A 53,576-nucleotide genomic window follows, 5' to 3' on the forward strand; every position below is an offset into this window, starting at 1 on the left:
GAGCGGGCTTGCCCCGCGATAGCGCCAGCCCAGGCGACACATGACCAACGGCCTAGTGGAACGCCCGGCGCTCCATCTGCGGCATCTGCACCTGAATCAACGCTGACTCGAGCAGCACCCGCAGCGCCTCGATCTCATGCGTCAAAGCTACGATCAGAATCGACGCGGGCGACTTGGACTGCTGGACCGAAATGGCCTGATGCGCCACAGCCTGAGCGCACAGGGCGTACTCCGTGGCCTGAATCAGGGTGTCTTCGAGGGAGTGGTGGTTGTGGGGTGGATCGGGGACGATCTTTAGCATCGAATGATTCCTTTGAGGTTTGCCACCACCTGCCTGCTGTCAAACAGAAGGGTGGCAGCTGTACGCGGGTTGACAGACCGGCGGAATCACTAAGTTCCGGCGCACGCAAGCGTGCCCACACGTACAGCCGCCATTGAAGACTAACCGTATGCGTGATTACCGTCGCGGCCTGTCAAAGCCGGTCGCTGAACACCAGCGACTCGCCGAGACTAGGGGCCTGACAGGGCGACCGCAACGGAAAAAAGGCGGCAAGAGTATGTTTGGGAAATGGACTACAAGGAAGGGGTTAAGTCTGATTATCGTTGATCACATTCGGTACTCATTTGTTCTGCGAACATTGAGTCTTGCTCGGATATAGCGAGGTCAGTGGCGAGTGCGCTTGTGCTGCGTTTTGGATGCTTAACACGCTCAGGCCTGCCTGCGCGACTTGCTTACTACTGCTGACCTGTGGCTGTCAGTCCTGGTCGACGCGGGAGCCGTTGCCGCTCAGGGTTGTAACCGTGGGGTGCGAGCGCCCGTCGCCCCGGAGGAGTGGTGGATGGAGCCCTATGTGTCCAGCTTTACCCGGCGCATGCTCGACGAATTGTCGCTATCACCGACGAAGGCGATCGAGCAGTGATCGCGCTGAAGGCCTGCCAGGCCTACGAGCGTGAAGTCACCCAGTAGTAAAGAGGCGACCGGGCGGCTGCGCCGCCTCCAGTCCGCGCCGCCGAGCCCGTAGCTACCATGGTGCAACAATGGGGCAAGCCGGATGCCTAACCATGCCATCCAACACCCGGATGAATGCATAAGCATCAACATGCGTAACTGTTGAATACCTTGTAACCCAAGGGTTGCAGTCGATTTGCGCCGGCTACTCCAACACGGTCGGTGTTTATTTGGGTGATGTTATTCGATCGCAATTTTACTTGATAAGGCTGTAAGGTCCGGTGTGATATTTGAAGTGTAGAGAAAGTCCCGGCTCATCAAATAAAAGTCTCGGAGCACAAGTTCCGAATTTGGTATTTTTTTGCTGAAATGCCAAAGTCTAGCCAGTGAGTAATATTGTAATAAGTGGTTGTGGTGTTCATGTGCTCGTCAAAAATATCCTTTAGTGTTTTTCGCGCGAGCGTTTTGCAGCATTTTAGTGCGCAGTGCTTTCTGATGCCGCTATCTTCATCTTGCAGTAGAGCTTTCAAGCGCTCTAGTCCAAGGTTGATAAAGTCTTTGTCAGGCATTGAAGAAATCAGATGTTGACGTATCTGTGTCGGGCAGCTTATTTCAAGCATTTCTGGAGCCCGGTTCCGCGCAAGCTTTATAATGGTTTTAACGGTTGTTTCCAAAGTTTTTCGCGTCATTACTTGGCCTAGAAGGCTTGCAGATGAACTTCGGATGCGTTGCGCCAAAGATATGACTAGAGGTATATCCTGCCATTCGCCAGCATGCCAGAAGTACTGAATGTCTTCATTGGTTGGTTTGATGGTGGTGTCTTCTAGTAATTTTCTGATTACAAATAGATCAACTTTGCTTTTGCTTTCTGTGAGAAGAGATAGCGTGGCACGTTTAATGCGTCCTACCATAAAGTCCTCAAGTGAGGCGAAGCTCTCCTTGGTGGTGCTGGGTTCGCGGTTGTTGTGTCGAGCCCAAGTCTGTATGCTGGATGCGTAGTGGGCTCTGAAATCGTCCTGTATGCGTGCCTCGATTTCCTTGCGAAGTTTGTTTTTGTTTCGGCGATAGTACTCTTCGTAAGAACTTAGACCTAAAGGTGACTCACGCTCTATTCGATTCATTAGTTCTTTATCGCTCATGCTTTGCATGGCTATTGGGCGATATCTGTCCCAAGCTTCAGTTTCTTCTTGAGTTGGCTTGGTGACGTCTGACATGAGCGTTGCTTTAGCCTCATCTTCGCCAACTTGTACATCATGGCTTTTGAGCGCTTCAAGTGCCAGTAATCGAATTTCTACGTCGGGGTCTAATCTCAGCTGGTCAGCCTTTTGAAGGCTAATCATTTTTCTAGCTACGGCAAGTCTAAGTGCCTTGCATTTAATGTGTTTGTTACGATTTTCGATAGCTTGTTCTAGGCGAAGGTTTGATATTGCGCCTGGATTGTAAAATATTCTGTCGACGAGTTCGGGGCTAAGTATGGCGGGTTGCAGGGCTTGGGCAGATGCTATCGCGGCATCTGCCCCGTCGCGAAGCTTGATAGATATAAAAGCTTCATTCGCTGCGGTAATGCTCTGTGATTCGTTCTCGTCGATTACAGCCTTGATTAGATCCAAGTCTTCCGATTTGCCGTGTTTCGCCAAATATTTCAAGGCTGGGTTTCGGGTGGCAACTTTGGTCTTAGAGTTGAGCCAGTCTTCAAGATAGCCCGCTCTTTTGAAGTCTTCGTTGTTTTCGATTTCTGTGCCTGTTAGCGTCATCAAATCGATGACTGAACCTTTTGTTGCGGCTTCGTTATCAGGATACATCCATGTCAGGAAGCTGAGGTCAATGGCGGGATTGTTGGGAGACGTGAGCCAATGCCAGAGTGGCATGTTCTCGTTGCCGAGATTTTTGGCGCCCGCTAGGATTAAGTGTAGAACTTCAGAGAATTCAAAGTCGCATTCGGCTCGATGTTTTAGTAAAAGGTTGGCATCGTGGGCGCCAATGTAAGTGGTGTCATTGCTGCTATTTCCGATTGATGATGCTACCAGCCTAAATCGAGCTACCTCAAAAGGCTTGAGTTTCGGTTGTTCATCATTTGTTACGGTCCTTGTAAGAAGGTTTTTTATAAAATTTGCACTCAAGGTCGGGAAGGGTCCATTCCCGGTCTTTGTGGGTTTTTCTATATTTTCGGGGTTTTGTGCTTCAAGAGTGTCCGGTGTGGAAAATTCGATGTATTCCAACGCGTACTTAGTGATGCATCTGCGTACAAGTCTTTCTAAATCCTCTTTTTCCTTAAAGGTCTCGAATAAGATTTCTTTTTCGTCTATGATTTTTTTTCTGAATTTTAGTACCTTTTGGAGATGTTCGCCTGGATCGATTAATAGCTGTTGCTCAACTTCTTTGAAAAACAGACTCATAAGAGGTTTTTTACATTTTTTATGACCTTCTGAAGCAACGTAAAATTCCTCTTCGAATCCGGAAGTAAACTTTCCTTCAGTGTCGGGTGGTGTGCCCCATCTCTTCCAGATTAGGCCGATGAACACGTCGCAGCGCTCAAGCTCCTTATTGATTAGTGCTTGAGGTCGGCCTGTTTTCGAGCCTGTATCTTCCCAGCCGACGAGTTCTATGAGGATGCTGAGCTTGGCGCCGAGCATCAGGTTCAGATCATCAATGACATTTTTTACAATTTTTCTCTCTTCGTCCAAGTCGCCAGGGGATGCGAGGAAAAAACTGATGACTTTGCGATTTCCGGCCACGTTTCATGTCCTTTATGTCGGGTGTAAGGAGATGTGAGTCTCCTATAGAGCAGCAATTTGACTATGCGGAAGTAGCTTGTGTATTCGCGACTTTTCAGCTTGTAAGGCGCCGACTACCGTCGCTTGGGTGTCAAAAAGTGAAGATAGCAATTAGCTATGATAGGGGCAAATATGGACGCGGTGACGTTTTTCGGATGCCACTCAGAGATCGACCGTCCTTGTCATTCGGCTTTCAAAGGGCTAGTCAAATTGGAAGGATTGGGTGTTACAAAATGGGTACTGATTCGTGATGACGGTGCTACAGGCTACCTATATCAAGGCTTGTGCGCTGTATATGCCCAATTCATCATCGGTTCCACGCTGAGGCGGCGGAATGCCTCAGCGCTCAAGGCTCAGTGCCGTTTGCACTGGCAGTGCCCCAAGGCGAGGAAGGGTGGCTGGAAACTGTGCTCAACTCACATTCCAATGCCGTACACGTAACGCCGCGACTTCCTCATCGCTTGCGAATTTGCCTTCATCAGCTTCCTCCACCGCATGTCTAATCTTCGCGGTCAGGGATTTTTCGTGCTCAATGTAGTCCCCCAGAACGTGCATCGCCAGACAGCTCGCCTTCACGCCGTTGGCTTTGGCAAGTTCAGCGAGAGCGCCGGAAAGAGCATCCGAAAGGCCCAGCGTTATTCCGGCCATGGCAACCTCGGCGTCGAATGGTGGTTGAGCAAATTACACCCTCACCCCCCACCAGCAATCGACGAATCATCGCGCGGTTTAACCACCGCCCCCACCACCGGCAATATCAACTCCGCCCCCTCATTCCGCACATTCCCCACCTGCCGCCCCACCGCAATCCATTCAAACGCCTCCACCGGCAAACACTGCTCCCTGGCCACCCGCTCAGCCTCAACAGCCGACAAATCCGGATCAATCCACATCCGCGCATGCTCCGCCCCCAGCACCAAGGGCCGCCGATCATGAATATCCACCATCCCCGCATCACTGGCCGCCGTGATGATCACAAACCCATCCCCCTCGTTCGCCTCCAGCCCCGGCCGTACCTCGGCCAGCGCCGCCATGAACATCGGCGAGCCGCTTTTCAGGCGAATGAAGTAAGGCTGCTTGCGCTTCGGGTCCTGCGGATCGGCCACCCACTCATACCACCCATCCGCCATCACCAGCGCCCGGCCCTGGGGCCACAAGGCTTTGAAAAACTTGCCGGTGGTCACGGTTTCGACCCGGGCATTAATTGGCGCGGGGCGTTTGTCCTTGGCCCAGAACGGCGCCCAACCCCAATGGCAGGGGTCGATGCGCAAGCCGTCTTCGGCGTTGTGCAGCACCAGCACGCGGCTGCCGGGGGCGACGTTGTAGCGGGCGATGGGATGGTTGTCGTAACCGCTGACCACGTCCTGCTCGGCCTGCAGTTCACGCAGGTAGTCGGCCAGGCCTTGGTATTGGGCGAAGCGTCCGCACATGGGGACCTCCATTCTTGGGTGTTGTATGCAGCAGCGGTTATGGGGCGCATGGCACCGGCTTTGCCGGTGATCGCGGGGCAAGCCCGCTCCTACGCTGGTTGCCGGAGGTTCCATTTGTCGAAATTTCCTACTCCGAAATTGACCGGCGCCTGGAATCACCATTAACTGTATATACATACAGTTTATTTCAAGGTTGCGTCATGACCGCCATCCTCGGCCCGATCGCGTGTGGGAGTGCCTCGCTCCCACGCTACCTGTTTCGCGTACCGGCGGGCTTCCCTTCGCCGGCGGCGGACCATATGGAGCAACCGCTGTCACTGGACGACTTGTTCAACCTGCGTGCGCCGCACATGTACCTGGTCAGGATAGACGGCGACAGCATGCAGGGCGCCGGGATCTTCGACGGCGACCTGGTGATCGTCGACCGTGCCCTGGAGGCGCGCCACGGGCATATCGTCATCGCGGCGGTCAACGGCGAGCCGCTGTGCAAGCGCCTGCACCGGGTCGGTGGCGAGGTGGCGCTGCGCTCGGAGAACCCGCGCTACCCGCCGCGCTACATCCTCGAAGGCGACGAGCTGGCGATCTGGGGCGTGGTGACCTTCAGTGTGCGCAGCCATGACCCCAATGCCTGAGCCGGTGTTCGCGCTGATCGACTGCAACAGCTTCTACGCCAGCTGCGAGCGGGTGTTCCGCCCCGACCTTGCGCGCACGCCGATCGTGGTGCTGAGCAACAACGACGGCTGCGTGATCGCCCGCAGTGCCGAGGCCAAGGCCTACGCGCGGATGGGCGAGCCGTATTTCCAGATCCGCGACAAGCTGCGCCGGCATGGGGTGCTGGCGTTCTCGTCCAACTACGCGCTGTACGGCGACATGAGCGAGCGGGTGATGAGCCTCATCGAGTCGATGGTGCCGGCGGCGCAGGTGTATTCCATCGACGAATGCTTTGCCGACTTCACCGGCATCCCCGGCAACCTCACCCAGTTCGGCCGCGATATCCGCGCCCGGGTGCTGCGCTGCACCGGTATCCCGGTGGGGGTGGGCATCGCCCGCACCAAGACCCTGGCCAAGCTGGCCAACCACATGGCCAAGCGCTTGCAGGCGCAAACCGGCGGGGTGGTGGACATCTGCGAGCCGTTCAAGCGCGACTGGGTGCTGCGCAACACCGGGGTGGAGGAGGTGTGGGGCATCGGCAAGCGCATGACCGCGCACCTGGCCGAGCTGGGCATCCGCAAGGCGATGGACCTGGCCCAGGCAGACCCGCGGCTGCTGCGCGAAAAATTCAGCGTGGTGGTCGAGAAGACGGCCCGGGAGCTCACCGGCACGCCGTGCCTGGCGCTGGAAGAAACCGACCCACCGAAGCAGGAGATCTGCTGCAGCCGGATGTTCGGCAAGCGCCTCACCGAGCTTGCGCCGATCAAGCAGGCAGTGGCCACCTACACCGGGCGCGCCGCCGAGAAGCTGCGGGCCCAGGGCTCGTTGTGCAAGCGCATGCGGGTGAGTATCCGCACCGGGCTGTTCAACCCCGATGAGCGCCACCACGTGCAGGGCGTGCTGGTGGAACTGCCTTACCCCACCGACGACACCTTGCTGCTGACGCGCATGGCGACCGAGGCGGTGGCGCGGATCTACCAGGCCGGTTACCGCTACAGCAAGGCCGAGGTGTTGCTGCTGGATCTGCGCCAGCCGGGGGAGTTCAGCGACGATCTGTTCGCCCAGGGCCAGCCGTTGGCCAGTGGCCGGCTGATGTCCGTGCTGGACGAGGTTAACGGGCGCTATGGGCGGGGGACGCTCAGGACCGGCAGCGTGCCCGCAATGCCCGAATGGGGGATGCGCCGGGCGATGATGAGCCCGTCCTATACCACGCGGATCGAGCAGTTGTGGACGGTGGGTTCGCGGTGAGTTGCTGCACGGTGCGGGCCGCCGAAGGCTGATTCACCGACGCCAAGTGGTCATAGAGTCGAGCCAGGCCGGGCCGGGTAGGGCTTTCGCAAAAACTACCGTCGGCTCCTTAATAGGCTCGGTCTGAATCCCAAGAAACCGAAATGTGGCCTCGGAACAGCCTGGGTTCTGTACAGTCGCCGGCCATCTACGGAAAGGAATTCTGTGATGGCAAAGCGTTATGAACTCTCGGATGAAGCGTGGGCAGTGGTCGCCGACCTCTTTACGGCGGCCCACGTCAGGGGCAGGCCCCGCAGCAGTGATCGCTTGATGCTCGATGGTGTGCTCTGGGTGCTCTGCTCAGGAGCAGCCTGGCAAGATATGCCCGAGCGCTTCGGGTCTTGGGCGACGGTCTATCACCGCTTCCGACTCTGGCGAAACCGCAGAAAATTCGATCAGATGCTCAGACGATTGCACCTCAGACTCAATGACAAAGGCTTGATCAATCCCCACACCTGGATGATCGATTCGACCGCTGTTCGAGCAGTCGGATACAGCTAGTCATTCCGATGCGCTCAATGAAACGCAAGCCCAAACCCGGCTTGCCGAGACTGTTTGATCGCCCCAAATATCGACAGCGCAACATCATCGAACGCATGTTCGGCTGGCTAAAAGAGAACCGCCGAATCGTCACGCGCTTCGACAAGCTCGCAAAAAGTTATGCCGCAATGGTCTCGCTGGCTTGCGTCATGCGGTGTATGCGACGGCTTTTTTCAGACAGAGCCTAGGCATTGCATTTGGTGCAGTGACCGTAATTATATTTTCCGGAGTCGACGGAATCATGCTAGGTGGCTCATCAGGCTTGCTCTTAGCATTGGCTCACTTTCTTGCTAACAAGAACGTTCGTAATACCGCCGACAGAGCCGCATCCGCATTAGACGGTGGAGCTCTAACTTCCTTAAAGCTGCCCCGCGACTACCACGATAGATTTCATTGTAAGAGCCATTCGCCAGTAGGTGATCGCAATACTAGTCTTGATTTTAACTCTCTCGTTTTTCGCCCGCAGTCGTCATCGCCCAGCGTCTGCTCCTGACTCGCCCCCCACCCCATAGGTCATGAAACCCTCGCGAACACGCTGGCCACGCCACAAAGCGCGCATGAGCGTCTGAACGATGTAAGCTCCACCACCAATACAAATGCCCCATAAATCACCACAAGTTATAACGCTTATTGAAAAAACATATAAAAATAACAAATGCTTTAGTTTGACTATGGCTATAGTAAGCTCAGGTAATTCGGGAAAGCCAAAATGCCAACTCATAAAGCAATAGGCGCCTCACTTTTTTTCGTCGTACTCAACGCGCTGGGATCTGACGCATTAGAACTACCTCAATACATGTTCAGTGGTAGAGTTTTGGAGCGTTTGCTGATAGTAACATTCGGCGGCGCCGCCTTATACTGGGGGTACAAATTATTTAGCATCACCACCTCGGAAGCTGGGAAATTAATAGCTGAAAGAGGAGAGTGGAAGTTTCAATTATCACAAGTTGGCCCAGGAGTATTCTTTGCGCTATTCGGCGCTTCAATATTAGTATATGCACTTAGCGCGGCACCGCGCTTCATCCAAAATGCTCACACTGACAACGACGACGAGGGTTCAGCTAAAGTTTCTGTGTATGGAGTCACACCAGCAGTAGCAGCACCCCCATCCACAAAACTAGATTATCTAATCACGCTTACCACATTGAAAAGAGAGGTTGTCGAACTTGTTCCACCTGCTGACCTAGCAAAGTCCAAGAGCATTCAAAAACTATTCTCAAACTTAGAGCCAGTTAGAAGAGATCTACTCGATGGAGCACTGAATGCTGCTGGACGATATTCCGAGTGGAGCCACCTTAATGATCTCAGGATGATTGATCCATTGAGTTTTAGCGAAAAACTAAATAATGATAAAAAGCTAAAGCAGAGATTTGAGGAATCAGATGACCTCCTAACAAGAACCAGAGACCAATAATGCAAACCTTCATCAAGAGCATCTCAATTATAGTATTGAGCTTCTGCATTCTTACCAGCGGCTTAGCATATGACCTAACTTGGTATCAGCAAAGCACCAAAACCGTTCTCAAAAATGCAAGGAAACTCATCGAGCCCACCCTCCCTCCCAACGAGAGAGAAATCGCCAACAGCATAACCTACAAGGTAACTTCGAGCTCAGGTATTGGCGCATTCGCAGCATTCGACGACAACGAAAGAATCATAATAATAAGCGCTGGAACCATTCAGGTTATCGACTGGATACAAGATCTTTTAACAATGGAGGCGGAACTTGACAAGCCAGGCTGCTACTCCGAATTTCTGATCTACCTCAATGAGATAATGGAAACAAACGCGCTCAGAATATCCAGCCACCTGCCTCCTCAACCCGCCATGTCGCCCCTGGTATACTCCGCACACACTGACGGTGCCTGTTCCGGGGTCACAATCGAAGACTTTCAGGGGTTAGATAACTTTAATTACTACAAAGCAAAAGCCATAGAGGCCAGCATCATGTTTATGTATCTTCATGAGCTTGGCCACCATGTATTGGATCACGTAAAAAACAAACATATTCAGGAGTCCGAAAATCTCGCTATGAGTCGCAGCAAAGAAAATGCAGCCGATCAGTACGCTATAGTCACCGCACTTCATGCCAACTACAATTTAGTAGCAGCCGCCCCTTGGAACTATTTCATGGCGGCTTTTGGAGGGAACTCACTTGAAGCCGAAAAAAAATCAGACCATCCACTTGGGGCAAAAAGAGTTTTAAGTATATATGATAACGCGATAACTTATTACACTGACAATCCCGACGCATGGAAGGACCCGGCAACCTACGATGATTTAATGACTGGTTTAAAAAAGCAGCGCGACTTCATTGAAGAGCAGATCAGCAACATAGAGCCTTAATGCATTCCCCGCCTAACTTATAGATACATTTGTGTGATCACCCGTAACTGCGAGGCCTGCGCTTCGGAGAAACGCCCACGGGCACCTCGACGTGGTCATATCTGCCTGTCCAGCCACCCCTGAACTCGCGGGCAACCGTACTTCAGGGCTTTCAACTGATACGCAAACTTGACGTTTTTGTATTTGGCGCCTGCATCAACCAACACATCACGCATGGCGAAATACAGATTCGCCCTGAAGGCCGGCTCATCAAGTTGCATTACCACGGTGGGCCTTTGCCGAGCCGGCGAGCAGTACTCGAGGATGGTCGGCTGCGGATAGTAGCGCGCATAAGGCCCGGGCATTTCCGGCAAGGCCTTGACCTGCGCAATGTACTCGGGCGTATCGATATCGCTCAGGCAGTTCACGCGCATTTGCAGCGCCGCAGGCGTGAAGCCGCGTTTGAGGCTCGATTTGAACAACCCGCATATCTCGGCACGCTGCCCCTGGCCGTCCAGGACACCGAGCAACTGCGCCAGGCGATACTCCGCAGCAGGGTTGCCGGCAGCGATGGCGGCCTCCAGCAGCCTGTTGGCGCTGGGCAGATGCTGCTGTGTGTAATCGACGAACGCCTGCCTGGACGCTTCATTCATTCGGCCGTCTGGCTCGCGTCGATTCACCAGTTCCATCATTCTGCGGTCAATCTCGTCCAGGATCGGCAGCGCTTGTCGATACTCCGCTTCGCCGGGAAGCAGCGGTATGGGTTGGGCGTACGCCTGGAGGCTGAAGCAGGTAAGCAGCAGAGGGGCGAGCAGGCGTCTCATGACAAAAGTGGCATCCGTGGCGATTGGCGTTGAGAGGCGCGAGTCTAGCAAGAAAGCACCGTTCGCCAAGCGCAGGCCCGTCAGGATCTGGGCGCGTATCTGCACGGCGAGCAAAGGCCGTTGTTGCATTCGATCGGGGTGATGGGCCTGTCACAGCCAGTCCAGCGGCGCCCCCGACCTGACCCACGCCTTCATCCCGCCGCGGTACCAATACACCTGGCGGTAGCCCAGGGCAATGGCGCGCAGCGCGCTGTTGTAGCTCATCCAGCATTGTGGGTGGTGGCCATAGAACACCAGCGCCCGCGCCTTGTCACCGTGGGTCAAGGCTTGCAGGTCGTTGGCCAGGCGTTGCTGGGTCTTGTCGCTGAAGTTGCCGCCCTCGGCGCCGTAGTGCAGGTCGATGGCACCAGGAATGCCGGTACTGGCGCCTATGGCGGCAATCAGCACGGGCGGCTTGGGCTTAGCAAGTTCACGGGTGAGCGCTGCCGTCGTGATCAGCTGGCCACCGGGAATGCGCATGGGGGTGTCGCTGCCAAGGCCCGGTCCGGCATGCAGCACGCCGGTGGGTTCGACATCCGTGGCTGGCGATTCCTCCCTGGCCACTGTCTCGGCGGGCTCAGCGTAGCGGCTCTGGTAAAACGCGTTGAACCCCGGGCCACTGGGCTTGAGGTTCATGAACTGCCGGGCAACGGCGTCCACCCGGCCATCGTTGCCCACGTGGAACAGATCGCCACCAACAATGACCCGTCGCGAGCCCGGCATCACCAGGGTGTCGTCGCGCCTGGCCATCTGCTGCAAATCGACCGCCTCGCCATACCGCAGGTTTGTACCACTGGCGCGCAGCACCGCCTTGTTGCAGCTGGCCACGCAAGCCAGGCGGGCTTCATCGACGGGCCCAATCACCTTGAAGCCGTCCTCCGGCGGCGTGGTCCAGAAACCCAGCTTGTCGAGGGCATCCCGCCGTGGCCCTTGGCCGGCCTGCTGGCGCAGGGTTTCGATCAGCGCCAGGCTCAGGGTCGAACGGTCGAAATACAGGCTCTCGACCCGCTCGCGGTAGGCCCGTGCGACCGTCGAGACCCCGGGGTTGTCCTTGTCGGCCTGCTGCGCCGGCCGAAAGTAGGCCGCCTTGTCCAACGCCTGCTGGCGGCTGCCCAGCAACGGCACCTCCACGTCCTGGTAGGCCTTGTACATCAGGGCCCGGAAGCGGCTGTCGGTGAACAGGGTCTTGCGGTGGGTGCCTTCGAAGCCATCGTCCACGCCGGCGTGCACACCCAGCAGTTCGAAGCGGGCGTTGCCGGGGTTCCACACCAGCAGCGGCCCGCCAGAGTCGCCGAACCAGATGTTGCAGTAGTGGTTGAACAGGATGGTCCGCTGCTGGGCGTTGTAGCTGTGCCGGCTGATGTCCAGGGTGCACTGCTTGAGCGAGGGCGCGACGAAGCCCAACTTGGCCATGGACAGCTTGAACAGGTCGCCGGGGTAGCCGATGGCGGCGACTTTCAGTTGCGCCGAGCGGGAGGGGTCGAAACCGTCGGCGAAGGCCAGCGGCGTCACTGGCGTGGCGGGCGCCTTGCGCAGGCGCAGGATGGCCCAGTCCGCGCCGCCCTTGTGCTGGTAGCCGACCCAGGTGGCCGGGATCACCTCCTTGTGCGTGGCCGAGCGCTCGAAGATCACCTGCACCTTGCCTTTGCGGTCGGTCTTGTCGACGCAGTGGCCGGCGGTGACCACCAGGGTCGGCGTGCCCACCACGGCACCGCTGCAGCTGCCGTCCTGGGCTTTCACCTGCACCAGGGCGTCATAGGGCGGCTGGCTGAAATCGGTGATGAACTGACGGTCTTCCTCGACGCCGATCTTTCGCCACAGCGAGGGTACGGGCATCAGGCCCGCCGTCGGCAAGGGCAGGGGCGCAGGCTGGTCGAGGCTGGCCAGGTCCGCTTCACGCAGATAACCCACCAGGCCATACACCGCCTGGCGGTCGGGGCGCACCTGTGGTTGCCGGTCGAGAAAACGCGCCACCGAGGCGGTGTCGATACGGTTCAGGTAGCCCAGGGTGTCCGGGTAGGGGCCTTCGCTGGCTGCAATCACCGCCAGCCAGCCGGGCGTCTGGGCTGGGCGTGCATACACCAGGTGCCAGCGCCCGATGTCCTGGATCACCGGCGACGCGGTGTCGGGCTTGAGGCGAACCTGCACGGGGCGCAGGCTCAGGTAACGGGTGCCGGGCGCATGGCGCAGCCCCCAGGGGATATCGTGCCCGCTGTGCTCGGCGAGGTTGCCGAAGAACGTCTCGCCGCCATAACGGTCGTCCCTGGGCTTGCCCTCGGGGGTGACGATAGCGGCGGCAATCTCGGCCCAATGGCGCTTTTCGTCGAGCGTGCGGGCATCGTCCATCAGGCGCCAGGCGCGGCGGATATCGCCGCCGGCCACCGCCTTGCGGTACCAGGGCATGGCCAACGGGGCAAAGCTGTCGTGCAGGCAGGTGTCGAAGTAGATGTCGCCGATCTGCACCATGGCGTCGCTGTCGCCTGCGTCGGCGCGGCGCAGCAGGGCGGGCAGGTTGCGCCCCTGTTCCACCCACTGACGGGCCTTGGCGGCATCCGGCTCGACACCTGGCTGGTCGACGAACAGGCAGCCGTAGCGCTGGGCAGCGGCTGGGTCGCCGGCTTCGGCCTGGGCGCGCAGGGCGTTCAGTGTTTTGTTGTCGACGGCGTCCACCGCAGCAGGGGCGGGGCAGGCGAGGGCCAGGGCCAGCAGCGGCCAGCAGCGTCGGCATGGAAGGCTCACGTTGTACTCCAGCAGTCAGTCGCCTGGCTGGGCCGGTGGCGTCGGGCCAGTAGCTGGCAATTATAGGTGCTGGCCTGGGTGCTCTCTGATTGTCATCGCCAGCGTCAAGGGGGCGCCCCCGCGGCAGTTTGACGCCGGTTTTCTGGACAAATCTTGTAATACAGACAGTTTCATAGTAACTAGTGGCCCAAAGCCATGAAACGCCAGGAAAGGCAGCGTACCCGCGGGAATGGAGTCCCTGTCACCACTCCCCCCTTTATCGCCCCGGCGAGCCTGCCAGCAGGCCCGTTGTCGGTGTGCGCACGCGCCTTTTTCAAGCGGGTTTACAAAGATGCTGCCGGGCACGGCGGCCAGGCATCTGGCACTGACGCTGAAAAACGCCCGCTGCAGCGGGCAGCAAAGAGGAAGGGAAATGTTCGGCTCCAGCTTCATGCGGCCCACTGCGCTGGCCGCGGCGGTCGCGCTCGGATTGAGTGGTTGCGCCACCATCGACAAGACGCTCGGTGACAACTCCAGTGGTTTCGCCTGCGGTGCCGGCGCGCTGGCCGGTGCCGTGATCGGCGGGGCGATCGTGGCGGCGGCGGGGGGCAACGGAAAGCAGATCGCCGCAGGCTCGGTGGCCGGCGGGGCGGTGGGCTGCGCTGCAGGCTATGCCTACAAGCAGCGGGTCGATCGGCTCAAGGCGGTCGCCACCCAGGAAGGGCTGCAGGCGCAGGTGCGTGAAATCGAGGTGGTCGATGCCAGCACCGGCAAGAAAGCCTCGGTCGGCCTCGAGGCCCAGGTGCAGATGCAGGAGATGTTCCCCTCCGGCTCCGCCACCCTGACCGCCGATGGCACGCGCAAGCTCAGCGCCCTGGCCCGGGAGTTCGCCAGCAACCGTGGCAAGGCCGAGCCCGGCAAGCCGAGCAAGAAAGTGCTGGTGGTCGGGCACACCGACTCCAGCGGCAGCGCCGAGCTGAACCAGCGCCTGTCCGAACAGCGCGCCCGCGCCGTGGGCGATATTCTCGCCAGCGCCGGTATTGCCCGCCAGGACATCTATTACCAGGGCGCCGGCGCCTCGCGCCCACTGGCCGACAACGCCAGTGACGCCGGGCGCGCGCAGAACCGCCGCGTCGAATTCGTCGAGGTGGACAACGAGCAGGTGCTGGTCAAGCGGGTCAACGACGAGCGCAGCAACGCCAAGTACCTGGCCCATGGCACGGCGGCCCAGCCCAAGGTGAAGGCCCAGGCACCCAGCAAGAAGGTGACGGTGGCAAAAACCACCCGTGCGCCTGAGCCGGTGCACAACGACAAGGCGCCGATCTTGCCCGACGAGCCCGCAGCGGCGGTCATCGTGCAGCTCGATGGTAAAGGCGGCATCGACTTCGGCGGTGAGCCGGTCACCACCACCCAGTCGGCACTGGCCTCGAACATCACGCCCAAGAGCTCGACCTTCTCGGTCATCAGCCCGGCCTACGCCAGTGCGCCGATGACCTCGTGCGTGGGCGACCTGCCGCGGGTCGAGGGCGAGGTGAAGAACCTGGCCACCGGGGCAACCCTGAAGGACTACAGCACCAACGACTTCTTCCCCGGCCTGAACGGCCAGGTCTGGGGCAGCAAGGTCAATGGCCATGTGGCCACGGTCGGCCCGGTGGGCATCCTGCGTGACAACGCCCAGGTGGCGGTGGCGCCGAAGATGCAGTTCATCTCCAACTTCGCCAGCAGCTCGAAGAAACAGAGCCCGGTGTACAGCTCGGTGGCCAACACCTACGAAGGTGAAACCCAGATCCTCTATCGGGTCTTCGCGGTGGACCAGAAGAAAACCCCCGTCACCTGCATGGACATCGTCTTCGACAAGCGTGCCGGTTCCGCCGTTGCCGGCGAGATCTACTACCCCAAACAGAACAACGCCTACGTCGCCCAGTTCAAACCCAAGCTTGCGCGCTAACAGGACCAACCAATGCTAGATGCCATCCGCACATTCTTTTCGCTTTACTGGCACTTCGTGCTGCCGATCGTGACGACCCTGTTCCTGGCGATCCCGATCATCATCCACTGGTACGAAGTGCGCTACTGGCTGATGAAGCTGCGTATCGGCCTGCCATGGCTTGGCCGTGTCGCCCATTGGGTGAAGCACCCGGGCTCGCGTGAGGCGGCCGACCAGGAGTGCCCGAACGCCGTCGGTTTCTATGAGTCCGAGGCGCAGCTGTGCCGCCTCTACGAAACCTACTACCTCAACCACCAGCCCTCGGAAGCAAACTTCCGTCGCTGCCAGGACTACCTGGGCAAGATCGACGAAGACAACCGCCACGAGAAGGGCTTCAGCCTGTGGCTGCTGATCATCGTGCTGATGCTGATCGAGGCCAGCGCGTTCGGCTTCGCCCTGGCGCCGTTCGCCCTGACCCTGGCCACGCCGAACACCGCCATCGCCGGTGCCTTCGCCATCGGCCTGGTGATCTCGATCATCGGCGTGTTCCTGTCCGAGTTCGCCGGCCGCCAGCTTTACCTCAACAACGTGGTGGCGAAGATTCTCGGCTACGAGAGCGTGCGCGCCTCGGGTGCCGACGGCGACATGGTGCGTACCCACCTGGTGACCCTCGACAATACCCACATCGATGATGGCAAGCCGCATTACCAGCAGATGCTCAACCGGGTGAAGCTGCCCAAGAACGGCGACAAGCCGGCCAAGCGCTTCGGCCTGGTCGTCGCCTATGGCGTGTTCATCCTGGGCCTGGCGATCGCGGCCTTCTGGGTGCGGACCGAAACCCTCAACGCCCAGGAAGCCGAGCTGATCGCCCATCCGCCGGCGGTGTCGCAAGCGGCCGACGACTTCCCGGCTGGCGCTGACGACAGCTTCCCGGTACCGAGCGACATGCAGGGTATCGCCAACGAGGCGGCGGGCAAGTCGGCCCAGGACCAGATCGACGCGCTGCACCGTGCTTCGCTGGTGACCTTCGCCGTGCTCAGCGGGCTGTTCATCTTCATCCAGCTCACCAGTACCTTCCTGGCCTACCGCTTCGGCTTCGCCGGCACCCACTCGCGGGTCGCCTGGGACCTGGTGCGCAAGTTCTCCAGCGCCGCCGACTTCGTGCGTTACCACGAAACCAAGGCGCGCGAAGTTGCAACCGACGCCCAGGATTCGCTGGGCAAGCTGCAGTCTCTGCAACTGAGTGTGTTCCGGGTCAGCGGCGACGACCGCGAGAAGCTGCGCAAGGACAACGCCAAGCGCACCTTCAGCGTATTCATCGTCGAGCAGGAAGCGCGCCGGGCATTCCGCCGCAAGAAAGAGAACGCCGACAGCATGGCCAATGAAAGCCTCAAGGTGGTGGAAACCTACATCGTCAAGGCCATCGAAGACCTCAAGGCCGCCATCGCCGCCGATGACAACGCGCGCATCCAGGAGATCATCCGGGTTGCACGCCCACGCATCGCCCAGATGAACGACCCGCAGCTGCAGCAGTACCGCGATGCCTTCAATGGCCTGGTGACCATGTTCAGCGTGGATGTCAGCCAACCGACGGTGGCGGTGACCACCGCCGCACCGGTCACCGTGACCGTCGCGCCAGCCCCTGCGCCAGTCGCCGCGCCGGCCCCGGTGGTGGAAGTGGCGGTCGCGCCTGCGCCTGCGTCGGTTGAACCGGTTGCCCCGGCACCCGCAGCCGTTCAGCCGATGGCCGCCGCGCCAGCGCCCGCACCTGCCGTCGGCGGGTTCGACCCGCACCAGTACGGCGACCTGACTGAGTTCCACGAGGACGACCTGGCCTACGTGGCACAGCGCCTGGGGGCCGAGCTCGACACGCTCAAGCGTGCCCGCCGCCTGCAGATGCTGGACAAGCCCAACAGCCAGCCGGCCTGACCGGACTCACCGCCCGCCGGGGCGCTGGCCACAGCGCTAGCGCCTCGGCCCGGGCACACCCACTTCGGAGATACGATGAAACTCAAGCGCCTGCTGCTTGCCCTGATCCTTGCGCCGAGCGCCCTGATGGCGGCCGAGCGCAATGACCTGCCAAGCTGCTACACCCAGGCCCGGGTCGACGAGTTCCGCAGCGCCCCCTCGGGGCGCCTGCTCACCGTCGTGGTCGATCAGACCACGCCCTTGACCACTGACCTGCAACGCACGGCATGGGGGCACATCAAGCGCTTCCTGCAGCCGGGCGACAAGCTGCGCCTGTACTCGTTCAGCGCCTACCTGGACGGGCACTACACGCGCCTGCAATACGCCGCCGAACTGGAAAAGCCCCTCGACGAGGCGGTGCTGGGCAATGTGCCGATGATGTCGGCGCGCAAGCTGGACAACTGCCTCAAAGGCCAGTCGGCGCTGTTGTACCAGCGCTTCGGCAAGGCGTTCGCCGGGGTCATGGGCAAGTCCAGCTCGGACATTCCGCGCAGCGAAATCCTGTTCAGCCTCAAGGCGGTCGGCGAAGACCTGCAGAAGGCCGAAAACGTCAACGAGCACGTCATCCTGGTGATGTCGGACATGCTCGAATACAGCGACTTCGGCAGCTTCTACCAGGCCAACGGCATCCGCCAGATCGACCCTAACGTCGAGCTGGCCAAGGTGCAGAAGCAGAACCTGCTGGCCGACTTCGGCGGTGCGCGCATCTACGTGCACGGCGCGGCGTTCGTGCCGACCACGGCCAAGAACGGCTACCGCAGCGGCAAGATGATCCAGAACCTGGAAACCTTCTGGCGCGCCTACTTCGACAAGTCCAACGCCACCCTGCAAGGCTTTGGCAACCCGGAGCTGACCGCCACCCTGGAGTGACGGCACGGCTGTGCTGCGCGCCGCGGCCGCAATGGCTGCAGCACGCAGCAGCTGGTGGCGGCCGAGGTCGAAAGATTTTGGTCGCCGGGCTGTTCTTAACATATGGAAATCCGTATATTCGGATTTCCATATATGAAAGTGCTGCCATGATTACCCCACCCGAGCTCTTCAAAAGCCTGGCGGACGAGACCCGCGCTCGTGCCACCTTGCTGATCGCCCAACTGGGCGAGCTGTGCGTCTGCGAACTGGTGTGCGCCCTGGACGACAGCCAGCCCAAGATCAGCCGCCACCTCGCCCAGCTGCGCAGCAGCGGCCTGCTGCTGGATCGCCGCCAGGGCCAATGGGTCTACTACCGTCTGAATCCGCAATTGCCTGCCTGGGTGCACGAGGTACTGCAGCTGACGCTGCAGGCCAATGCCGCGTGGCTGCAGGCCAACGCCACACGCCTGCAGAACATGGACGAGCGCCCGGTGCGCACTGCCGCCTGCTGCTGAATACCTGCCAAGCGAGGTCCCCATGCTGGTCGCCGTAGCCGTCTTCATTTTCACCCTCACCCTGGTCATCTGGCAGCCCAGGGGCCTTGGCGTCGGCTGGAGCGCCACGCTGGGCGCGATCATCGCCCTGGCCGTGGGGGCGGTCTCGCTGCAGGACATCCCTGTGGTGTGGGCCATCGTCTGGAATGCCACCGCCACCTTCATCGCGATCATCATCATCAGCCTGCTGCTGGACGAGGCGGGCTTCTTCGAGTGGGCGGCCCTGCATGTGGCGCGTTGGGCGAGGGGCAGTGTCAATCGCCTGTTCGCCTTTTGCATCCTGCTTGGCGCAGCCGTTTCGGCGCTGTTCGCCAACGATGGGGCGGCGCTGATCCTCACCCCCATCGTCATGTCGATGCTGATCGCGCTGCGTTTTTCCCCCGCTACCACCCTGGCGTTCGTGATGGCCGCCGGCTTCATTGCCGATACGGCCAGCCTGCCGCTGGTGGTGTCGAACCTGGTGAACATCGTTTCGGCCGACTATTTCGGCCTGGGTTTCGCCGACTACGCCGCCGTGATGGTGCCGGTGAACCTGGCCAGCATTGGCGCCACCTTGCTGGTGCTGTGGCTGTTCTTCCGCCGTGACCTGCCACAGCGCTACCCGGCCGACACCTTGCCGGCGCCGAGCTCGGCGATACGTGACCCGGCCACTTTCGCCGTCGGTGGGGCGACGCTGCTGTTGCTGCTGGTCGGCCTGTTCGCGCTGGAGCCGCTGGGCATCCCGGTCAGCGTGGTGGCGGGCGTATGCGCGGCGCTGCTGTTCGCGGTCGCCGCCCGTGGCCACCGAATCTCCACCCGCCGGGTACTGCGTGAGGCGCCGTGGCAGGTGGTGATCTTCTCCCTGGGCATGTACCTGGTGGTGTACGGGCTGAAGAACGCCGGCCTTACCGACCTGCTGGCCCGGCTGCTCGACCAGCTCGCCGCCCACGGCCTGTGGAGCGCCACCCTGGGCACCGGCCTGCTTGCGGCGCTGCTGTCGTCGGTGATGAACAACCTGCCCAGCGTGCTGGTCGGGGCGCTGTCGATCCAGGCCAGCGGCGCCGAGGGCCTGGTGCGCGAGGCGATGATCTACGCCAACGTCATCGGCTGCGACCTCGGGCCGAAGATCACCCCCATCGGCAGCCTGGCCACGCTGCTGTGGCTGCATGTGCTGGCGCGCAAGGGCATGCGCATCAGCTGGGGTTACTACTTCAAGGTCGGCCTTGTGCTGACCTTGCCGGTACTGCTGATCACCCTGTCGGCCCTGGCGCTGCGCCTGAGCCTGTGACACCCACCACCCTGCGAAGGAGCTTTCATGCGAGTCTTGTTCATGTGCACGGCCAACAGTTGCCGCAGCATCCTCAGTGAAGCGGTGTTCAACCACCTGGCGCCGCAAGGTTTCCAGGCGGTGAGCGCCGGCAGTTTTCCCAAGGGGCAGGTGCTGCCACGCAGCCTGGTAACCCTGCAGCAGGCCGGCATCGCCATCGCCGGCCTGAGCAGCAAGGGTAACGATGCCTTTGCCGACAACCCGCCGGACATCGTCATTACCGTCTGCGACAAGGCGGCGGGTGAGGCTTGCCCGGTGTACTTCGGCCCGGCGCTGAAGGCCCATTGGGGGCTGGAGGATCCTTCCGAGGTGGTAGGTGACGAAGCGGCGGTCGAGGCTGCCTTCCAGGCCACTCTGGCCCGTATCGAGCAGCGTTGCAGGGCGTTCTTCGCATTGCCGTTCGCCACGCTTGCGCCTGAGGCGCTCAAGCGTGAACTGGAACGTATTGGCGGTCTTTGACCCTTCGCGGCTCGGAAGGGGCTCGGCAGAGGCGTATGATCGCCGGCCGCAAGCGCCGACAAGGAAACCGTCATGCTCCCCAACAAAGCCTGTGCAGTGGTGCTGTCCTCCACGCCGTATCCCCGGTTGCTGTTGTTCCGCCATCCGCTGGCGGGTGTGCAGCTGGTCAAGGGCAGCATCGAGAAGGGCGAGGCCCCGGGTATGGCAGCCGTGCGTGAGTTATGGGAGGAGTCCGGGATTCGCGGTGCGCTGATCAAGGATGACCTGGGGTGCTGGGATGCCGGTCATCAGGGGCAGGTCTGGTCGTTCCAGCTGTGTGAAGTGAAGGGACCGCTAGCTGAACAATGGGCCCATCAGACGCTCGATGACCATGGTCATGTGTTCGAATTTTTCTGGGCCGCGCTCGACCAACTGCCCCTGAACGAATGTCATCCGGTGTTCCAGCGGGCGCTGGTGTTCCTCGGCGCCGCGCTGCATGCGCGCGGCCATAAGGGCAAGTGGGTCGAGTGCGATCCCCTGTAGGAGCGGCCTTGTGTCAATCGTTGGTAGGCTCAACGCAGCTTGAGCAATCGGTCCAGCGAAAAGGCGCCGGCCCCGCGAGCGATCAGCAACAACAGCAGTCCGGCCCAGGTCAGGTGGGTGGGCCATGCATCGGGATAAACGAACACTTCGATGACCGTGGTCATGCCGAGCAAGGCCAGGGCCGACAACCGGGTCAGCAGGCCGAGTACCAGCAGCAGCGGGAACAGGTGCTCGGCATAGGCGGCCAGGTGCGCTGCCAGCCAGGGTGAGATCAGCGGCAGGGCGTATTCAGTGCGAAACAGCTCGTAGGTACTGGGGGTGATGGTCAGCAGGCCTTCGACCTTGGTGCGCCCGGACAGGAAAAACACCGAGGCGATCCCGAACCGGGCGACCAGGCACAACAGGTTGTCGCCCAGCAGGCGTTGCAGGCGATCGGCAGCCCGGTTCCAGTGGCGCCGCAGGCCATTGGCCGGCACGGTGGGGTGGGTGATGTCCATGGCAGCTCCGTTACGCGAATGTGAGTGGGCGAAAGACCTTGGCTTGCAACAGCCGGCCGAGCAGGTCGGTGAAGTCCAGGTCGGGGTGGGCCTGCAGCACGAGCTGCGACGCCTGGTCCAGCGTCAATCCGTCGGCACAGGCCTGGAGAAAGGCGCAGCCACCGTGTTCCAGGGGCTGGTGGCGCACACCGTCGGCGTCGCCGCTCAGCAGCACACCTTCGGCGACCCAGGGCTGGTCCTGCGGCCAGGCCAACTGTTCGCGGCTGTAGCGCCATAGGCTGTACGCCGGGTGTTGCGCGAACCAGTGCCAGCGCACGCTGGCGCGCGGGCGCAGATGGCTGTGCGCCAGGTCGCCGGCGGTCATGCCGGCCAGTTCGGCGAGCTCCAGGCAGGGATCGCAGGGCCCGCTGAAGGCCTCGTTCCACAAGCGGTCCAGGCGAGCGACAGCGGCCAGGTAGGGCAGGCCGTGCTGCGCCTGTATCGCTTCGAGAAAGTCTGCAAAGGTTGCGCCGTAGTAAATCAGCCGGGTATCGCTGGGCGGTGACTGCTGCGCGTAGGCTGCCGCCGCATCGCCCATCCAGGCTGGGCCGACCAACTGCTCGACACTGGGGAAATTGGCGCGCAGGGCATCGACGCAGCCAGCCAGCACCGTGTTGCGGTACACCGCGAACGCCGGTTGTTCGGTCAACGCCGTCAGTTGTGGCGCCGGCCGCCCCTGCAGCGCGTCGACGAATGCGTCCTGGAACTGGCGCAAAGAGGGATTCATGACAAGGCTCCTTTTCGCTCCAACATTGTCTGGGCTCGGTCGCGCTCGGCGAGCAACTCGTCGAAAAGAGGAAGGTTGCCGTCACGTTCGATCAGCGTCGGGCGTGGCCCGATGCGCTCGATCAGCCCTTGGTACAGCGCCCAGGCTGGCTCGGCGATGCTGGCGTCATGGGAGTCGATCAGCAGCGCCCCCTGGTCGTCATGGCTGTACCCCGCCAGGTGCACCTCGGTCACGGCCTGGGCAGGGAACCGGTGCAGGTAGTCGGTTGCGTCGAAACCAAGGTTGTGTGCGCTGACGTGCACATTGTTGACGTCCAGCAGCAAGCCGCAGCCGGTACGCCGGACCAGCTCGGCGAGGAAATCGATCTCGTCCCAGTCATGCCCCTGCAACTGCAGGTAGTGGCTGGGGTTCTCGATGGACAGGCGCCGCCCCAGGGCCTCCTGGCTGCGCTGGATGTTGTCGGCGATTCGCCCCAATGCCTCGTTGCTGCGGGGGAAGGGCAGCAGGTCGGGGTGGTACTGGCCGCGCCAGGTCGACCAGGCCAGGTGTTCGGACACCAACGCCGGGCGTACCTGATCGATCAAGGCGCGCAAATGCCGCAGGTGCGTGGCATCCGGTTCAGCGTCGGCTGCCAGTGACAGTGCAACGCCGTGCAGCGACAGCGGATGCTGCTCGGCGATGCGCGTCAGCCAGGCGAGCCGTGGGCCGCCGACCATGTAGTTTTCCGGGTGCACTTCGAACCACAGCCCGTCGGCGCGATGTGCCAAGGCCTGGGCGTAGTGCTCGGCCTTGAGCCCGAGCCCGGCGCCCAGCCGCGTGTTGCCGTTCATGGTCGGCCTCCTGCACTCAGGACTTGATCGGGGTCAGCGAGCCCATGCCGTTGGGCGTCTTGATCGAGGTGCAGGAGCCGGCCGGGACGTTTTTCCAGTGCATGCCGTCGTAGTCTTTTTTGGCACTGCCGGCGCAGGTGGTGCCGGCGCCAGCCTTGCAGTCGTTCTTGCCGGCCATGGCAACGCCGTAGCATTTTTCCATGGCGGCACCGGTGCCGGCGGGTTGGGCGGTTTCTGCGGCCATGGCGACGCCTGCCAGCGAGGCGAGGGCAAGGGCGGCAGTGGTGAGGGCGAGGGCTTTCATGGTAGGTCTCCAAAGGGTGGGGCCGTGGCGAATTACCGGCGGCTCATGGAGTAGTTCGCGGCCAGGGTCCATCGGGTTACACCCGCAACAAAATATTTCGCGCAGTACCTGCCGGCCACCTACCGTATGGAGGCAGGCCGACGTTCGCACGGCAGGGGGTCGGTGAAAAGAAACGCGGCGAGGGTGTAACCCAGGCGGCCAATGCAACGAACTAATCCTCAGGCGGTACTCCATTCGCGCGAGTTGCAGTTGCAGGCTTTGTTGCTGCGCGGGCTCGCCGGCGACGCCGTGGCGTATCGCGAATTCCTCGCGGCGCTGGCGCTGCATGTGCGTGGTTTTCTGCAGCGGCGCCTGGCTTGGCGCCCGGCCGAGGTCGAGGACCTGGTGCAGGAGGTGCTGCTGGCGGTGCACAACGCGCGCCACACCTACCAGGCGCAGCAGCCATTGACGGCCTGGGTGCAGGCGATTGCCCGCTACAAGCTGGCCGATCACCTGCGCAACTTCGCCCGCCACGAAGCGCGAAATGCCCCGCTGGACGATGACGCCGAGCTGTTCGCCGACTCGGACGCGGAACCGGCCGAGGCCAGTCGAGACCTGGCTCGCTTGCTCGAGCAATTGCCGGCACGTCAGCGGCTGCCAATCGTCCACGTCAAGCTGGAGGGGTTGTCAGTGGAGGAAACCGCGTGCCTTACCGGGCTCTCCGCTTCGGCGGTGAAGGTGGGCATACATCGAGGCTTGAAAGCCCTGGCCAGGTTGATTGGAAGCAGGAGTGACCATGATGAAAACCGATGACTTGATTACCCTGCTGGCCATTCACGAAGGCCCGGTGGATCGCCACGTTTCGGCGAAACGCCTGGGCTTGGCACTGGTCGGTGGCTTGATGGGGGCGTTACTGATGACGATAACCCTCTACGGTGTGCGCAGCGACCTTCTGGAGGTCGCCCGCACGCCACTGTTCTGGGCCAAGGTTGCGCTGCCCTCCAGCCTGGCGTTGCTCGGTTTGTGGTTGACGCACCGGCTGGCTCGCCCTGGTGTTGAGGGTGGCGCACTGTGGGGCCTGCTTGGCCTGCCGTTGGCACTGGTCTGGCTGGGGGCATTGATCAGCCTGGTCGGTGCGCCCATCGAAGCCCGCGCCGACCTTGTCTTCGGTCGCACCTGGCGGACCTGTGCCTTGAACATCGCCCTGTTGTCGCTTCCCTGCTTGCTTGGCGTGTACTGGGCGCTGCGCGGCCTGGCGCCAACCCGCCTGCGCCAGGCCGGTGCGGCTGGCGGATTGCTGGCCGGTTCAACGGCAACCCTGGCTTACTGCCTGCATTGCCCGGAGATGGGCGTGCCGTTCTGGGGGCTCTGGTATGTGTTGGGGATGTTGCTGCCGACACTCTTGGGGGCGGCTATCGGCCCGCGACTGTTGCGCTGGTGACCCGTGTTGTCCAGCGCAAGGTTGCAGGGCCAGCCTTGCGCTGGCCCTGCAAGCCTCTGATTACTGGGCAGGTTGCAGGAAGGGGTTGCCCTTGTGCTGCAGGTACTGCTGGCCGAACCAGTACGAGGCGTAATCGGTGATATGGCCGATATCGCGGTACACCGGCACCCCGTCGATGGCCATCAGGCAGGCGCCGTCCCGGCACTGCGCATCCTTCGGATCAATGATGATCAGCTCTGGATAAGCCTGCTGCGCGGCCTTGAACAGCGCGGTGAGCTTGGGATCTTCAACGCCATCCCAAGGTTGCTGGTTGCAATGCGCGCTTTCGGCCGCGACGCCGAACATCCCGCGCAGTTTGATGTTGCGGTACACGCAGTTGTTGACGCTGGGCGGCATCAGTCTGTTGGCCTTGACGATCACCGGAATGGCACCGGCCTCGCGGATGGCCTGTAGCCCTTCAAGCAGCGCGGCCTTGAGCCGTTGGTTGGAGAGCGCTTCGGTACGCTCGTCTGCCAGGGCGGTGACTACCCTGTCGGTATTCACGTAGTTCTCCCAGATCTGGCCGATCATCACGTACTTGTACTGGTTCTGCTTGATCAGCTGGTAATAGTCGGCGCTGGCCGCATGGCAGGTGACGTACAGCTCCTTGAACTTGTACCAGTCGTACAGGTAGACGCCAGGCAAGGTCAGGCAGGCGGAGAAGGATTGCGCCATGACCGATATGTTCGCGTCCTTGGCCAGGGTATCGATGAAGCCCCACTCCTGGTTGGAGAACGAGTCGCCGATCAGCAGCGCCTTGGTTGGCGACTGTACGTCGCCCATGGCGCAACGCTCGTCCGAGCCATCGCGGGCACCTTCCAGGCATTTTTCACGGTGAGGCACTTCGGCGGCCTTGAGGCGGGTCAGGACGCCGTCGGTACCGTAGTCGAAGCGGGCGGGCCAACCGTCGGCCTTTTTCCCGGCGGCATGCAGTGCCGACAGGCCGATGGCCGGCACGATCAGCATCAGCACGAGGGTCTTGGTGAAGCCCAGGCGCGAGTGGCGCAGTGGTTTTTCCACCAGCAGGTAGGACAGCGTGGCCAGGGCGAAGGTGAGGGCGAAGTAGCTGGCGATGACCGTTGGGGTCTTTTCCATGCCCAGGTAGTTGACGGTGGCGATGATCGGCCAGTGCCACAGGTACAGTGAGTACGAGATCAAGCCGATCAAGACCACCGGCCTGGACGACAGCAGCCTGGAGGTGATGCTGGAGGGGCCGACGAACAGCAGCGCGGCGGTGGCCAGGCAGACCAGCAGCGCGTGATGGTCCGGGTAGCTTGCCACCGGGATGACTTGCAGGGCGGTCAGGACGATGACCAGCATCGCAACCAGTGCGATGGCCGAGGCCAGGACCTTGCCAGGCTGGTTCCTGCCGTTGCCCAGCACGGCGACGCAGGAACCGATCATCAGTTCGAAGATGCGTGCCGTGAAGAAGTAGTAGCCATGTCCATAGAAGGCCTTGGAAATATACAGGGCGGCGCCGAACGACAGCAGCGTCAACAGTACACAGGCATAGCCCAGCTGGCGTTTGCTCAGCGAGCGGTTCAGCAGCCACAGCCCCAGCGGCAGCACGATGTACCACTGCCACTCGATGGCCAGCGACCAGGTGTGCATGAGCAGCAGGGTCGCGGCGTCCGCCGTTGCATAGCCGCCCGTTGCCTTGCCGAAGTACTGGTTTGACAGCAGCAGGCTTGTGTACTTCTCGCTCTTCAGGAAATTGACATAGTCATCCGGCAGGTACAGGACGGTGGCCACTGCCAGGGTACCGACCAACAGGGCCAGCACCGCAGGCTGAAGCCGCCAGATCCGTCGCGCGTAGAACCCGGAGAAAGTGAACGTGCCTTTTTCCATCGACCTGAGGATGATCGAAGAGGTCAGGTAGCCGGAGATGACGAAGAAGATATCGACGCCGATGAACCCCGACGGGAACAGTGTGAGCCCGCCATGGAAGACCAGCACCAGCAGAACGGCAATTGCACGCAGTCCGTCGATGTCCGCTCGATAATCAACTGTTCTTGCGGTGCCTTGGGCCGGCTGGGTAGTCGTTGCACCGCTGGGCGGAAGAACGTTTGAAACATCGTGTGGCGTGAGCGGATAGCTTTTGTCGTTTGACACAGTGGTAGTCCTTAATTCCCTTCCAATCGCCTTCTGGATCCAGGCAGCACGCAACGTGCCTGCGAGTGGGCCCGCAGGGCACAACAGCTTCCATGGTGAACAGCGCAGGCGTCGCCCTGGGCAGGGGCCCCGGCCGCCGGCGCGTATCGTACAGGCCTTTTGCTAGTGCATTCCATTTCAATAGCTTGGCGAATGGGCGCGGGAGGCTACAGGTGCCGTAATGAGGAGCCGGGCGGCCTCCAGTGACCTGCCGAAAACCTGCCTCGGCACATCGGGGAACATTGTGAAAGCGCTGGTTACACAGCCGCGCTTCAGCGGCTGCTCCGCAGAGCCATAGTCGATGCAACGTGATGTGCTCTGGCAGAACCTGCCGGAGCGCCACTGGTCGCCTGAGGCAATGGAAGACTGGCAATCGCTTCAGGTGCGTACGATGATTTTCGTATTGACAGGGATGTACCATGCAAAAAGGCTTTAAAACAGTGAGGCGCGCGGTGATCGCAGCCCTCGAAGCAGGTGAGTACCTGCATGCGTCACGCGGCGATATCGAGGTGAAGAACCTGTTGGCGACTGGAGCGGTTACTGCGGCGCAGGTCATCGACGTCATCCGCGCCTGCAACGGCACCCATTACCGCAGCAGCCCCCATCACACCGTGGCATCGGTCGAAGTTCACCTGATCAGGTGGCACGGTTGGTACATCAAGTTCTATTTTCTCGAGCCAGACACCTGGTTCATCAGCGTTCATCAGTGAGTACCCAGGCAATGAAGATTCTTTTCGAAGGCGATATCGGCAAGGCGCTCTGCGAGCATTGCCAGGCAGTGGTAACCACGCGTTATCTGCGCCGAGACGTGCCGTTCAGCGATGGGCAGGGTTTGGCGCGAGACATCCTGGTGGGCGTGTGCGATGGCTGCGATACGGTGGTGGCCATCCCGCCTCAGTCCACCCCGGCAATCCGCGAGGCGCGCAAGCAGCAGCTCAAGTCGATCGAGGCGCGGCTGCCGGCGGTGTATCTCGATGTGCTCGACGCGGCAATGCAAGCGGTCAGCAGCGAGGCGGGGGCACACTTGCGCAAGCTGTTCCTCGCCCATTATTTCCATTGGCTGGTGCAGGCCCGCCAGGGGGCGGGTCTGCAACCCGGCCACGAGGCCTTCGTCCAGGCACTCGACGCGCAGCGGCGTCAGAGGGGGTTGCCGGCGTCCGGCGCCACGCGGCGGTTGTCGATGAAGGTCAACGTGCACATGGCCGAGGACTTCCTGACGCTGCTGGGGCAAACCCGGATGAGTCAGACCGAGCTGCTGAAGGCGGTGATCGCAAGAATCCAGGTGGATGTGCTCGAGGCGCGTGACCCGCAGGTGATCGAGGCGTTGCAGCGACTGACGCGGCTGGCGGGTTAGGTCGGGTCGGGCGCACCGGGCGGGCCTGATATCTCACATGTGAGGCTTGCGTAGCTCATGGTCCAGGCGTAACTTGCCTCACATGTGAGACAAGGACACCCCCTTCGATGACAGGCAAGAAAAGCTCCACCGACTACATGCGTGACATGCGCGCCCGGCTCAAGGCCGCGGGCCTGGTCAAGCGTGAGCTGTGGATCCTGCCCGAGCACGCCGCCGCCCTGCGCGGTATCGAGAAGGCTTTACGTCAGCCCCACGCGGGCAAACAGGTCAGAACGGAGGATTTCATGACCGAGCACACCCACTGGACGATCGAAACGCTGCACGGCGCCCTGCAAGGCCTGGACGAGGTGCGCGGCGGGTCGATCGGCCTGTCCCTGCAACAGGGCGCCGAGCCCAGCCTCAAGCTGGTGATGAACGAACTGGACGGCCTGCCGCTGTACATCGCCGTGGCCGGTGAGCAGATCCTGGTCGACACGCTGCTGGTGCAAGCCAGCCAGGTGAAAGACCGCGCTGCATTCAACGATGCAGTGCTGCGTACCCGCGACGTGTTCCCGCTGTCGTCCATCGGCCTGCACACGCTGCCCTCGGGCGAGTCGGTGTACACCATATTCGGCGCCCTGAGCGCGGCCTCGTCGCTGGACAACATCGTCCAGGAGATCCACACCCTGGCCGACAACGTCATCACCGCCGCCGAAGATTTCGAAGACTACTTCACCCACTGATTCCGGAGATTGCATCATGAGTTTGTTGAGAAAGATCGTCACCGCCCTGCGTGGCGGTGCTTCGGAAGTCGGTGAGGCGATCGTCGACTCCCAGGCCCTGCGCATCCTCGACCAGGAGATCCGCGACGCGGACAACAACCTGATCGATGCGCGCAACCAGTTGGTCAAGATCATGGCCAAGCACAAGACCGCGCAGCAGCGCATCACCGAGTTCGACAAGACCATCGGCGACTGGGAGCAGAAGGCCATTGCCGCGCTGGACAAGGGCGAGGAGGGCCTGGCCCACGAATGCGCGGCGCGCATCGCCGACCTGACCAACCAGCGTGACAGCGAGCAGGCGCTGGCCGACCAGTTCGGTGCGTCGGTGACGACCCTGACCGCCACCGTGAACAAGACCGAGGCGCAGATCAAGGGCCTCAAGCAACAGGTTGATCTGGTCAAGGCTCGCGAAAGCGTGCAGCGTGCCCAGGTCAGCGCGGCGTCGGCCACCGGCGGCGCCAATGGCAGCCTGGAAACGGCGGTCGGGTCGCTGGATCGTATCAAGAAGCGCCAGGCCGAGCGTGCCGCCGAGCTGGAAGCGGCGGCGGAGCTGGCGGGCAAGGCTGACGGCAGCGATCTGGAAGCACGCCTGAAGTCGGCTGGGATCGGCGCCAGCAACAGTGGTGCCGACGATGTGCTGGCACGTTTGAAGGCCAAGGCGGCCAAGCCGGCGCAGTGATTCGCTGAGTGGGCCGGCCTCATCGTGGGGCTGGTGCAAAAACCCTGCTGCAGACCCGTTGGCGGGGCATACGAAAAGCAGTATCGTGTCGCCCCCGCCAAAGGACTGCCGCGACCCAAGGGATTTTCAATGTCGCCTTCTGCCGACAGGCCCAGCCTGTTTGCTACAGCTCCAGTACTGGCTCCTGATCCGTCACCCTCTCACCCAGGAGATGCCCCGTGGGTTGGTTGAAACGCTTCATGGGCTTCGAAGCCCCCAAACCTGCCGCCAGCAGTCAGGCCCAAGGCAACCTGCCATTCGGCCTGGGCAGTGGGCGCATGCTCAAGCTCGATCGCTCACTCAAACTACTGCTCGACGGGCATTGCGAACTGGAGGTTCCCGAGCAGGAAGTGGTCTGGGCGATTGGTGAGGTTGACCTCGGCCAGTCTGTGCGCCTGGCGCGCTTCTATATGGAAAACGAGGACTACTGGCTGCAGGTGGTGATGAACGGCGCGTCCGCTGACGATGTCCGTGACATCATCCTGTTCGGTTACTACAGCGTGGTGCCGGTCACCAGCGACGCGGAGCTCAAGCGCCTGGTCGGCCCCGAGTCGAACATCGGCCTGCCGTACTACGAGCACGAAGGCTACGAGTTCGTTCGCCAGTGGGGCAGCGAAGAGGGGCAGACCGAGCTCACGCCGATCAGCGAGTGGGTCACCAGCCCCGAGACCAGCTACCGCATCCAGCACCTGTCGATGCTGTATGCCCGCGAAACCGGCCTGACCGATCGCCGCGAATTCCTCCTGCTGTCGGTGGAGGAAGACGAGGACGGCAATGTCAGCCTGACCACTTCGGTGGGTGTCACCCTGCAATCAACGGACTTCAACGTCATCTGACAAGGATTCACCATGCTCGACGCACTTCGCATGTCGCTCAACGCCCAGGCAGTGATCGGCTTCATTCTCTACATCAGCGTGGCGCTGGTGCTGTTCTGGCTGTTCCAGTTCATCTACACGCACCTCACCCCGCACCGCGAATTCGCCCTGATCCGCGACAATAACAGCGCCGCCGCTGTCGCCCTGGGCGGCGCGCTGATCGGCTTCTCGCTGCCGGCCAGCAACATCATCGCCTACAGCGTCGGCCTGCTCGACTTCGTGGTCTGGGTGGTGATCGCTGCCGTGGTGCAACTGCTGGCCTTCGCCATTACCAGCCTGGTGCTCAAGGGGTTGGCCAGCCGCATCGCCAAGGGCGAGATGGCCGCCGCGATCTACGCCGCCGCCGTGGCGATCAGCGTGGGCTTTCTCAATTCGGCCTGCATGACCCCGTCGGTCTGAGTCGTTTGCGCGCAAGGAGCCATACATGAGACGCAGTTCCGTCAAGCTGGTGCTGGCCAGTTCCCTGCCGCTGGCGCTCACCGCGTGCAGCGCGCCCGAGGAGACCTACACGGTCAGCAAGCGCAGCAACTACACCACCGTCCAGGCCTGTGTCGATGACAAGGTGCCGGTGGACGTGTGTTCCGATGCTTATATGGAGGCGTTGGCCGATCACCGTCGGGTCGCGCCGACCTATGGCGACAAGGCGGCGTGCGAGGCCGATTTCGTGCCGGACTACTGCCAGGTCACCAGCGACAACCGCTACATGCCGCGTCTTGGCGGTTTCGAGCTGGCGGTGTCGGGCGAGGTGAGCCAGTCGCAGGTCGACGCGGCCCGCACCCAGGTCGAGAGCAGTGGCCAGGCTGTCAGCGGTGGCAGCAACTTCAATGGCCTGCTCGCCGGCCTGCTGCTCGGCCAGGTGCTCAGCGGCGGTAATCGCCAGTACTACTCGCAGCCGGTCTACCAGTATCGCGACAGCCGCGGCGACTACCGCACCACCACCCTCGGCCAGCAGATCGACCAAGGCAAACGCTTCGAGCGCTCCGACCAGGCCCAGCAGAGCGGCGGCAGCTACAGCAGCTACTACTCCGGCAGCTCCAGCGCTAGCAGCTACAAGTCCAGAAACTCGACCCGCTCCAGCGTGTCCTCGTCGATCTCTCGTGGCGGCTTCGGCAGCCAGGCCACTGCGCGCAGCGGCTGGGGCGGCAAGAGCAGCGGCGGCTTCAGTTTCGGCGGTTGAGCATGCGCAAGGTCCACTGCGACGAACGCCCGGACTGGCGCACCACCGCCGAGCGCGAAGGCTTCGCCTTTCACACCATCGACGGCGAGCGCTACTGGGATGAGCGCGGTTACTACCAGTTCAGTGAGGCCCAGGTCAGCCGTGACCTGGAGGCGCCCACCCAGGAGCTGCACGCGATGTGCCTGGACGCGGTGGCGCGCATTGTCGACAGCGAAGCGCTGATGACCCGCCTGGCGATTGCGCCGGCGTTTTTCGACCTGGTGCGTCGTTCGTGGAAGGAGGGGCATCCGCACCTGTACGGGCGTTTCGACTTCAGCTACGACGGCACGGGCCCGGCCAAGCTGATCGAGGCCAACTACGACACGCCGACCTCGCTGTACGAGGCGGCGGCGTTCCAGCTGATCTGGCTTGAGCAGCAGATTGAGCGCGGCGTGCTGCCGGCCCATGCCAGCCAGTTCAACACCCTGGCTGAAGACCTGGTGCGGGCTTTTGCGGCCTTCGAATGTGAAAGCCCGTTCTACTTCTCGGCCATCGGCGGCTCGATCGAGGACCGTGGCACCACGGATTTCCTGCGCAAGATGGCCGGGCACGTGGGTATCAGCACCCGACATATCGACCTGGAGGATATCGGTCTGAACGGCGAGGGGCGTTTCGTCGACCTCGAAGGCCGACCCATCCCGCGCCTGTTCAAGCTGCACGCCTGGGAGCATATCTTCCACGAAGACTTCGGCCAGGCCATCGCCGGTTGTGATACCCAGTTCGTCGAGCCAGCGTGGAAGTCGCTGATTTCCAACAAGGGCATCCTGCCGTTGTTGTGGGAATGGCACGAGGGCCATCCGAACCTGTTGCCAGCCTTCCTCGACGAAGACCCCCGGCGGCCGGTGCCCAAGGGCTGGGTGCGCAAGCCGTATTTCTCCCGCGAGGGGGCCAATGTGGACATTCGCACCACCGATGACCAGCGGGTGTTCGAGGACGGGCCCTACGACGATGCACCGTATATCCTGCAAGGTTTCGCGCCTTTGCCGAAGTTCGGCGACAGCTACACCTTGATCGGTTCGTGGGTGGTCGGTGATCTGGCCTCGGGGATCGGCATTCGCGAAGACGACACCCTGATCACCAAGGACAGCTCGCGGTTCCTGCCGCATGTGGTCGTGGACTGACCGGCTGCGCTGTCGCGTAGAGAACTACGTAGCAAGCCTCGTCAACGGGGGAGCGGGCTGATCACAACGTTACGATTGCCCCGCCGATGATGGGCCCTCCAGTGGTCGGTTTCAGGACGCGCCGGGTCGCCCGCGCACAACCCCAAGGCCCCAGACCTGCCATGCTCAGAGGATGCCTTCGGACCGCGCGCACCTAGACGCCCGGCCGCCGGCAAGGAGGGTGCCCGGCACACTGCCACCGTGACGTGGCCGCGCACCGCAGCTGAACACCGCCGGGTACTGCTCGCATTTCGGGGTGGCCCGGGTTGCCGAGGTTTGCTGTATGCCTGATGAGTTGAACCACCTGCCCCTGATCCAGCGCGTCCTGGCCCGTGAGAAGGACACTCCCGGCGCCTTGCTGCCGATCCTTCACGCCATCCAGGCCGGCGTCGGCCATATCCCCGACATCGCCATCAATGAAATCGCCCATGCCCTCAACCTCAGCCTGGCCGAGGTGCGCGGGGTCATCAGCTTCTACCACGACTTTCGCACCACACCGCCTGCGCGGCACACGCTGCGCCTGTGCCGCGCCGAGTCCTGCCAGAGCCGCGGTGCCGAGGCGCTGGCCGCACAGTTGCGTGAACAGCTTGGCCTGGACGACCACGGCACCAGCGCAGACGGCGCGTTGAGCCTGCGCCCGGTCTACTGCCTGGGCGCTTGTGCCTGTTCACCGGCGCTCGAGCTCGATGGCCAGTTGCACGCACGGCTCACCCCCGAGCGCTTACGGGCGCTGGTGGATGGCTGCCGGGAGGAGGTGAAGGCATGTTGAACCTGTGCATTCCGTGTGATTCGGTGGCCCGCGCCGTCGGTGCCGATCAGGTGGCCGAGGCGCTGGCCCGCGAGGCTGAGCGCCGCCAGCTGCCGCTGCGCATCCAGCGCACCAGTTCGCGTGGCCTGTACTGGCTGGAGCCGTTGCTCGAGCTGGAAAGCGACGCCGGCCGCCTGGGTTTCGGGCCGGTCGCGGTCGAAGACGTGCCGGGCTTGCTCGACGCGCTGGCCACAGGCGAGCCAGGCCATGCCCTGGCACTGGGCCTGGTCGAGCAGATTCCTTACCTGAAAACCCAGCAACGCCTGCTGTTTGCCCGCGCGGGCATCACCCGGCCGCTGTCGCTGGACGACTACCACGCCAACGGCGGCTTCGAAGGCCTGCGCCGGGCAACGCTGATGGAGGGCGACGAGGTGGTCGCCGCCGTGCTTGAGTCCGGCCTGCGTGGCCGAGGTGGCGCGGCGTTCCCGGCGGGCATCAAGTGGCGCACCGTGCGCGAGGCCCAGGCCGCGCAGAAATACGTGGTGTGCAATGCCGACGAGGGTGACTCCGGCACCTTCGCCGATCGCATGCTGATGGAGGGCGACCCCTTCCTGCTGATCGAGGGCATGATCATCGCCGGGCTCGCCGTGGGGGCGAGCAAAGGCTACATCTATGTGCGCTCGGAGTACCCGGATGCCATCCGTACCCTGAACGAGGCGATCCTGCTGGCCCGCGAAGCCGGTTACCTTGACGTCGCCGGCAAAAGCGTGGCCTTCGACCTGCAGGTGCGGGTCGGTGCGGGCGCCTATATCTGCGGCGAGGAAACCGCGCTGCTCGAGTCCCTTGAAGGCAAGCGCGGCATCGTCCGCGCCAAGCCACCGCTGCCAGCGCTGGAGGGGCTGTTCGGCCTGCCGACACTGGTGCACAACGTGCTCACCCTGGCCTCGATCCCGATCATCCTGGCCAAGGGCGCGGCGTACTACCGCGACTTCGGCATGGGCCGCTCGCTGGGCACCCTGCCGTTCCAGCTGGCCGGCAATGTTCGCCACGGCGGCCTGGTGGAGCGGGCGTTCGGCCTCACGCTGCGCGAGCTGGTGGAAGGTTACGGCGGCGGTACCGCCAGCGGCCGGCCGATCAAGGCCGCGCAGGTCGGTGGCCCGCTGGGGGCCTGGGTGCCGCCAGCGCAGTTCGATACGCCGCTGGACTACGAAGCCTTTGTCGCCATCGGCGCGATGCTCGGCCACGGCGGCGTGGTGCTGGCCGATGACACCCTGAACATGGCTGGCATGGCGCGCTTCGCCCTGCAGTTCTGCGCCGAAGAGTCGTGCGGCAAGTGCACGCCGTGCCGGATCGGTTCGACCCGCGGCGTCGAGGTGATCGACCGTCTGATCGCCAGCACCGACCCGGCCTTGCGCGAACGCCAGGCCGGCCTGCTGCGCGACCTTTGTGACACCATGCAGTACGGTTCGCTGTGCGCCATGGGCGGGATGACCCCGTATCCCGTGGCCAGCGCCCTCAAGCACTTCCCCGCCGATTTCGGCCTGGAGGCCGCGCAATGATCAACTACTTCGACCCCAGCAGCGATATCGACCTGGGTACCCCCGAGCGCGTCAGCGACGTGCAGGTCAGCCTGGTCATCGATGGCCGTTCGATCAGCGTGCCCGCCGGCACCTCGGTGATGCGCGCCGCCGCGTTGCTCGGCACCAGCATCCCCAAGCTGTGTGCCACCGACAGCCTCGAAGCCTTCGGCTCGTGCCGCATGTGCATGGTCGAGATCGACGGCATGCGCGGCTACCCGGCGTCGTGCACCACGCCGGTCAACGAGGGCATGGTGGTGCGCACGCAAACCCCGCGCCTGGCCGACCTGCGGCGCAATGTGATGGAGCTGTACATTTCCGACCACCCGCTGGACTGCCTGACCTGCTCGGCCAACGGCAATTGCGAGCTGCAGACCGTCGCCGGCCAGGTCGGCCTGCGCGAGGTGCGCTACGGCTATGACGGCGACAACCACCTGAGTGAACAGAAGGACGTGTCCAACCCGTACTTCGACTACGAGCCCAGCAAGTGCATCGTCTGCAGCCGCTGCGTACGCGCCTGCGAAGACATCCAGGGCACCTTCGCCCTGACCATCACCGGGCGCGGTTTCGACTCGCGGGTGGCAGCCGCCGGTGGCGCCGATTTTCTCAGTTCCGAATGCGTCTCCTGCGGTGCCTGCGTGCAGGCCTGCCCGACCGCGACTCTCAGCGAGAAGAGCCTTGTTCAGCTCGGCCAGCCCGAGCGTGCGGTGATTACCACCTGCGCCTATTGCGGTGTGGGCTGCTCGTTCCGTGCCGAACTGAAGGGCGACCAGTTGGTGCGCATGGTCCCGGACAAGCAGGGCGGCGCCAACCACGGCCACGCCTGCGTCAAGGGGCGCTTCGCCTGGGGCTACGCCACTCACCCCGACCGCATCACCAAGCCGATGATCCGCAAACGCCTGGAGGATCCGTGGCAGGAGGTCAGCTGGGACGAGGCGGTGACCTATGCCGCCAGCGAGTTTCGCCGCATCCAGCTCAAGTACGGGCGCGATTCCATCGGCGGCATCACCTCCAGCCGCTGCACCAACGAAGAGGCGTACCTGGTGCAGAAGCTGGTGCGCACCGCATTCGGCAACAACAATGTCGACACCTGCGCGCGGGTCTGCCACTCACCGACCGGCTATGGCCTCAAGCAGACCCTCGGCGAATCCGCCGGCACCCAGAGTTTCGACTCGGTGATGCAGGCCGACGTGGTGCTGGTAATCGGTGCCAACCCCACCGACGCCCACCCGGTGTTCGGCTCGCAGCTCAAGCGCCGCTTGCGTCAGGGCGCGCGGCTGATCGTCATCGACCCGCGGCGCATCGACCTGGTCGACTCGCCCCACGCCCGTGCCGAACTGCACCTGCAACTGCGCCCGGGCACCAACGTGGCCATGCTCAACGCCCTGGCCCATGTGATCGTCAGCGAAGGCCTGCTTGACCAGCGCTTCATCGATGCTCGCTGCGAGACCGAGGACTTTGCCCGCTGGCGCGATTTCGTCGCCCAGCCCGACAACGCCCCGGAGTTGCTTGGCCCGGTGTGCGGCGTGCCCGCCGAACAGATCCGCGCCGCCGCCCGGCTGTACGCCACCGGTGGCAATGCAGCGATCTACTACGGCCTGGGCGTGACCGAGCACAGCCAGGGCAGCACCGCGGTGATGGGCATCGCCAACCTGGCCATGGCCACCGGCAACATCGGCCGTGAAGGGGTAGGGGTGAACCCGCTGCGCGGGCAGAACAACGTGCAGGGTTCCTGCGACATGGGCTCGTTCCCCCACGAGCTGCCCGGCTACCGGCATATCTCCAACGCCAGTGTGCGCAGCGAGTTCGAACAGGCCTGGGGCGTGACGCTGCAACCCGACCCTGGGCTGCGCATCCCCAACATGTTCGAGGCCGCGCTCGATGGCAGCTTCAAGGCGCTGTACTGCCAGGGTGAGGACATCGCCCAGAGCGACCCCAACACCCAGCACGTCACCGCGGCCTTGCTGGCGATGGAATGCGTGGTGGTGCAGGACATCTTCCTCAACGAAACGGCCAAGTTTGCCCATGTGTTCCTGCCGGGCAGTTCGTTCCTGGAAAAGGACGGGACCTTCACCAACGCCGAACGGCGCATCTCGCGGGTACGCAAGGTGATGGAGCCGCTGGCCGGCAAGGCAGACTGGGAAGCCACCATGGCCCTGGCCAACGCCCTGGGTTACCCGATGCAGTACCGCCACCCGTCCGAGATCATGGACGAAATTGCCCGCCTGACGCCGACTTTCCACCGCGTCAGCTACAGCGAGATCGACCGCCACGGCAGCCTGCAGTGGCCGTGCAACGACGCCGCGCCCGATGGCACCCCGACCATGCACATCGACCAGTTCGTGCGCGGCAAGGGCCGCTTCATGCTCACCGGTTATGTGCCCACCGACGAGAAGGTCAACAACCGCTACCCGCTGCTCTTGACCACCGGGCGCATCCTCAGCCAGTACAACGTCGGCGCGCAGACCCGGCGTACCGATAACGTCGCCTGGCACGCCGAGGACCGCCTGGAGATCCACCCCAGCGACGCCGGGAGCCGCGGCATCAACGACGGCGACTGGGTCGGCGTAGGCAGCCGTGCGGGGCAGAGCGTGCTGCGTGCCAGGGTCAGCGGGCGGGTGGCAGCGGGGGTGGTGTACACCACCTTCCACTTCCCCGAGTCCGGCGCCAACGTGATTACCACCGACAACTCCGACTGGGCCACCAACTGCCCCGAGTACAAAGTCACCGCAGTGGAGGTGGTCAAGGTGTTCCAGCCATCGGAATGGCAGAAGCGCTACCAGAGCTTCAGTGACGAACAGCGGCGCCTGCTCGACGAGCGACGTCAGGCGCAAGGCAAGGAAAAGGCAGAGGTGCGCCGATGAGCAGCGACAACCTGGTGAAGATGGCCAACCAGATCGCCCACTACTTCGACAGCGAGCCGGACCGGGATAAGGCAGTGCAGGGGGTAAGGCAGCACCTGCAGAGCTTCTGGACACCGGCGATGCGCAAGCAGTTGGGGGAGTGGATCGAGGCCCATGCGGGGGAAGGGCTTGATCCGAAAGTGCGGGAGGCACTGGCCTAGCGACTGATGGTGTGGCCGCATCGCGGGGCAAGCCCGCTCCCACACAGTTACGCGTGGGAGCGGGCTTGCCCCGCGATGAGGCCGTGACAGGCAAAAAAATGAAATGTCCGTCATATACGTGAGGCTATTCGCAAGCCAATGCTACGCTCGCGAAAACACTGTCACGGAATCCCACCATGGACATGAACTGGCACCAGGCGCTGCAAGAGAGCCTGAGCTGGCTGGCAATCGCCACTGGCATCACCTTCGTCTGCTTCATCGGCGCCGCCACGCTGGCCGTGCGCGGCACCCGATGGGGCCGCCAGTTCTGGCAGCTCGCCGGGCCCTATTTCAGCATTCAACGCAGTTGGCGGCCGTTGCTGGCATTCGCCCTGCTGCTGGTGCTGACCCTGTTCTCGGTACGCCTGAACGTGCTGTTCTCGTTCTGGTACAACGGCTTCTACAGCGCGTTGCAGGCCCTGGATCAGACGGCGTTCTGGTACATGCTGGGGGTGTTCGCGGTGCTTGCCGCCATCCATGTGCTGCGTTCGCTGTTCGCCTTCTACGTTACCCAGGCGTTCAACATCCATTGGCGGGTCTGGCTGACCGAGCGCCTGAGCGCCGACTGGATGCACGGTGATGCTTATTACCGCGGGCAATTCCTCGCCGAACCGGTGGACAACCCCGACCAGCGTATCGAGCTGGATGTGAACGCCTTCGTCACAGGCTCCGTGTCGTTGGCGCTGGGCGCGGTCAGCGCAGTGGTGTCGCTGGTGGCCTTCACCGGGATTCTCTGGGGACTGTCGGCACCGCTGGCGGTGGCAGGGGTCGAAGTGCCGCGGGCGATGGTGTTCGCCGTGTACGTGTATGTGCTGATCGCCACCTGGATCGCCTTCCGCCTCGGGCAGCCGCTGATCCGCCTGAACTTCCTCAATGAAAAGCTCACCGCCAACTTCCGTTACGCGCTGATGCGCCTGCGTGAAAACGCCGAGAACATCGCCTTCTACCAGGGCGCGCAGGTTGAGCGCGGCACGCTGCTTGGCCGCTTCTTCGCCCTGATCGGCAATGCATGGGCGCTGGTGTTCCGAAACCTGAAATTCAGCGGTTTCAACCTGGGCATCAGCCAGGTCGCAGTGGTCTTCCCGTTCATCCTCCAGGCGCCGCGTTTCTTCAGCGGCGCGATCAAGCTGGGCGACGTGATGCAGACTGCCCAGGCCTTTGGCCAGGTGCAGGATTCGCTGTCGTTCTTCCGAGAGTCCTACGACACCTTCGCCAGCTACCGCGCCACCCTTGACCGTTTGACTGGCTTCCTTGATGCCAACCAGCAGGCCAGTGAGTTGCCCAAAGTCGACACCGACGGCTTGTCCAAAGCATTGGCCATCAGCGGGCTGCAGGTGCTGCGCCCGGACGGCCATGCCCTGATCGCCAACCTCGAGCTGCACCTGCAGGCCGGCCAGGCGCTGCTGATCAAAGGGCCTTCGGGCAGTGGCAAGACCACGTTGCTGCGCGCCCTGGCCGGGCTGTGGCCCTATGCCGAAGGCGAGGTCAGGCGGCCACTGGGGCACCAGGCGCTGTTTCTTTCCCAGCGACCGTACCTGCCCTTGGGCGATCTGCGCACGGCCATCGCTTATCCGGCAGGCGGCAGGCCCGAGGACGATGCGCGCATGCAGCAGGCGTTGCGCCAGGTCAACCTGTCCCACCTGGCCGAACGCCTCGACGTGCAGTGCGACTGGTCACGGATTCTATCGGTGGGCGAGCAGCAACGCCTGGCGTTCGCCCGGGTACTGTTCAACCAGCCCCAGGTGGTGTTCCTCGACGAGTCGACTTCGGCGATGGACGAGGGGCTGGAGCATGGGCTGTATGCGTTGCTGCGCAGCGAGATGCCAGAGACGTTGCTGGTCAGCGTCGGGCACCGCAGTACCCTGGCGGCGTTCCATACCCACCGGCTGGAAGTGGACGGGCAGGGCGGGTGGTCGCTGTTCGAGCAACAGCCGGTGGTCGAGGAGCCGGCTTAGATCCGCGGCCCGCAACGCCGGCAGGCTGCACGACCACTGTAGGAGCGGCCTTGCCGGGGCGCCGGACCGGCCGGAAAGGGCTGCGAAGCGGCCCCGGTTTTTCAGCCAAGCAACAAAAAACGCCGGGGCTGCTCTGCAGCCCTTTCGCGGCACAAGGCCGCTCCCACAGTGGACGTGCAAGCCTGTTTAGTGGGCTTGCTGGCGATTGGCCGCGAGGCCTTCAAAACTGACTCCGGCATCTCCACACCCCCGCCAAGGTGGCCAACGCAAAAGCCCCACCTACCAGAAACGTCGCCTGATACCCCAGCCAATCCCACAACCCTCCGGCCAGCACGCTGGCCACCAGCAGCGCCACCCCGGTCAGCAGGTTGAACAGCCCGAACGCTGTGCCGCGCAGGTCGGCTGGCGCGCTGTCGGCGATCAACGCGCCGAACACCCCTTGGCTGAAGCCCATGTGCAGCCCCCACAAACTCACGCCTAACGCCAATCCGGTCCAGCTCGGCAGCAGCGCCAGCGAGAGGTCGGCCAACACCAGCAAGCCCAGCCCGACCATTAGCACGCCGCGTCGCCCGAGCCGATCCGACAACACCCCGGCGGGGTAGGCCGACAGCGAGAACGCCAGCGCCATGGCCACCAGCACCGCTGGCGCCCACAACGCCGGCAGCCCCAGCGCCTGGCCACGCAGCAGCAGAAAAGCTTCACTGAAACGGGCCAGGGCAAAACATGTGGCAAGCAGGATCAGCCGCCAGTAGCCACGCCCCAGGCGTGCGAGTTCGGGCACTGCCAAGGGCCAGCGCACGGGCCTGGGCGCGGCTGGGCCTTCGGGCTCGTGGACGAAGGCCACCAAAATGCAGACGGCCAGCGCGGCCGGTATCACGGCGACCCAGAACACCGTCTGGAAATGGCTCGCAGTCAGCCACATCAACAGGATGGCCAGCAGCGGCCCGATGAACGCGCCGACCGTATCCAGTGCCTGGCGCAGGCCGAATGCCGCCCCGCGCAATTCGGCAGGGGTAACGTCGGCAATCAAGGCATCACGCGGGGCGCCACGTATGCCTTTGCCGATGCGGTCGACAAAGCGCGCTGCAGTCAACCACTCAAGGCCCGAGGCCAGGGGGAACACGGGCTTGGTCATGGCCGCCAGACCATAGCCGAGCACGGTGAGCAGCTTGCGCTTGCCCAATCGGTCGCTGAGAGCGCCGGAAAACACCTTGGTGATCGATGCCGTGGCTTCGGCGATGCCTTCGATCAGTCCAACCGCCAGCACCGACGTGCCGAGTACGCCAACCATGTACAACGGCAGCAGGGCATGGATCATCTCCGAAGAGATGTCCATGAACAGCGAGACGAAGCCCAAGGCCCAGACGCTGCGGGGGAGGGGTGGGTGGGGCATGGTGATCTCGCGCAGGGCTTCGAGATCACTGTAGACAATGCCGGCCCTTTCGCGGGGCAAGTCGCATCGGCTCACCGCCGCTCCCACGATGCCTTAAGACTTGAACCGCCCGACCAGACCGTTCAGTTCATCCGACAGCTGCGCCAGCCGCCCGGAGTCCGACTGCGCCGAGCTGGCCAGCCCTTCCACCAGCCGTGCTTCGTCGTAGATCTGCTGAATGTGCCGGTTGATCTCTTCGGCCACGCTGTGCTGCTCCTCGGCGGCGGCGGAAATTTGCAGGTTCTGATCGCGGATCTCGTTCACCGACACCTGGATGCCTTCGAAGCTGTCCCGCGCATGCTCGATCGACGACACGCTGGCGCGCGACAGGTCCAGGCAGCTTTCCATCTTCTGCGAGACTTCCTGGGTCTTGTCGCCGAGGGTATTGAGCAACTGGTCGATCTCGCCGGTGGAGTCGGCGGTGCGCTTGGCCAGTGCCCGCACTTCATCGGCGACCACGGCGAACCCGCGGCCCTGGTCACCGGCCCGTGCCGCTTCGATGGCGGCGTTCAGGGCCAGCAGGTTGGTCTGCTCGGCGATGGCACGGATGGTGCCGAGGATCTGGTTGATGCTGCGGCTGCCGGCCTCCAGTTCGACCATGGCCTGGGACGATTCGCTCAGGCGGCGGCCCAGGCGGTTGACGTTGTCGGTGGTCTGCTCGATCTGCTGCTTGCCCTCGGCCACGCGCCGATGGCCCTGTTCGGCGGCATCGGCGGCACTGCTGCAGGAGCGCGCCACTTCGTTGGCGGTGGCGACCATCTCGTTGAACGCAGTGGACACCAGCTCCACCGCCTCGCGCTGACGCCCAGCGGCTTCGTTCATGTCGTCGGCCATGGTGCTGTTGGCCTTCGAGGCCTGCTGCAGGTTGTTCGAGGCGGCGCCGATGCGCTGGATCAGCTGGCGGATGGCGGCCAGGAACTTGTTGAACCAACCGGCCAGTTCGGCGGTTTCGTCCTTGCCCTGGATCTGCAAGTCGCGGCGCAGGTCGCCTTCGCCTTCGGCGATCGACTGCAGGCCCAGGCTGACCTGGCCGATGGGCTTGACGATCACCCGCGAGAAGGCCGCCGCCACCAGGGCGAACACCAGCGCCAGCAGCACCACGATGACGGCGGTGACGTAGGTCATGCGCGTGGCCGCGGCCATCACTTCGTCGTATTCGATCAAGCCGATGAAGCGCCAGCCAAGGCCCGGGGAGGTCCATACGTTGGCCATGTAACGCACGCCATCGATCACCACCTCGGTGGAGCCTTGGGCGGTGGCGGCCAGCTGTGCGTAGGGCGCGCCGAGGTCCTTGAGCTGTTTGAAGCTGTGCGTGGCATCGCGCGGGTCGACCAGCACCGTGCCGTCCTCGATCAGCATCACGTAGCCGCTGTCGCCGAGCTTGATGCTCTTGACCAGCTCGGTGAGGTTTTTAAGTGAGACGCTGACCACGAACACGCCCTTGGCCTTGCCGGCGTCGTCGAGCAGTGCCCGGGCGGTGCCGACCAGGGCCACATCGTCCTTGTCGTAGTAGTAGGCGGCGGTGCGTACGGTCTTGTCCGGGCTGGCCATGGCGGCCTTGTACCAGGGGCGGGTGCGTGGGTCGTACTTGGCCAGTTGCGGGTCGTCCGGCCACTTGGCGTAGCTGCCGTCTTCCAGGCCGATGGACAGGATCGCCGCCGCCGGGTGGGTGGTGCCGTAGCGGGCGAAGGCGTCGATGACCTGCTGCGCGGCCGGCGGCATGGGCTGGCTGGCCGCATCGGCGGTTGTGTAGTTCTTCAGGGAGGTGACAGAGGTGTATACAGGATCTTTGGCCATTTGATCGACATTCTGCAGGGTGCCGTCGAAAAATTGCCGCATGTTGCCGTCGATCTGGCGGATTTCCCGGGTGCTGCCATCGAGGAACTGCTCCACCGCTTCACTGCGGATGTTCAGCACCGAAATGCCTCCGACCAGCGCCACCGGGATAAAAGCCACCAGTACGAAGGCCAGGACCAGCTTGTTCTTTATCTTCATGCGTGACGCCCATCCGTGAGAGTGAAGGTGCACATGGCCGTTTTATCTGGCTGATGGCCACTTGCTATCTTTGCTGTTCAGGTGGGTCGGAATATAAACCTTTGACGAAATATTCGTGTACAAAAAATCAAGTAATTGTTTTGATTTTTGAGTCAGGGCGGGGTCAGGCGAGGGTGTAGGGAATGATGTTGGCGGGTTGGCTGGCGAACAGCGGGCCGAGCATCCTGTGATCATCGGTCAGGATGAAATAGTCGGACGCCAACTGGATGAGTGAGTTGTCGGTGATACCGAAGCGCAGGAAAAGCTCGCCACAGCTGTCGGTATGGATGTCCGACTCGACCTGGCGGAATATCGCGAACAGCTGGCCGGCGGCGGCGAGGGCCGAATGGTAGGCGGGGCCGGTGAGGTCGATCAGGTTGGAGATTTCGGTGGCTATGTAGGGGGTGATGTGCACTTCGTCGTGCTCGGCGATGATCGCCAGGACCTTGCGGTAGTCCGCGTCAGCGAACTTCTTCAGGCGTTTTGACACCCGGATGAACCTGCCCCCTTCCAGGCTGCCGATAACCAGCAGCAGGAGCAGGTTGGTGTCGATGATCAGCTTCCTGGCCATTCATCACTCCTTGTTCCTGAATCCCTTGAACTTGCCGGTGGCTGCGTCGATTAGAAACACCTTGTGCTCGCGGCGGGTGCCCATGATCTTCGCCAGTTGGCGCAAGGGTGACGTGCTGTCGGCGTCGACGTTGAGGGGGGCGGGGTCGAGCTGGTAGCTGTAGGTGATGTGGTAAGTGCTCTCGTCGGGGGAGAGCAACGCTTCCTCGAGTTGCAGGTGTGTAGCGCTGACGACGAGCTTGCGCAGGTTTTCGGCGGCAATGCCGATGGCGTGATCGAACTCAATCATGGTGGTTGCTCTTGTTGGATGCCTCGTATTCAAGAGTGGGAGGCAGACAGGCTGTAGCGATGGATTCTGGCACATGGGAACACGCAGCGCTGTGAGGGGAAGAGACTGCACGCTAGGGCGATATCCAGGCTGGAGCAAGCAGCAAGCTGTAAGTGCATGTTCCATTGAATGAAATCGTGATGATTACGTAAGTAATTGGATTTACGGAGAATTCTTAGGACTTTCCTTATTTCATGTAGGGCATTTCCCAAGCATGATTTTGCGGCCTTTCGGCGGTTGTTCTCGTCAGCCGGGCTCATTAGTCTCGCCGGGTCGTTGTCACTTCAGCGACCGGGTGTGCAAGCCCGCAGATGTAGTGCGAATACGCCGCTGTTCGTTCCAGGCGAATTCGCCCGCAAGCCACTAGATGGTGGCTGCGCGTGGGAGGTTTTCGGACCTGCCGGGTTCCTACATCTCGGTCTTGCACACCTGCGCGCAGCTGCCTCCAACTTTCCGGGTGCAAACGGATTCAGGCAGCTTTTCATGGCTATGTAGGAGTGCTTAACCATGCTGAAAATCGTGCCCGATCCACCCCGCACCTGGCTCCGGGAGGTTCACCGATGAACGATGCCCAAGCCGGAACCTCCCGGCCCCTTCCCCCGCGCCCAACCACGGCCCGCGCCCGCTTTGGTACCTGCCACGAAGCCCATCCCCCGATGTTCTCGGTTCACGCCGGCATCGATGGCGAGGACGCGCTGGTCTGCGCCGTGGCGGCCTTGCAGGCGGCCTATGAAACCAACGCCCTGGCGCTGGAAAAGGCCAACGAACCGTTGCGCAGCCTGCTGGTGGCAACGGAGAACTCACTGGAAAAAGGATTGGCGCTGTCTTCGGCCGTGCTGGAGGGAATAGAACGCGGCTGATGCTTTGTCGGGAAGGCCGCAGGTGCGGCCTTCGTGGCAGTGCGCTGGCGGCTCAGATCGAACTGCGTGCGGCGCCCGTGGCCGGCAACGGCTGAGGCATCGGCTCGGTCACGGCCTGTGTGACCACCTGCGGCGCTACCTGCTCAGGCAGCTTTGGCCCGCTGGCCTGTTGGGCGTAGTGGCGGATCAGCTTCCACGTAATCAGCGCGCCGCCGGTCACGGCAATCAGCACGATCATCACCACCAGCGCGGCCTTGCGGTCATCCTTGCCCTGGAACAGCTTGCTGACCCGTTCGAACGCCGCAGGCATCGCATGGGTGGCGCGCTCCAGGCGCTGGGCGGTGGCGTAGACGTTCCACGCGGCAACGGCGATGTCGCTGAAGTTGCGCTGGCGCCAGGCGTTTTCCAGCGAGTGCACGCTGATGACCACGGCGCTGCCGATGGCCGGAATGATGATCAGCAGGTACCACAGGCTCTCGACGGCATCGAGGTATTCCTGGGGCAGCTGGCCGGTAGAATAGAAATACAAGGTCACCAGCAACAACAACACCGAGCTGAAGCCAAGGGTGGCCTCGATGGCCCCGGCCCAGGCGAGCATGCGCATGGTGCCGCCGACGTAGCGGGCCTCATCCCAGATCAGGCCGACGGTGCGGCAGTTCCACCAGCTGATGGCAAGGTTGAGCACAGAGAGAAGGATGAGCATGAGCAGCATTGCCAGGAGACTCCTTTCAGTCGGCGTTGAAGGCAAGTGGCCATGATCGGGCATGGCCATCGGCAATGCAATTGTATGCGGCTGTTTCCGGGAGCCTCAGTTCGACAGGCGGAGCAATACCCGTCGCGCCTCGAGCCACTGCTCGAAACGCTCGAACGTGGCAACCGCGGCCTGTACCGAACAGGTCAGGGCGGCCGGTGGCAACGAGGCCTCTGCCAGGCGGGCGAGGAAGCAGCGCCAGTGCGTCCCGGTCAACGGCCCGTACACGTCGAAAAACGCAGCGCCGCTGTCGGCACCAACGCCCAGGCGCTCGGCCATGGCGCGCTTGAGCACCTGCCCGCCGAGGGTCGATCCTTCAAGCACGTACATCACCCCCAAGGCGCTGGCCTCGTTGTCGATCGGTGGCAGGGCGTCACACTGCGGCAGGGCATCGACCTGAGCTGCGTCGAGGCCTAGCGCCAACAGATCACGGGCAAGGGCCGGGGCCTTGTTGCGCTCGACGCCCTGGTAGCCGGCGAGAGCGGCTTCCAGCGGGGCATGGAAGCCGTAATAGGCCTCGATCAGGCGCTGATAGGCCGGCAAGTCGAAGCCGTCGCTGAAAAACGGAAGACGCCGTTCAAGCCCCTTGTGGCAGGCTCGGGTGCCCTCGCGCAGGGCATTCAGCAAAGGGCTTGCAGGGTCGGACATGGGGGCGCTCTGGCAATCGGCAGCGCACGATAGTGCCAGCCCGTCCTCGGAAAAACCACTATTGGATCCATGTGCAGGGCGCTTGAACTGTGCGCTGCTTCTGCAATCATGGCGCGCCCCCAGAGCGGGGATCTCAATGGCATGACAGGAAGGCGGCATGATGCGCGCGACAACACGCAACGGATGGGCCCTGGGCCTTTTAATGGCAACCCCAGGCTTTGCTACCGCGGCCCCCGAAGCGGTACCGCTGTACCGCGAAATCAAGGACTGGGTGGTGGGCTGCGACAATACCCGATACTGCACGGCGACACTGGCCGACCCTGTTGACGGCATGCGTATCTCGATCTTGGTGCAGCGCGAGGCGGGGGCCGAGGGTGCGTTGCACCTGACCCTGATCGGCAGCACCAACTGGGCAGGCGAACCCTTGCTCGATGGCCAGGTGCTGGTGGCGCCGTGGCGCATTACGCGTGGGGCCGAGACGACACTGCAGGTCGATGGCAGCGATGCCTACGCGGTGCTGCGGCAGATGCGCAACGGCCAGACGCTGGTGGACGACACCCCGCACCAAGAGCGGCAGAGCTCGTTGAATGGCCTGAGCGCCGCCTTGCTGTTGATCGATTCGGTGCAAGGGCGAGTCGGCCACCCCAGTGCACTGGTGCGGCCGGACAATACCGTGGCCGATGACCAGTTGCCGGTGCCGGCCCAGCAAAAGGCGCCGGTTTTCGTGGCGCCGTCGCCATTGACCGAAGCCGAACAGGCCGGCATGTCTGCAGTGGTAATGGCCAAGGCCGCTGCCGAAGATCAGTTGAAGAATGAGTTCGATGTTGCGCCGCAACTTGAGCTCCATGCCCTGGACGACCAGCATGCGCTGGCTCTGCTGAGCTACAACTGCAACGACTTCCATTGCCTGTATGCGTTGTACCGCGTGTCGCGCAGCGCGCCTTACACACTGGGCCCGTTGCCCTTCGAGACCCCGGCAAGCCCGGTGCTCAACACGCAGATGCGCGACCACATCAGTTTCTGGGCGCAGAAGGGCGATCTGTACAGCTACGCCAAGGACGATTACCCCGGCGCCTGTGGTGTGCAGGAACACTGGCGGTACGACGGTCAGCGCATGCGTCTGACCAGCCTGGCGAGAATGGACCGCTGTGTCGATGTGTATGCCGATCATTGGCCGGTGCTATGGCGCACCCAGGACCAGGACTGACCCGCAAACGGGATCAGAACGCCAGTTTGTAGCCGATCAGCAGCAGCATGGCCGCCAGGCAAGGGCGCAGCACGCGATCCGAGATGCGTCCGGTGAGGTGGCTGCCCAAGTAGATGCCCGGCAACGAGCCCAGCAGCAGGTAGCCCAGCAGCGACCAGTCCATGTTGCCCATGCTGGCATGGCCCAGGCCGGCGACCAGGGTTAGCGGCACGGCGTGGGCGATTTCGGTGCCCACCAGGCGGCGGGTGACCAGGAACGGGTACAGCAGGAACAGGGCCACGGTACCCAGCGCACCGGCGCCGATCGAGGTCAGGGTGACCATCACGCCCAGGATCACGCCGGTAAAGACGGTGAGGATGTTGAGGGTGCGGTCGCTGAGGTGGTAGTGGTCACCGGCATGCTTGCTGGCAAAGGCCTGCAGGCGCGACTTGAACAGGATCGCCAGGGCGGTGAGGATCAGTACCACGGCCAGGCCTTGCTTGATCACGGCATTGAGTGCCGAGGTATCGGTGTGCAGGGTGCTGAGGAACCACAGGGTAAGCGCTGCGGCAGGCACGCTGCCCAGGCTCAGCCAGCCGGTGATCTTCCAGTCGATGTTCTTGTTGCGCCCGTGCACCCAGACGCCGCTGGCCTTGGTGATGGCGGCATACAGCAGGTCGGTGCCCACGGCGGTGGCCGGGTTGATGCCGAACCACAGCAGGATCGGGGTCATCAACGAGCCGCCGCCAACGCCGGTCATGCCGACGATGAAGCCCACAACCAGTCCCGCAATGGTGAAACCGAAAGAACCTACATCCATACGCTACTCGACGCCCAGCTTGCCCGTGATCGGATGGAAGCCAGCATATAGATTTTTTTATAGCCAAATAGACTTGTTCGTTATTAGGTTATAACCGCGGTTGCCAGGCAACAGTCCTGTATCGCCTGCACTGGCCCCACATCGGCCTCAAGCCATGCGCGATCCCTGTGGGAGCGGGCTTGCCCGCGAACACCGGCGTTGCCGGTGCCATGCAACGCGTTGGCTGCTTCGCGGGTAAACCCGCTCCCACAAGCTAAAGGATCCGTCATTTCCACCATCAAGCACCCACCTCGACCGCATCGGCCTCAAGTCATGCGCGATCCCTGTGGGAGCGGGCTTGCCCGCGAACACCGGCGCAGCCGGTGCCATGCAATGCGTTGGCTGCTTCGCGGGTAAACCCGCTCCCACAGGATCTTCAATTGAGTACCGGTTAACGATCCGTCATCACCACCATCACCTGCGCATCCCCGCCATCCTCGCTTTCCGACAGGTAGATATGCCCCACCTGGCTGTCGAAGTAGGCGGTTTGCTGCGGGCCGATGCTCACCGCCTCGCCGGTCTCGAACTCGATGCGCACGCGCCCGCTGAGCACCATGGCGAACTCCTGCCCCGGATGGCGGATAAAATCGTCGAACTGCCCGCGTTCTCGGGCAATGATGCGGGCATAGGCCGGGGTCATGCGTCGTTCCGGGAAGGCACCGGCAATCGGGTAGTAGTCGTAGGTGCCGGTGGAGTAACCGGCCACCTCGGCCAGTGAATCAACCACGACGGTGGCGGGCTGTGGTGCGCTCGCCGGGCCGCTGGCGCGAAACAGCTGGGCGATGTCGAGGTTCAGGGCGCGGGCGGCGGCGGCCAGTTTCTCGTAGCTCACCGAGACCTGCGCCAACTCCATCTTCGACAGTGTCGACACCGGCACCCCGCTAAGCTCGGACAGCTGCTTGAGCGTCATCTGCCGTGCCTTGCGCACCTGGCGCAGGCGTGCGCCGACTTCGTCGCGGTCAAGCTGGGGGCGGGCGGCAGGGGTGTCGGACATCAGGGCTCTCGAACGGGCGGTGGGCTGCGCATCTTACCTTGGACGCTTGCGCAATCCGAAATTCTCATATATTAGAATTCTCACAAATGATAATTCATGCGGCGAGAGCGTAGATGACACAGATCCATGACACCCTGATCATCGGTGCCGGCATTGCCGGTGCTTCAATGGGCTACCGCCTGGCCGGGCAGCAGCGGGTACTGATGCTCGAGCGCGAGGCGCAGCCGGGCTACCACGCCACCGGGCGTTCGGCGGCCATGTTCATGGAGGCCTACGGTACCCCGCAGATCCAGGCCCTGACCCGCGCAAGCCGGGCGTTCTACGAGCAGCCGCCTGCTGGCTTCTGCGAGCATGGATTGCTGGAGCCGCGCGGCTGCCTTTACGTCGCCAGCCACGAGCAGCGCGACCTGCTCGACGCCACCTACGCCCAGAACCTGGCCAACGGCACCGCCGTCAGCCTGCTCGATGCCGACGCAGCTGTGGCCTTGGTGCCCAGCTTGCGCGGCGAACTGCTGGCCGGTGCGGTTCATGAAACCGGTGCCATGGACCTCGACGTGCACGCCCTGCACCAGGGGTTTCTGCGCGGGTTCCGCCAGGCCGGTGGTGAGTTGCGCTGCAACGCCGAACTGGTTCGGGCGCAGTATGTGAGCGGCCTCTGGCAGGTCGAACTGGCCGATGGCAGTCAGCTGCAGGCACGGCAACTGGTCAATGCCGCCGGCGCCTGGGCCGACCGCGTGGCCGCGCAGTGCGGGGTCGATACCATCGGCCTGCAGCCCTGCAGGCGCAGCGCGTTCACCTTCCCGGGCCCGGCGCAGCACGATTTCGCCCGCTGGCCTGCAGTGATCGGTGTCGACGAAAGCTTCTATTTCAAGCCCGATGCCGGCCAACTGCTGGGGTCGCCGGCCAACGCCGACCCGGTCGAGCCCCAGGACGCCGCGCCCGAAGAACTCGACCTGGCCCAGGGCATCTTCAACATCGAAGCCATCACCACCCTCGAAATCCGTCGGCCTAGCCACAGCTGGGCCGGCTTGCGTTCGTTCGTTGCCGATGGCGACCTGGTGATCGGCTTCGATCCGCAGCAGCCGGCGTTCTTCTGGCTGGCCGCCCAGGGCGGCTACGGTATCCAGTCCGCCGCCGGGGCCTCGCGGCTGGCAGCGGACCTTCTGCAAGGCCTGCCCTTGTGCTCAAGCCTCACCCGGCAAGGGGTCGAGCCTGCGCGCCTGTCCCCGGCACGTTTCAACCCAACCCTCCAAGGAGATTGCCATGAGCAATGACATTCAGCGTTTTCCCAGCAGCCTGCCGTTTCCGTTTTCTCGCGCGGTAAAAGCAGGTGGTTTCCTGTTCCTTTCCGGGCAGATCCCCATGAGCCCCGCTGGCGAGGTGGTGAAGGGCGATATCCAGGCCCAGACCCGCGCCGCCTGTGAGCGTATCCAGGAAAGCCTGGCGGCCTGCGGTGCACGGCTCGACCAAGTTGTGAAGGCCACCGTATGGCTGTCGGACATGAGCCATTTCGCCGGTTTCAACGAGGTGTACAAGGAGTTCTTCGGCGCGGCGCTGCCGGTGCGGTCCACCGTGGCTTCGGCATTGGCGCTGGGGGTGGATGTGGAAATCGAGGTGCAGGCATACGTCGGGTAGGGCCACGCCGATTCGCGGCCTCACCAACACACAACAATAAGAACCAGAGGTGCACATGCAAGAACAGCTGAAAATCGCTGGCGCATTCGTCGGCGTGATCGTGGGGGCGGGCTTTGCGTCCGGGCGGGAACTGATGCTGTTCTTCGTCGATTTCGGCATCTGGGGCATGCTCGGCGCAGTGGTCAGCGCCGCGCTGTTCACCTTCCTCGGCATGGCCCTGGCAGGGCTGGGCAACCGCCTGCAGGCGACGTCGCACAAGCAGGTGATCCAGGCCATTTGCGGCCGGCACCTGGGCCTGCTGGTCGACTGGATGATCACCTTCTTCATGTTCGGCGTAATGGTGGTCATGCTCGCGGGGGGCGGGGCGTTGCTGGAGCAGCAGTTCGGCGTGCCGGCCCTGGCGGGCAGCGTGCTGGTCACGGTGCTGGTGGTGGCCATCGTCTGCCTGGACGTGCAGAAGGTGATGGTCGCCATTGGCGCGATCACCCCCTTGCTGATCCTGGTGGCCTCGGCCATCGCGCTGTACGCGGTGTTTACCCGCAACCAGAGCTTCGCCGCCCTCGACCAGCTGGCCAGCCAGCAGCAGCCCGGTGCCAGCCATTGGCTGCTGGGGGCGTTCCTGTATGTGTCCTACAACATCGTGGCCGGCGCGCCCATCCTGGCGATCCTCGGTGGTTCGGCGAGCAGCCGCCGCAGCGCGGTGGTCGGTGGCTTGCTCGGCGGCGCAGCCCTGGGCGGGCTGATGCTGGTGATGAGTGCCGGCATGCTGTCGCGCCTGGACAGCGTCGCCGAGCTGCCCATGCCGATGCTGTCGATCGCCAACGAGCTGTCACCGCTGCTGGGGCTGGTGATGTGCCTGATCATCTTCGGGATGATCGTCAACACGGCGGTGGGCACGCTGTTCTCGTTCCTTTCGCGGCTGCTGCCAGCGGGTACGGCGAAGTTCCGCGGCGGGGCGGTGGTGGCGGGTGTGGTGGGGTTCGTGTGCAGCCTGGTGGGCTTCATCAGCCTGGTGGGGCAGGTGTATCCGCTGTTTGGCTACCTGGGTTTGGTGCTGATGGCGGCGGTACTGGTGGGGTGGCTGAAACGCGGCAAGAGCAGGAGTGCGGCGGTGGCGTGAAGGGCCATCGCGGGTCAAGCCCGCTCCCACGCTTTGTGGGAGCGGGCTTGACCCGCGATAGGCATCGCATCAGATGCGCAAAGATGGTGCTGGTGATATCGGAGACGTACATCTCTTTGTGCAGGCGTTTTCCCTATGTCTTGGATGATCCAGGCCTTGTTCGGCCATGGCCAATCATCTGCAGCACTCAGGCTCAATAAACAGAACGTTCCGCGAAGGCCGGATATTTCAGAAGCGCCCGGCATACACGCCCTGAGTGTTTTCGTAGGCTGCGATCCTTTCTCTACAAGGAGTGCAGCCCATGGCTTTCAATGGATACATGAGCATTACCGGCAAGCGGCAAGGTTTGATTTCGTCAGGCTGCAATACCCAGGCGTCCATCGGCAACAGGTGCCAGGTCGCGCACCAGGACGAGATCATGGTGATGTCGTTCAGCCACGGTATTGCCAACCCGGACAACACCCAGCGCGCCACCCACCACCCCGTTGTGGTCACCAAGCTCATCGACAAGTCCACGCCCTTGCTGGCCCAGGCCGTGGACAGCCGGGAAGTGCTCGACTGCGATA

The 53,576-nt window shown here is 62.7% G+C and carries 51 protein-coding genes and 1 pseudogene; 33 read left to right on the plus strand and 19 right to left on the minus strand.

What is annotated here, in order from left to right:
* Positions 1 to 52: 52 nt before the first annotated feature.
* The 4 genes from F6X61_RS13635 to F6X61_RS13650 all read right to left on the minus strand — a co-directional run bounded on the left by F6X61_RS13635 (position 53) and on the right by F6X61_RS13650 (position 5,150).
* Positions 53 to 301 carry a hypothetical protein gene (locus F6X61_RS13635; protein WP_153787063.1) on the minus strand — a complete coding sequence of 83 codons (249 nt, stop codon included), beginning with the start codon at positions 299 to 301 and terminating at the stop codon, positions 53 to 55.
* A 965-nt stretch (positions 302 to 1,266) separates the two neighbouring features.
* Entirely contained in the window at positions 1,267 to 3,684 is a 2,418-nt protein-coding gene (locus F6X61_RS13640; RefSeq protein ID WP_153787064.1) for a DUF4062 domain-containing protein, read from the minus strand.
* Between the two features lie 450 nt (positions 3,685 to 4,134).
* Positions 4,135 to 4,371: a CopG family transcriptional regulator gene (locus tag F6X61_RS13645; protein WP_153787065.1), complete on the minus strand. Its 237-nt coding sequence runs from the start codon at positions 4,369 to 4,371 to the stop codon at positions 4,135 to 4,137.
* A 41-nt stretch (positions 4,372 to 4,412) separates the two neighbouring features.
* Positions 4,413 to 5,150 carry an SOS response-associated peptidase family protein gene (locus F6X61_RS13650; RefSeq protein ID WP_153787066.1) on the minus strand — a complete coding sequence of 246 codons (738 nt, stop codon included), beginning with the start codon at positions 5,148 to 5,150 and terminating at the stop codon, positions 4,413 to 4,415.
* Positions 5,151 to 5,350: 200 nt separating this feature from the next.
* Between F6X61_RS13650 and F6X61_RS13655 the strand changes: the two genes are divergently transcribed.
* The 5 genes and pseudogenes from F6X61_RS13655 (at position 5,351) to F6X61_RS13675 (ending at position 9,974) form a co-directional block, all read left to right on the plus strand.
* A complete protein-coding gene (locus F6X61_RS13655; RefSeq protein ID WP_125463400.1) occupies positions 5,351 to 5,782 on the plus strand; it encodes a LexA family transcriptional regulator in 432 nt (143 codons plus the stop codon).
* Positions 5,766 to 7,049: a Y-family DNA polymerase gene (locus F6X61_RS13660; protein WP_371923705.1), complete on the plus strand. Its 1,284-nt coding sequence runs from the start codon at positions 5,766 to 5,768 to the stop codon at positions 7,047 to 7,049. Before F6X61_RS13655 ends, F6X61_RS13660 begins: the two co-directional genes overlap by 17 nt.
* Positions 7,050 to 7,256: 207 nt before the next feature.
* Positions 7,257 to 7,816, plus strand: a pseudogene (locus F6X61_RS13665) (transposase).
* A gap of 521 nt (positions 7,817 to 8,337) precedes the next feature.
* On the plus strand, positions 8,338 to 9,042 hold the full coding sequence (locus tag F6X61_RS13670; RefSeq protein WP_153787067.1) for a hypothetical protein: 705 nt from the start codon (positions 8,338 to 8,340) through the stop codon (positions 9,040 to 9,042).
* On the plus strand, positions 9,042 to 9,974 hold the full coding sequence (locus tag F6X61_RS13675) for a hypothetical protein (protein WP_153787068.1): 933 nt from the start codon (positions 9,042 to 9,044) through the stop codon (positions 9,972 to 9,974). The genes F6X61_RS13670 and F6X61_RS13675 overlap by 1 nt, the downstream gene beginning before the upstream one ends.
* A gap of 95 nt (positions 9,975 to 10,069) precedes the next feature.
* Here the strand turns inward: F6X61_RS13675 and F6X61_RS13680 are convergent, their stop codons facing one another.
* Together F6X61_RS13680 and F6X61_RS13685 are read right to left on the minus strand one after the other, a co-directional pair.
* The gene (locus tag F6X61_RS13680; RefSeq protein ID WP_153787069.1) at positions 10,070 to 10,777 is read right to left on the minus strand and encodes a hypothetical protein; all 708 of its coding nucleotides are present in this window, start codon (positions 10,775 to 10,777) and stop codon (positions 10,070 to 10,072) included.
* A 150-nt stretch (positions 10,778 to 10,927) separates the two neighbouring features.
* Positions 10,928 to 13,555 (minus strand): trypsin-like peptidase domain-containing protein, encoded by a 2,628-nt coding sequence (locus tag F6X61_RS13685; RefSeq protein WP_153787070.1) that lies wholly within the window; start codon positions 13,553 to 13,555, stop codon positions 10,928 to 10,930.
* 412 nt (positions 13,556 to 13,967) lie between these two features.
* Here F6X61_RS13685 and F6X61_RS13690 point away from each other — a divergent pair, with 412 nt between their 5' ends.
* The 7 genes from F6X61_RS13690 to F6X61_RS13720 all read left to right on the plus strand — a co-directional run bounded on the left by F6X61_RS13690 (position 13,968) and on the right by F6X61_RS13720 (position 21,119).
* Positions 13,968 to 15,482 (plus strand): OmpA family protein, encoded by a 1,515-nt coding sequence (locus F6X61_RS13690; RefSeq protein ID WP_153787071.1) that lies wholly within the window; start codon positions 13,968 to 13,970, stop codon positions 15,480 to 15,482.
* 12 nt (positions 15,483 to 15,494) lie between these two features.
* A complete protein-coding gene (locus F6X61_RS26990; protein WP_178125816.1) occupies positions 15,495 to 17,390 on the plus strand; it encodes a hypothetical protein in 1,896 nt (631 codons plus the stop codon).
* A gap of 75 nt (positions 17,391 to 17,465) precedes the next feature.
* Positions 17,466 to 18,299: a hypothetical protein gene (locus tag F6X61_RS13700; protein ID WP_223811896.1), complete on the plus strand. Its 834-nt coding sequence runs from the start codon at positions 17,466 to 17,468 to the stop codon at positions 18,297 to 18,299.
* 146 nt (positions 18,300 to 18,445) lie between these two features.
* Complete coding sequence (locus tag F6X61_RS13705) at positions 18,446 to 18,793, plus strand: metalloregulator ArsR/SmtB family transcription factor (RefSeq protein WP_153787072.1); 348 nt, start codon at positions 18,446 to 18,448, stop codon at positions 18,791 to 18,793.
* 22 nt (positions 18,794 to 18,815) lie between these two features.
* On the plus strand, positions 18,816 to 20,099 hold the full coding sequence (locus F6X61_RS13710; RefSeq protein ID WP_153787073.1) for an arsenic transporter: 1,284 nt from the start codon (positions 18,816 to 18,818) through the stop codon (positions 20,097 to 20,099).
* A 27-nt stretch (positions 20,100 to 20,126) separates the two neighbouring features.
* Positions 20,127 to 20,597, plus strand: coding sequence for an arsenate reductase ArsC (locus F6X61_RS13715; protein WP_153787074.1), 471 nt, complete (start codon positions 20,127 to 20,129; stop codon positions 20,595 to 20,597).
* A gap of 72 nt (positions 20,598 to 20,669) precedes the next feature.
* The gene (locus F6X61_RS13720; RefSeq protein WP_153787075.1) at positions 20,670 to 21,119 is read left to right on the plus strand and encodes an NUDIX domain-containing protein; all 450 of its coding nucleotides are present in this window, start codon (positions 20,670 to 20,672) and stop codon (positions 21,117 to 21,119) included.
* A gap of 29 nt (positions 21,120 to 21,148) precedes the next feature.
* Here the strand turns inward: F6X61_RS13720 and F6X61_RS13725 are convergent, their stop codons facing one another.
* Genes F6X61_RS13725 through F6X61_RS13740 form a run of 4 tightly spaced genes read right to left on the minus strand, consistent with a single transcriptional unit; the run spans position 21,149 to position 23,516 of the window.
* Positions 21,149 to 21,616, minus strand: coding sequence for a DoxX family protein (locus F6X61_RS13725; protein ID WP_153787076.1), 468 nt, complete (start codon positions 21,614 to 21,616; stop codon positions 21,149 to 21,151).
* A gap of 10 nt (positions 21,617 to 21,626) precedes the next feature.
* Entirely contained in the window at positions 21,627 to 22,382 is a 756-nt protein-coding gene (locus F6X61_RS13730) for a DNA-binding domain-containing protein (protein WP_153787077.1), read from the minus strand.
* Positions 22,379 to 23,212, minus strand: a complete 834-nt coding sequence (locus tag F6X61_RS13735) for a DUF692 domain-containing protein (protein WP_153787078.1) — start codon at positions 23,210 to 23,212, stop codon at positions 22,379 to 22,381. The genes F6X61_RS13730 and F6X61_RS13735 overlap by 4 nt, the downstream gene beginning before the upstream one ends.
* Before the next feature lie 16 nt (positions 23,213 to 23,228).
* A complete protein-coding gene (locus F6X61_RS13740; RefSeq protein WP_110996100.1) occupies positions 23,229 to 23,516 on the minus strand; it encodes a DUF2282 domain-containing protein in 288 nt (95 codons plus the stop codon).
* Between the two features lie 201 nt (positions 23,517 to 23,717).
* Here F6X61_RS13740 and F6X61_RS13745 point away from each other — a divergent pair, with 201 nt between their 5' ends.
* Both F6X61_RS13745 and F6X61_RS13750 read left to right on the plus strand, forming a co-directional pair.
* Positions 23,718 to 24,308 carry a sigma-70 family RNA polymerase sigma factor gene (locus F6X61_RS13745; protein WP_153787079.1) on the plus strand — a complete coding sequence of 197 codons (591 nt, stop codon included), beginning with the start codon at positions 23,718 to 23,720 and terminating at the stop codon, positions 24,306 to 24,308.
* Positions 24,295 to 24,936, plus strand: a complete 642-nt coding sequence (locus tag F6X61_RS13750) for a DUF1109 domain-containing protein (RefSeq protein WP_153787107.1) — start codon at positions 24,295 to 24,297, stop codon at positions 24,934 to 24,936. Before F6X61_RS13745 ends, F6X61_RS13750 begins: the two co-directional genes overlap by 14 nt.
* Before the next feature lie 60 nt (positions 24,937 to 24,996).
* Here F6X61_RS13750 and F6X61_RS13755 read toward each other — a convergent pair whose 3' ends face one another.
* Positions 24,997 to 27,087: an acyltransferase family protein gene (locus F6X61_RS13755; RefSeq protein WP_178125817.1), complete on the minus strand. Its 2,091-nt coding sequence runs from the start codon at positions 27,085 to 27,087 to the stop codon at positions 24,997 to 24,999.
* A 458-nt stretch (positions 27,088 to 27,545) separates the two neighbouring features.
* Between F6X61_RS13755 and F6X61_RS13760 the strand changes: the two genes are divergently transcribed.
* The 13 genes from F6X61_RS13760 (at position 27,546) to F6X61_RS13820 (ending at position 40,593) form a co-directional block, all read left to right on the plus strand.
* Positions 27,546 to 27,836: a hypothetical protein gene (locus tag F6X61_RS13760; RefSeq protein WP_153787081.1), complete on the plus strand. Its 291-nt coding sequence runs from the start codon at positions 27,546 to 27,548 to the stop codon at positions 27,834 to 27,836.
* Between the two features lie 11 nt (positions 27,837 to 27,847).
* Positions 27,848 to 28,480, plus strand: coding sequence for a hypothetical protein (locus tag F6X61_RS13765; protein WP_153787082.1), 633 nt, complete (start codon positions 27,848 to 27,850; stop codon positions 28,478 to 28,480).
* A gap of 107 nt (positions 28,481 to 28,587) precedes the next feature.
* Positions 28,588 to 29,202 carry a YjfI family protein gene (locus tag F6X61_RS13770; protein ID WP_153787083.1) on the plus strand — a complete coding sequence of 205 codons (615 nt, stop codon included), beginning with the start codon at positions 28,588 to 28,590 and terminating at the stop codon, positions 29,200 to 29,202.
* A 16-nt stretch (positions 29,203 to 29,218) separates the two neighbouring features.
* A complete protein-coding gene (locus tag F6X61_RS13775) occupies positions 29,219 to 29,920 on the plus strand; it encodes a PspA/IM30 family protein (protein WP_153787084.1) in 702 nt (233 codons plus the stop codon).
* 218 nt (positions 29,921 to 30,138) lie between these two features.
* Positions 30,139 to 30,795 carry a DUF2491 family protein gene (locus tag F6X61_RS13780; protein WP_178125818.1) on the plus strand — a complete coding sequence of 219 codons (657 nt, stop codon included), beginning with the start codon at positions 30,139 to 30,141 and terminating at the stop codon, positions 30,793 to 30,795.
* 12 nt (positions 30,796 to 30,807) lie between these two features.
* Entirely contained in the window at positions 30,808 to 31,233 is a 426-nt protein-coding gene (locus tag F6X61_RS13785) for a DUF350 domain-containing protein (RefSeq protein WP_153787085.1), read from the plus strand.
* A gap of 25 nt (positions 31,234 to 31,258) precedes the next feature.
* On the plus strand, positions 31,259 to 32,011 hold the full coding sequence (locus F6X61_RS13790) for a DUF1190 domain-containing protein (RefSeq protein ID WP_153787086.1): 753 nt from the start codon (positions 31,259 to 31,261) through the stop codon (positions 32,009 to 32,011).
* Between the two features lie 2 nt (positions 32,012 to 32,013).
* On the plus strand, positions 32,014 to 33,171 hold the full coding sequence (locus F6X61_RS13795; RefSeq protein ID WP_153787087.1) for a glutathionylspermidine synthase family protein: 1,158 nt from the start codon (positions 32,014 to 32,016) through the stop codon (positions 33,169 to 33,171).
* A 322-nt stretch (positions 33,172 to 33,493) separates the two neighbouring features.
* Positions 33,494 to 33,979, plus strand: a complete 486-nt coding sequence (locus F6X61_RS13800; protein ID WP_153787088.1) for a formate dehydrogenase subunit gamma — start codon at positions 33,494 to 33,496, stop codon at positions 33,977 to 33,979.
* Entirely contained in the window at positions 33,973 to 35,517 is a 1,545-nt protein-coding gene (locus F6X61_RS13805; protein ID WP_153787089.1) for an NADH-quinone oxidoreductase subunit NuoF, read from the plus strand. Before F6X61_RS13800 ends, F6X61_RS13805 begins: the two co-directional genes overlap by 7 nt.
* Positions 35,514 to 38,399, plus strand: a complete 2,886-nt coding sequence (gene fdhF, locus F6X61_RS13810) for a formate dehydrogenase subunit alpha (RefSeq protein ID WP_153787090.1) — start codon at positions 35,514 to 35,516, stop codon at positions 38,397 to 38,399. The genes F6X61_RS13805 and fdhF overlap by 4 nt, the downstream gene beginning before the upstream one ends.
* Positions 38,396 to 38,599: a formate dehydrogenase subunit delta gene (locus F6X61_RS13815; RefSeq protein WP_110996091.1), complete on the plus strand. Its 204-nt coding sequence runs from the start codon at positions 38,396 to 38,398 to the stop codon at positions 38,597 to 38,599. The genes fdhF and F6X61_RS13815 overlap by 4 nt, the downstream gene beginning before the upstream one ends.
* A gap of 176 nt (positions 38,600 to 38,775) precedes the next feature.
* Positions 38,776 to 40,593 carry an ABC transporter ATP-binding protein/permease gene (locus F6X61_RS13820; RefSeq protein WP_153787091.1) on the plus strand — a complete coding sequence of 606 codons (1,818 nt, stop codon included), beginning with the start codon at positions 38,776 to 38,778 and terminating at the stop codon, positions 40,591 to 40,593.
* Positions 40,594 to 40,813: 220 nt separating this feature from the next.
* Here the strand turns inward: F6X61_RS13820 and F6X61_RS13825 are convergent, their stop codons facing one another.
* The 4 genes from F6X61_RS13825 to F6X61_RS13840 form a co-directional block, all read right to left on the minus strand.
* Positions 40,814 to 41,986: an MFS transporter gene (locus F6X61_RS13825; protein ID WP_153787092.1), complete on the minus strand. Its 1,173-nt coding sequence runs from the start codon at positions 41,984 to 41,986 to the stop codon at positions 40,814 to 40,816.
* Between the two features lie 93 nt (positions 41,987 to 42,079).
* Positions 42,080 to 44,020: a methyl-accepting chemotaxis protein gene (locus F6X61_RS13830; protein WP_153787093.1), complete on the minus strand. Its 1,941-nt coding sequence runs from the start codon at positions 44,018 to 44,020 to the stop codon at positions 42,080 to 42,082.
* Between the two features lie 163 nt (positions 44,021 to 44,183).
* The gene (locus tag F6X61_RS13835) at positions 44,184 to 44,630 is read right to left on the minus strand and encodes a hypothetical protein (RefSeq protein ID WP_153787094.1); all 447 of its coding nucleotides are present in this window, start codon (positions 44,628 to 44,630) and stop codon (positions 44,184 to 44,186) included.
* Positions 44,631 to 44,633: 3 nt separating this feature from the next.
* Positions 44,634 to 44,918 (minus strand): hypothetical protein, encoded by a 285-nt coding sequence (locus F6X61_RS13840; protein WP_153787095.1) that lies wholly within the window; start codon positions 44,916 to 44,918, stop codon positions 44,634 to 44,636.
* Between the two features lie 695 nt (positions 44,919 to 45,613).
* Between F6X61_RS13840 and F6X61_RS13845 the strand changes: the two genes are divergently transcribed.
* On the plus strand, positions 45,614 to 45,817 hold the full coding sequence (locus F6X61_RS13845) for a hypothetical protein (RefSeq protein WP_256671363.1): 204 nt from the start codon (positions 45,614 to 45,616) through the stop codon (positions 45,815 to 45,817).
* 52 nt (positions 45,818 to 45,869) lie between these two features.
* On the opposite strand, the gene F6X61_RS13850 is transcribed toward F6X61_RS13845, so the two are convergent.
* Together F6X61_RS13850 and F6X61_RS13855 are read right to left on the minus strand one after the other, a co-directional pair.
* Positions 45,870 to 46,529, minus strand: coding sequence for a hypothetical protein (locus F6X61_RS13850; RefSeq protein WP_153787097.1), 660 nt, complete (start codon positions 46,527 to 46,529; stop codon positions 45,870 to 45,872).
* 96 nt (positions 46,530 to 46,625) lie between these two features.
* The gene (locus tag F6X61_RS13855) at positions 46,626 to 47,216 is read right to left on the minus strand and encodes a biliverdin-producing heme oxygenase (protein ID WP_153787098.1); all 591 of its coding nucleotides are present in this window, start codon (positions 47,214 to 47,216) and stop codon (positions 46,626 to 46,628) included.
* A 202-nt stretch (positions 47,217 to 47,418) separates the two neighbouring features.
* Here F6X61_RS13855 and F6X61_RS13860 point away from each other — a divergent pair, with 202 nt between their 5' ends.
* Complete coding sequence (locus tag F6X61_RS13860) at positions 47,419 to 48,423, plus strand: DUF1176 domain-containing protein (protein ID WP_178125819.1); 1,005 nt, start codon at positions 47,419 to 47,421, stop codon at positions 48,421 to 48,423.
* A 13-nt stretch (positions 48,424 to 48,436) separates the two neighbouring features.
* Here F6X61_RS13860 and F6X61_RS13865 read toward each other — a convergent pair whose 3' ends face one another.
* Both F6X61_RS13865 and F6X61_RS13870 read right to left on the minus strand, forming a co-directional pair.
* On the minus strand, positions 48,437 to 49,222 hold the full coding sequence (locus F6X61_RS13865) for a sulfite exporter TauE/SafE family protein (RefSeq protein ID WP_153787100.1): 786 nt from the start codon (positions 49,220 to 49,222) through the stop codon (positions 48,437 to 48,439).
* A gap of 430 nt (positions 49,223 to 49,652) precedes the next feature.
* Entirely contained in the window at positions 49,653 to 50,255 is a 603-nt protein-coding gene (locus F6X61_RS13870) for a helix-turn-helix domain-containing protein (protein ID WP_153787101.1), read from the minus strand.
* 113 nt (positions 50,256 to 50,368) lie between these two features.
* On the opposite strand from F6X61_RS13870, the gene F6X61_RS13875 reads away from it, so the two are divergent.
* The 4 genes from F6X61_RS13875 to tssD form a co-directional block, all read left to right on the plus strand.
* Entirely contained in the window at positions 50,369 to 51,529 is a 1,161-nt protein-coding gene (locus F6X61_RS13875; RefSeq protein WP_153787102.1) for an FAD-binding oxidoreductase, read from the plus strand.
* Positions 51,519 to 51,890 carry a RidA family protein gene (locus tag F6X61_RS13880; RefSeq protein WP_153787103.1) on the plus strand — a complete coding sequence of 124 codons (372 nt, stop codon included), beginning with the start codon at positions 51,519 to 51,521 and terminating at the stop codon, positions 51,888 to 51,890. Before F6X61_RS13875 ends, F6X61_RS13880 begins: the two co-directional genes overlap by 11 nt.
* Before the next feature lie 55 nt (positions 51,891 to 51,945).
* Complete coding sequence (locus tag F6X61_RS13885) at positions 51,946 to 53,010, plus strand: hypothetical protein (RefSeq protein ID WP_153787104.1); 1,065 nt, start codon at positions 51,946 to 51,948, stop codon at positions 53,008 to 53,010.
* 301 nt (positions 53,011 to 53,311) lie between these two features.
* The coding region (gene tssD / locus F6X61_RS13890) for a type VI secretion system tube protein TssD (RefSeq protein WP_153787105.1) at positions 53,312 to 53,576 on the plus strand (265 nt) is incomplete at its 3' end.

The organism is Pseudomonas sp. EMN2 (assembly GCF_009650555.1).
GTDB classification, from domain to species: domain Bacteria; phylum Pseudomonadota; class Gammaproteobacteria; order Pseudomonadales; family Pseudomonadaceae; genus Aquipseudomonas; species Aquipseudomonas sichuanensis.

Coding starts and splice junctions, on each gene's coding strand:
- F6X61_RS13870 (WP_153787101.1), bottom strand. CDS start 50,255: ATGTCCGACACCCCTGCCGCCCGCCCCCAGCTTGACCGCGACGAAGTC.
- F6X61_RS13830 (WP_153787093.1), bottom strand. CDS start 44,020: ATGAAGATAAAGAACAAGCTGGTCCTGGCCTTCGTACTGGTGGCTTTT.
- F6X61_RS13805 (WP_153787089.1), top strand. CDS start 33,973: ATGTTGAACCTGTGCATTCCGTGTGATTCGGTGGCCCGCGCCGTCGGT.
- F6X61_RS13790 (WP_153787086.1), top strand. CDS start 31,259: ATGAGACGCAGTTCCGTCAAGCTGGTGCTGGCCAGTTCCCTGCCGCTG.
- F6X61_RS13745 (WP_153787079.1), top strand. CDS start 23,718: ATGCAACGAACTAATCCTCAGGCGGTACTCCATTCGCGCGAGTTGCAG.
- F6X61_RS13715 (WP_153787074.1), top strand. CDS start 20,127: ATGCGAGTCTTGTTCATGTGCACGGCCAACAGTTGCCGCAGCATCCTC.
- F6X61_RS13720 (WP_153787075.1), top strand. CDS start 20,670: ATGCTCCCCAACAAAGCCTGTGCAGTGGTGCTGTCCTCCACGCCGTAT.
- F6X61_RS13650 (WP_153787066.1), bottom strand. CDS start 5,150: ATGTGCGGACGCTTCGCCCAATACCAAGGCCTGGCCGACTACCTGCGT.
- F6X61_RS13885 (WP_153787104.1), top strand. CDS start 51,946: ATGCAAGAACAGCTGAAAATCGCTGGCGCATTCGTCGGCGTGATCGTG.
- F6X61_RS13660 (WP_371923705.1), top strand. CDS start 5,766: ATGACCCCAATGCCTGAGCCGGTGTTCGCGCTGATCGACTGCAACAGC.
- F6X61_RS13725 (WP_153787076.1), bottom strand. CDS start 21,616: ATGGACATCACCCACCCCACCGTGCCGGCCAATGGCCTGCGGCGCCAC.
- F6X61_RS13795 (WP_153787087.1), top strand. CDS start 32,014: ATGCGCAAGGTCCACTGCGACGAACGCCCGGACTGGCGCACCACCGCC.
- F6X61_RS26990 (WP_178125816.1), top strand. CDS start 15,495: ATGCTAGATGCCATCCGCACATTCTTTTCGCTTTACTGGCACTTCGTG.
- F6X61_RS13710 (WP_153787073.1), top strand. CDS start 18,816: ATGCTGGTCGCCGTAGCCGTCTTCATTTTCACCCTCACCCTGGTCATC.
- F6X61_RS13635 (WP_153787063.1), bottom strand. CDS start 301: ATGCTAAAGATCGTCCCCGATCCACCCCACAACCACCACTCCCTCGAA.
- F6X61_RS13765 (WP_153787082.1), top strand. CDS start 27,848: ATGAAGATTCTTTTCGAAGGCGATATCGGCAAGGCGCTCTGCGAGCAT.
- F6X61_RS13750 (WP_153787107.1), top strand. CDS start 24,295: ATGAAAACCGATGACTTGATTACCCTGCTGGCCATTCACGAAGGCCCG.
- F6X61_RS13815 (WP_110996091.1), top strand. CDS start 38,396: ATGAGCAGCGACAACCTGGTGAAGATGGCCAACCAGATCGCCCACTAC.
- F6X61_RS13850 (WP_153787097.1), bottom strand. CDS start 46,529: ATGCTGCTCATGCTCATCCTTCTCTCTGTGCTCAACCTTGCCATCAGC.
- F6X61_RS13735 (WP_153787078.1), bottom strand. CDS start 23,212: ATGAACGGCAACACGCGGCTGGGCGCCGGGCTCGGGCTCAAGGCCGAG.
- F6X61_RS13645 (WP_153787065.1), bottom strand. CDS start 4,371: ATGGCCGGAATAACGCTGGGCCTTTCGGATGCTCTTTCCGGCGCTCTC.
- F6X61_RS13835 (WP_153787094.1), bottom strand. CDS start 44,630: ATGGCCAGGAAGCTGATCATCGACACCAACCTGCTCCTGCTGCTGGTT.
- F6X61_RS13845 (WP_256671363.1), top strand. CDS start 45,614: ATGTTCTCGGTTCACGCCGGCATCGATGGCGAGGACGCGCTGGTCTGC.
- F6X61_RS13825 (WP_153787092.1), bottom strand. CDS start 41,986: ATGCCCCACCCACCCCTCCCCCGCAGCGTCTGGGCCTTGGGCTTCGTC.
- F6X61_RS13680 (WP_153787069.1), bottom strand. CDS start 10,777: ATGAGACGCCTGCTCGCCCCTCTGCTGCTTACCTGCTTCAGCCTCCAG.
- F6X61_RS13655 (WP_125463400.1), top strand. CDS start 5,351: ATGACCGCCATCCTCGGCCCGATCGCGTGTGGGAGTGCCTCGCTCCCA.
- F6X61_RS13880 (WP_153787103.1), top strand. CDS start 51,519: ATGAGCAATGACATTCAGCGTTTTCCCAGCAGCCTGCCGTTTCCGTTT.
- F6X61_RS13855 (WP_153787098.1), bottom strand. CDS start 47,216: ATGTCCGACCCTGCAAGCCCTTTGCTGAATGCCCTGCGCGAGGGCACC.
- F6X61_RS13775 (WP_153787084.1), top strand. CDS start 29,219: ATGAGTTTGTTGAGAAAGATCGTCACCGCCCTGCGTGGCGGTGCTTCG.
- F6X61_RS13700 (WP_223811896.1), top strand. CDS start 17,466: ATGAAACTCAAGCGCCTGCTGCTTGCCCTGATCCTTGCGCCGAGCGCC.
- F6X61_RS13760 (WP_153787081.1), top strand. CDS start 27,546: ATGCAAAAAGGCTTTAAAACAGTGAGGCGCGCGGTGATCGCAGCCCTC.
- F6X61_RS13675 (WP_153787068.1), top strand. CDS start 9,042: ATGCAAACCTTCATCAAGAGCATCTCAATTATAGTATTGAGCTTCTGC.
- F6X61_RS13860 (WP_178125819.1), top strand. CDS start 47,419: ATGGCAACCCCAGGCTTTGCTACCGCGGCCCCCGAAGCGGTACCGCTG.
- F6X61_RS13730 (WP_153787077.1), bottom strand. CDS start 22,382: ATGAATCCCTCTTTGCGCCAGTTCCAGGACGCATTCGTCGACGCGCTG.
- F6X61_RS13865 (WP_153787100.1), bottom strand. CDS start 49,222: ATGGATGTAGGTTCTTTCGGTTTCACCATTGCGGGACTGGTTGTGGGC.
- fdhF (WP_153787090.1), top strand. CDS start 35,514: ATGATCAACTACTTCGACCCCAGCAGCGATATCGACCTGGGTACCCCC.
- F6X61_RS13740 (WP_110996100.1), bottom strand. CDS start 23,516: ATGAAAGCCCTCGCCCTCACCACTGCCGCCCTTGCCCTCGCCTCGCTG.
- F6X61_RS13705 (WP_153787072.1), top strand. CDS start 18,446: ATGATTACCCCACCCGAGCTCTTCAAAAGCCTGGCGGACGAGACCCGC.
- F6X61_RS13840 (WP_153787095.1), bottom strand. CDS start 44,918: ATGATTGAGTTCGATCACGCCATCGGCATTGCCGCCGAAAACCTGCGC.
- F6X61_RS13690 (WP_153787071.1), top strand. CDS start 13,968: ATGTTCGGCTCCAGCTTCATGCGGCCCACTGCGCTGGCCGCGGCGGTC.
- F6X61_RS13785 (WP_153787085.1), top strand. CDS start 30,808: ATGCTCGACGCACTTCGCATGTCGCTCAACGCCCAGGCAGTGATCGGC.
- F6X61_RS13800 (WP_153787088.1), top strand. CDS start 33,494: ATGCCTGATGAGTTGAACCACCTGCCCCTGATCCAGCGCGTCCTGGCC.
- F6X61_RS13875 (WP_153787102.1), top strand. CDS start 50,369: ATGACACAGATCCATGACACCCTGATCATCGGTGCCGGCATTGCCGGT.
- F6X61_RS13770 (WP_153787083.1), top strand. CDS start 28,588: ATGACAGGCAAGAAAAGCTCCACCGACTACATGCGTGACATGCGCGCC.
- F6X61_RS13670 (WP_153787067.1), top strand. CDS start 8,338: ATGCCAACTCATAAAGCAATAGGCGCCTCACTTTTTTTCGTCGTACTC.
- F6X61_RS13820 (WP_153787091.1), top strand. CDS start 38,776: ATGGACATGAACTGGCACCAGGCGCTGCAAGAGAGCCTGAGCTGGCTG.